58 protein-coding genes (1 of these 58 only partly in view) are annotated in these 55,258 nt (G+C 64.7%); 19 read left to right on the forward strand and 39 right to left on the reverse strand.

The window, feature by feature from the left end; all coding sequences use genetic code 11:
* From tal to PATSB16_RS09010, 21 genes are all read right to left on the reverse strand, one after another.
* Positions 1-1,071 carry the 5' portion of a transaldolase gene (gene tal / locus PATSB16_RS08910; protein ID WP_047213822.1) on the reverse strand. 39 nt of this gene lie to the left of the window's left edge, so 1,071 of the gene's 1,110 nt are visible here — the first part of the coding sequence; the start codon lies at positions 1,069-1,071; its stop codon lies beyond the left edge, outside the window.
* Positions 1,068-1,784 (reverse strand): HAD family hydrolase, encoded by a 717-nt coding sequence (locus PATSB16_RS08915; protein ID WP_047213823.1) that lies wholly within the window; start codon positions 1,782-1,784, stop codon positions 1,068-1,070. The genes tal and PATSB16_RS08915 overlap by 4 nt, the downstream gene beginning before the upstream one ends.
* Positions 1,768-3,168: a glucose-6-phosphate dehydrogenase gene (gene zwf, locus PATSB16_RS08920; RefSeq protein WP_047213824.1), complete on the reverse strand. Its 1,401-nt coding sequence runs from the start codon at positions 3,166-3,168 to the stop codon at positions 1,768-1,770. The genes PATSB16_RS08915 and zwf overlap by 17 nt, the downstream gene beginning before the upstream one ends.
* A gap of 3 nt (positions 3,169-3,171) precedes the next feature.
* Positions 3,172-4,200, reverse strand: coding sequence for a phosphogluconate dehydrogenase (NAD(+)-dependent, decarboxylating) (gene gnd, locus PATSB16_RS08925; RefSeq protein WP_047213825.1), 1,029 nt, complete (start codon positions 4,198-4,200; stop codon positions 3,172-3,174).
* Between the two features lie 442 nt (positions 4,201-4,642).
* Positions 4,643-4,858 carry a YXWGXW repeat-containing protein gene (locus PATSB16_RS08930; protein WP_047213826.1) on the reverse strand — a complete coding sequence of 72 codons (216 nt, stop codon included), beginning with the start codon at positions 4,856-4,858 and terminating at the stop codon, positions 4,643-4,645.
* A 29-nt stretch (positions 4,859-4,887) separates the two neighbouring features.
* Positions 4,888-6,045, reverse strand: coding sequence for a DUF1501 domain-containing protein (locus PATSB16_RS08935; protein ID WP_206093695.1), 1,158 nt, complete (start codon positions 6,043-6,045; stop codon positions 4,888-4,890).
* The gene (locus PATSB16_RS08940; RefSeq protein WP_047216415.1) at positions 6,042-7,436 is read right to left on the reverse strand and encodes a DUF1800 domain-containing protein; all 1,395 of its coding nucleotides are present in this window, start codon (positions 7,434-7,436) and stop codon (positions 6,042-6,044) included. The genes PATSB16_RS08935 and PATSB16_RS08940 overlap by 4 nt, the downstream gene beginning before the upstream one ends.
* Before the next feature lie 120 nt (positions 7,437-7,556).
* On the reverse strand, positions 7,557-8,042 hold the full coding sequence (locus PATSB16_RS08945) for a periplasmic heavy metal sensor (protein ID WP_047216416.1): 486 nt from the start codon (positions 8,040-8,042) through the stop codon (positions 7,557-7,559).
* Entirely contained in the window at positions 8,042-8,455 is a 414-nt protein-coding gene (locus tag PATSB16_RS08950) for a hypothetical protein (RefSeq protein ID WP_047213828.1), read from the reverse strand. Before PATSB16_RS08950 ends, PATSB16_RS08945 begins: the two co-directional genes overlap by 1 nt.
* Positions 8,452-9,006 (reverse strand): RNA polymerase sigma factor, encoded by a 555-nt coding sequence (locus PATSB16_RS08955; protein ID WP_047213829.1) that lies wholly within the window; start codon positions 9,004-9,006, stop codon positions 8,452-8,454. The genes PATSB16_RS08950 and PATSB16_RS08955 overlap by 4 nt, the downstream gene beginning before the upstream one ends.
* Positions 9,007-9,300: 294 nt before the next feature.
* Positions 9,301-9,603, reverse strand: a complete 303-nt coding sequence (locus tag PATSB16_RS08960) for a YXWGXW repeat-containing protein (protein ID WP_047213831.1) — start codon at positions 9,601-9,603, stop codon at positions 9,301-9,303.
* A 186-nt stretch (positions 9,604-9,789) separates the two neighbouring features.
* On the reverse strand, positions 9,790-10,662 hold the full coding sequence (locus PATSB16_RS08965) for a F0F1 ATP synthase subunit gamma (protein WP_047213832.1): 873 nt from the start codon (positions 10,660-10,662) through the stop codon (positions 9,790-9,792).
* A complete protein-coding gene (locus PATSB16_RS08970) occupies positions 10,659-12,161 on the reverse strand; it encodes a F0F1 ATP synthase subunit alpha (protein WP_047213833.1) in 1,503 nt (500 codons plus the stop codon). The genes PATSB16_RS08965 and PATSB16_RS08970 overlap by 4 nt, the downstream gene beginning before the upstream one ends.
* Entirely contained in the window at positions 12,154-12,903 is a 750-nt protein-coding gene (locus tag PATSB16_RS08975; RefSeq protein ID WP_047213834.1) for a F0F1 ATP synthase subunit B family protein, read from the reverse strand. Before PATSB16_RS08975 ends, PATSB16_RS08970 begins: the two co-directional genes overlap by 8 nt.
* Positions 12,904-12,916: 13 nt before the next feature.
* Entirely contained in the window at positions 12,917-13,165 is a 249-nt protein-coding gene (locus PATSB16_RS08980; protein ID WP_047213835.1) for a F0F1 ATP synthase subunit C, read from the reverse strand.
* A gap of 8 nt (positions 13,166-13,173) precedes the next feature.
* On the reverse strand, positions 13,174-13,860 hold the full coding sequence (locus PATSB16_RS08985) for a F0F1 ATP synthase subunit A (RefSeq protein ID WP_047213836.1): 687 nt from the start codon (positions 13,858-13,860) through the stop codon (positions 13,174-13,176).
* Positions 13,857-14,183, reverse strand: coding sequence for an N-ATPase subunit AtpR (locus PATSB16_RS08990; RefSeq protein WP_047213837.1), 327 nt, complete (start codon positions 14,181-14,183; stop codon positions 13,857-13,859). The genes PATSB16_RS08985 and PATSB16_RS08990 overlap by 4 nt, the downstream gene beginning before the upstream one ends.
* A complete protein-coding gene (locus PATSB16_RS08995; RefSeq protein ID WP_047213838.1) occupies positions 14,180-14,503 on the reverse strand; it encodes an AtpZ/AtpI family protein in 324 nt (107 codons plus the stop codon). The genes PATSB16_RS08990 and PATSB16_RS08995 overlap by 4 nt, the downstream gene beginning before the upstream one ends.
* 10 nt (positions 14,504-14,513) lie before the next feature.
* Positions 14,514-14,978, reverse strand: a complete 465-nt coding sequence (locus PATSB16_RS09000) for a F0F1 ATP synthase subunit epsilon (protein ID WP_047213839.1) — start codon at positions 14,976-14,978, stop codon at positions 14,514-14,516.
* Positions 14,975-16,453: a F0F1 ATP synthase subunit beta gene (atpD, locus tag PATSB16_RS09005; RefSeq protein WP_237170326.1), complete on the reverse strand. Its 1,479-nt coding sequence runs from the start codon at positions 16,451-16,453 to the stop codon at positions 14,975-14,977. Before atpD ends, PATSB16_RS09000 begins: the two co-directional genes overlap by 4 nt.
* Positions 16,454-16,490: 37 nt before the next feature.
* Entirely contained in the window at positions 16,491-18,278 is a 1,788-nt protein-coding gene (locus tag PATSB16_RS09010) for a PHA/PHB synthase family protein (RefSeq protein ID WP_083566871.1), read from the reverse strand.
* 246 nt (positions 18,279-18,524) lie between these two features.
* On the opposite strand from PATSB16_RS09010, the gene PATSB16_RS09015 reads away from it, so the two are divergent.
* Complete coding sequence (locus PATSB16_RS09015; protein ID WP_047216419.1) at positions 18,525-18,953, forward strand: Hsp20/alpha crystallin family protein; 429 nt, start codon at positions 18,525-18,527, stop codon at positions 18,951-18,953.
* Between the two features lie 49 nt (positions 18,954-19,002).
* Here the strand turns inward: PATSB16_RS09015 and PATSB16_RS09020 are convergent, their stop codons facing one another.
* The 7 genes from PATSB16_RS09020 to PATSB16_RS09050 all read right to left on the reverse strand — a co-directional run bounded on the left by PATSB16_RS09020 (position 19,003) and on the right by PATSB16_RS09050 (position 26,134).
* Positions 19,003-19,830 (reverse strand): helix-turn-helix domain-containing protein, encoded by an 828-nt coding sequence (locus tag PATSB16_RS09020; RefSeq protein WP_237170327.1) that lies wholly within the window; start codon positions 19,828-19,830, stop codon positions 19,003-19,005.
* A 135-nt stretch (positions 19,831-19,965) separates the two neighbouring features.
* The gene (locus PATSB16_RS09025; protein WP_047213840.1) at positions 19,966-20,622 is read right to left on the reverse strand and encodes a response regulator; all 657 of its coding nucleotides are present in this window, start codon (positions 20,620-20,622) and stop codon (positions 19,966-19,968) included.
* Positions 20,619-22,643 (reverse strand): PAS domain S-box protein, encoded by a 2,025-nt coding sequence (locus tag PATSB16_RS09030; RefSeq protein WP_237170328.1) that lies wholly within the window; start codon positions 22,641-22,643, stop codon positions 20,619-20,621. Before PATSB16_RS09030 ends, PATSB16_RS09025 begins: the two co-directional genes overlap by 4 nt.
* 114 nt (positions 22,644-22,757) lie before the next feature.
* Positions 22,758-24,038, reverse strand: a complete 1,281-nt coding sequence (locus PATSB16_RS09035) for an MgtC/SapB family protein (protein ID WP_052892634.1) — start codon at positions 24,036-24,038, stop codon at positions 22,758-22,760.
* 58 nt (positions 24,039-24,096) lie between these two features.
* Positions 24,097-24,936: a universal stress protein gene (locus PATSB16_RS09040; RefSeq protein WP_047213841.1), complete on the reverse strand. Its 840-nt coding sequence runs from the start codon at positions 24,934-24,936 to the stop codon at positions 24,097-24,099.
* Positions 24,933-25,433, reverse strand: coding sequence for a universal stress protein (locus tag PATSB16_RS09045; RefSeq protein ID WP_047213842.1), 501 nt, complete (start codon positions 25,431-25,433; stop codon positions 24,933-24,935). Before PATSB16_RS09045 ends, PATSB16_RS09040 begins: the two co-directional genes overlap by 4 nt.
* Positions 25,434-25,483: 50 nt before the next feature.
* On the reverse strand, positions 25,484-26,134 hold the full coding sequence (locus PATSB16_RS09050) for a BON domain-containing protein (RefSeq protein WP_047216423.1): 651 nt from the start codon (positions 26,132-26,134) through the stop codon (positions 25,484-25,486).
* Between the two features lie 297 nt (positions 26,135-26,431).
* Here PATSB16_RS09050 and PATSB16_RS09055 point away from each other — a divergent pair, with 297 nt between their 5' ends.
* From PATSB16_RS09055 to PATSB16_RS09065, 3 genes are all read left to right on the forward strand, one after another.
* Positions 26,432-28,003, forward strand: coding sequence for a thymidine phosphorylase (locus tag PATSB16_RS09055; RefSeq protein WP_052892635.1), 1,572 nt, complete (start codon positions 26,432-26,434; stop codon positions 28,001-28,003).
* A gap of 50 nt (positions 28,004-28,053) precedes the next feature.
* Positions 28,054-28,797, forward strand: coding sequence for an acetoacetyl-CoA reductase (gene phbB / locus PATSB16_RS09060; protein ID WP_047213843.1), 744 nt, complete (start codon positions 28,054-28,056; stop codon positions 28,795-28,797).
* A gap of 178 nt (positions 28,798-28,975) precedes the next feature.
* Complete coding sequence (locus tag PATSB16_RS09065) at positions 28,976-29,518, forward strand: phasin family protein (protein WP_083566740.1); 543 nt, start codon at positions 28,976-28,978, stop codon at positions 29,516-29,518.
* Positions 29,519-29,830: 312 nt separating this feature from the next.
* On the opposite strand, the gene PATSB16_RS09070 is transcribed toward PATSB16_RS09065, so the two are convergent.
* Complete coding sequence (locus tag PATSB16_RS09070) at positions 29,831-30,481, reverse strand: BON domain-containing protein (protein WP_047216425.1); 651 nt, start codon at positions 30,479-30,481, stop codon at positions 29,831-29,833.
* Between the two features lie 231 nt (positions 30,482-30,712).
* Here PATSB16_RS09070 and PATSB16_RS09075 point away from each other — a divergent pair, with 231 nt between their 5' ends.
* From PATSB16_RS09075 to PATSB16_RS09085, 3 genes are all read left to right on the forward strand, one after another.
* On the forward strand, positions 30,713-31,012 hold the full coding sequence (locus PATSB16_RS09075; RefSeq protein WP_047213845.1) for a DUF1488 family protein: 300 nt from the start codon (positions 30,713-30,715) through the stop codon (positions 31,010-31,012).
* An 18-nt stretch (positions 31,013-31,030) separates the two neighbouring features.
* Positions 31,031-32,017, forward strand: coding sequence for a zinc-dependent alcohol dehydrogenase family protein (locus PATSB16_RS09080; protein WP_047213846.1), 987 nt, complete (start codon positions 31,031-31,033; stop codon positions 32,015-32,017).
* A 159-nt stretch (positions 32,018-32,176) separates the two neighbouring features.
* Entirely contained in the window at positions 32,177-33,010 is an 834-nt protein-coding gene (locus PATSB16_RS09085; protein WP_047213847.1) for a universal stress protein, read from the forward strand.
* A gap of 97 nt (positions 33,011-33,107) precedes the next feature.
* Here the strand turns inward: PATSB16_RS09085 and PATSB16_RS09090 are convergent, their stop codons facing one another.
* Complete coding sequence (locus tag PATSB16_RS09090) at positions 33,108-34,145, reverse strand: zinc-dependent alcohol dehydrogenase family protein (protein WP_047213848.1); 1,038 nt, start codon at positions 34,143-34,145, stop codon at positions 33,108-33,110.
* A gap of 280 nt (positions 34,146-34,425) precedes the next feature.
* On the opposite strand from PATSB16_RS09090, the gene PATSB16_RS09095 reads away from it, so the two are divergent.
* Both PATSB16_RS09095 and PATSB16_RS09100 read left to right on the forward strand, forming a co-directional pair.
* Positions 34,426-34,812: an HPF/RaiA family ribosome-associated protein gene (locus PATSB16_RS09095; protein WP_052892636.1), complete on the forward strand. Its 387-nt coding sequence runs from the start codon at positions 34,426-34,428 to the stop codon at positions 34,810-34,812.
* 3 nt (positions 34,813-34,815) lie between these two features.
* Positions 34,816-35,145: a hypothetical protein gene (locus PATSB16_RS09100; protein WP_047213849.1), complete on the forward strand. Its 330-nt coding sequence runs from the start codon at positions 34,816-34,818 to the stop codon at positions 35,143-35,145.
* Positions 35,146-35,158: 13 nt separating this feature from the next.
* Here PATSB16_RS09100 and PATSB16_RS09105 read toward each other — a convergent pair whose 3' ends face one another.
* The 3 genes from PATSB16_RS09105 to PATSB16_RS09115 are packed head-to-tail and all read right to left on the reverse strand — an operon-like array spanning position 35,159 to position 36,374.
* Positions 35,159-35,599, reverse strand: coding sequence for a YeeE/YedE family protein (locus PATSB16_RS09105; protein ID WP_047213850.1), 441 nt, complete (start codon positions 35,597-35,599; stop codon positions 35,159-35,161).
* 1 nt (position 35,600) lies between these two features.
* A complete protein-coding gene (locus PATSB16_RS09110) occupies positions 35,601-36,032 on the reverse strand; it encodes a YeeE/YedE family protein (protein WP_047213851.1) in 432 nt (143 codons plus the stop codon).
* Positions 36,033-36,053: 21 nt separating this feature from the next.
* On the reverse strand, positions 36,054-36,374 hold the full coding sequence (locus PATSB16_RS09115) for an ArsR/SmtB family transcription factor (protein ID WP_047213852.1): 321 nt from the start codon (positions 36,372-36,374) through the stop codon (positions 36,054-36,056).
* Between the two features lie 83 nt (positions 36,375-36,457).
* On the opposite strand from PATSB16_RS09115, the gene PATSB16_RS09120 reads away from it, so the two are divergent.
* The 7 genes from PATSB16_RS09120 (at position 36,458) to PATSB16_RS09150 (ending at position 45,140) form a co-directional block, all read left to right on the forward strand.
* A complete protein-coding gene (locus PATSB16_RS09120) occupies positions 36,458-37,318 on the forward strand; it encodes an MBL fold metallo-hydrolase (protein ID WP_047213853.1) in 861 nt (286 codons plus the stop codon).
* Between the two features lie 119 nt (positions 37,319-37,437).
* The gene (locus PATSB16_RS09125) at positions 37,438-37,875 is read left to right on the forward strand and encodes a universal stress protein (RefSeq protein WP_047213854.1); all 438 of its coding nucleotides are present in this window, start codon (positions 37,438-37,440) and stop codon (positions 37,873-37,875) included.
* Between the two features lie 113 nt (positions 37,876-37,988).
* Positions 37,989-39,383 (forward strand): bifunctional enoyl-CoA hydratase/phosphate acetyltransferase, encoded by a 1,395-nt coding sequence (locus tag PATSB16_RS09130; RefSeq protein ID WP_047213855.1) that lies wholly within the window; start codon positions 37,989-37,991, stop codon positions 39,381-39,383.
* Positions 39,380-40,567: an acetate/propionate family kinase gene (locus PATSB16_RS09135; protein ID WP_047213856.1), complete on the forward strand. Its 1,188-nt coding sequence runs from the start codon at positions 39,380-39,382 to the stop codon at positions 40,565-40,567. Before PATSB16_RS09130 ends, PATSB16_RS09135 begins: the two co-directional genes overlap by 4 nt.
* A gap of 9 nt (positions 40,568-40,576) precedes the next feature.
* The gene (locus PATSB16_RS09140; RefSeq protein WP_047213857.1) at positions 40,577-41,704 is read left to right on the forward strand and encodes an alpha/beta fold hydrolase; all 1,128 of its coding nucleotides are present in this window, start codon (positions 40,577-40,579) and stop codon (positions 41,702-41,704) included.
* Between the two features lie 64 nt (positions 41,705-41,768).
* Entirely contained in the window at positions 41,769-44,267 is a 2,499-nt protein-coding gene (locus PATSB16_RS09145; RefSeq protein ID WP_047213858.1) for a plasma-membrane proton-efflux P-type ATPase, read from the forward strand.
* 3 nt (positions 44,268-44,270) lie between these two features.
* Positions 44,271-45,140: an ADP-polyphosphate phosphotransferase gene (locus tag PATSB16_RS09150; protein ID WP_047213859.1), complete on the forward strand. Its 870-nt coding sequence runs from the start codon at positions 44,271-44,273 to the stop codon at positions 45,138-45,140.
* Between the two features lie 53 nt (positions 45,141-45,193).
* Here the strand turns inward: PATSB16_RS09150 and PATSB16_RS09155 are convergent, their stop codons facing one another.
* From PATSB16_RS09155 to acs, 3 genes are all read right to left on the reverse strand, one after another.
* Positions 45,194-45,703, reverse strand: a complete 510-nt coding sequence (locus PATSB16_RS09155) for a hypothetical protein (protein ID WP_047213860.1) — start codon at positions 45,701-45,703, stop codon at positions 45,194-45,196.
* A gap of 145 nt (positions 45,704-45,848) precedes the next feature.
* Complete coding sequence (locus tag PATSB16_RS09160; protein WP_047213861.1) at positions 45,849-46,415, reverse strand: acetate uptake transporter; 567 nt, start codon at positions 46,413-46,415, stop codon at positions 45,849-45,851.
* Between the two features lie 46 nt (positions 46,416-46,461).
* Entirely contained in the window at positions 46,462-48,444 is a 1,983-nt protein-coding gene (acs, locus tag PATSB16_RS09165) for an acetate--CoA ligase (RefSeq protein ID WP_047213862.1), read from the reverse strand.
* 405 nt (positions 48,445-48,849) lie between these two features.
* Between acs and PATSB16_RS09170 the strand changes: the two genes are divergently transcribed.
* Positions 48,850-50,568, forward strand: a complete 1,719-nt coding sequence (locus tag PATSB16_RS09170) for a multicopper oxidase family protein (RefSeq protein ID WP_072628629.1) — start codon at positions 48,850-48,852, stop codon at positions 50,566-50,568.
* Between the two features lie 271 nt (positions 50,569-50,839).
* A complete protein-coding gene (locus tag PATSB16_RS09175) occupies positions 50,840-51,913 on the forward strand; it encodes a lysylphosphatidylglycerol synthase transmembrane domain-containing protein (RefSeq protein ID WP_047213863.1) in 1,074 nt (357 codons plus the stop codon).
* 14 nt (positions 51,914-51,927) lie between these two features.
* Here PATSB16_RS09175 and PATSB16_RS09180 read toward each other — a convergent pair whose 3' ends face one another.
* On the reverse strand, positions 51,928-52,692 hold the full coding sequence (locus tag PATSB16_RS09180) for a glycosyltransferase family 2 protein (protein ID WP_072628630.1): 765 nt from the start codon (positions 52,690-52,692) through the stop codon (positions 51,928-51,930).
* A gap of 496 nt (positions 52,693-53,188) precedes the next feature.
* Between PATSB16_RS09180 and PATSB16_RS09185 the strand changes: the two genes are divergently transcribed.
* Positions 53,189-53,701 carry a GNAT family N-acetyltransferase gene (locus PATSB16_RS09185; protein WP_335645851.1) on the forward strand — a complete coding sequence of 171 codons (513 nt, stop codon included), beginning with the start codon at positions 53,189-53,191 and terminating at the stop codon, positions 53,699-53,701.
* Positions 53,702-53,816: 115 nt separating this feature from the next.
* On the opposite strand, the gene PATSB16_RS09190 is transcribed toward PATSB16_RS09185, so the two are convergent.
* The gene (locus PATSB16_RS09190; protein WP_047213865.1) at positions 53,817-54,377 is read right to left on the reverse strand and encodes an outer membrane lipoprotein; all 561 of its coding nucleotides are present in this window, start codon (positions 54,375-54,377) and stop codon (positions 53,817-53,819) included.
* Between the two features lie 90 nt (positions 54,378-54,467).
* Positions 54,468-54,755 carry a hypothetical protein gene (locus PATSB16_RS09195; protein ID WP_047213866.1) on the reverse strand — a complete coding sequence of 96 codons (288 nt, stop codon included), beginning with the start codon at positions 54,753-54,755 and terminating at the stop codon, positions 54,468-54,470.
* Positions 54,756-55,258 lie beyond the last annotated feature (503 nt).

Below are 55,258 nucleotides of genomic sequence, written 5' to 3' on the forward strand. Positions count from 1 at the left end.
TGCCTGAACGCTCTTGGTTTCAATCGCATTCATCAGATCTTGCCAGGACTGCTTGAAGGATTGCGCGCCCTCGCGCTGCAGCTCATCAGCCAGCGCCACGATATCGATACCTGCCTTGGCAAAGTTATCGAGGGTTGTTTCGGCGTCGCTGCCGTCCTCCTGCATCACGCCGATCAGCTCGCCATGCGCGGCGAACGCATTCAGCGTCTTCTCCGGCATGGTGTTGATTGTGTAGGGCGCCGCCAGCGCCTCGACGTAGTAGGTGTCCGAGATCTGCGGATCCTTCGCGCCCGTGCTTGCCCACAGCAGACGCTGGGGCAGGGCGCCCGCGTCGGCAAATCGAGCCCACGCGGCCGAAGCGAAACGCTCACGATAGGCCTTGTAGGTTCGGCGCGCGATCGCGATTCCCAGGCGATTGCGTAGCGCGAATGGCACCTTGCCGGCGACGGCTTTGTCCCAGCGGCTCACGAAGATCGATGCCACGGAGTTGACCTTGGGATCGAGGCCGGCGCCGATCCGCCGCTGAATGCCGCGCCAATAAGCATCCGCCGCCGCGACATATTGCTCGCGCGAGAACAGCAGCGTGACGTTGACCGGCACGCCGGCGAAGATGGCCTCTTCGATCGCACGGATGCCCGCGGGCGTGCCGGGAATCTTGATGAACAGATTGGGGCACCGTGCGCTGGCGTGCAAGCGCACGGCAGCGTCAATCGTGCCGGCAGCATCATCGGCCAGCAATGGCGAAACCTCGAGAGAGACCCAGCCATCGACGCCGCCGGTGGCGTCGTACGTCGGGCGGAACAACGCCGCGGCCCGCGTAAGGTCTTCGATGGCCAGTTCGAAAAACAAGGCTTCGCCCGATTCTCCGTCTTTGACTTTCTGGCGAATCGCGGCGTCATAGGCGTCGGTGCGCCCAATGGCCTGGTCGAAAATCGTCGGATTGGATGTCAAGCCGGTAACGCAAAATTCCTTGCGGTAACGATCGAGCGTGCCGCTGTCGAGCAATTCGCGCGTGATATTGTCGAGCCACAGGCTTTGGCCCAGCTCGTGCAATTGGGTCGTGGCATTCATGGTTGCCTCCTGATCGTGCGTTCCTGTCCGGGCGCGGCACCGTTCATTGCGTTGCCCGAAAAATCGTGATTAAGTAATTCCCCGATGTGTTCGACCGTCAGATCCGCCGACGCGTATCTGGCAAGATTCGCGGGATCGCGCGCGTAATGGCCCTGACGCGGGAATACCGTGGTCAGACGCTCCTTCCAGGCTGTTTTCATTGCTTCCAGAATGCGTAATTTGTCGTCCACCATGACGTAGCGGCGTGCTGGATACCACCGCGCCACGTCGTCAAACCGCTGTTCCTTGTGCACATAAATCAATACGCGGCCCTCGACCGCGTCCCACAGGCCCGAACGCTGCACCTTGCGCGGCTGGAAAACGACGTCGCCGTCGGTGAGGATAACCGTCCTTCCCCAGGCGCCCAGATGCGCGATGACCTCCAAGGCGCCCGCGTAGAGCAAATCCGCGAAAGGATAATCCATCAGGAAAGCCGACATCAATAACAACTTTGGGTCGTTCATGTCGGTCAGGCGGTAGCGCTGCAGCGCGCCAAGATAGTCGACGTAGCCCGACTCGGCGCGCAACGCCTCGAGAATCTCCCGGTACCGGTCACGGTTTTCCACGCCGAATTCCCGCGCGAGGTGACTCATGAGTTCGCCTCGCAAGCGATCGTTGTCGAGCAGCGTATTGTCGACGTCGAGCAGAAAAACGGTTTCATCGTGCGCCGCCATCGTTCTCCTCCGGGGAAATCGGGTTGTGCCAGCCGCCCGTGCCGGCGACGATTTCATCGGCCTTGGCCGGCCCCCATGTTTGCGGGTCGTACAGTTGCACCGGCACGGCATTGCCCAGGATCGGAGTCACCGCGCGCCACGCTGCCTCGATGCTGTCGTAGTGGGCAAACAACGTGGCGTCGCCGCGCAGCGCATCGCCGAGCAGGCGCTCGTAGGGCAGCATCTCGTCACCCGGGTGGCGGTGGGCGACGATCTCCGATATTTCCCCGGCCATCGCTTCCCCCGGTATCTTGGTGCGCGTGCCGATGGCGATCAGCACGTCGGGATCGATCCGATACCGCAAATAATTCGCTTTTCCCGGTGCGGCCGTATCGAAAACCGCCGGCGTCGGCGTCTTGAGCGTAACGACCACTTCGGTAGCGCTTACAGGCAACTGCTTGCCCGCGCGAATGTAGAACGGCACGCCCCGCCAGCGTTCGTTGTCGATGCAAAGGCGCAAGGCAACGAACGTTTCCACCTGCGATTCCGCGGCCACGCCGGGTTCGTTGCGATAGCCGTGGAATTGGCCGCGCACGGCGTGGGCCGGCGAGATCGGCTGCATCGCCTCGAAGACCCGCAGCTTGGCCTCGCGCAAGGCGTCGGGATGATTGCCGGCGGGGGGCTCCATGGCGAGCAGCGAAACCACTTGCAGCAAATGGTTTTGAACCACGTCGCGAATTGCCCCGACTGTCTCGTAAAAACCGCCTCGCCCCGCCACGCCGAACGCTTCGGCCATGTTGATCTGTACGCTGGCGACATAATCGCGGTGCCAGACGGCCCCAAGAAAGGTATTCGCGAGACGGAAATAGAGCAAATTCTGCACCGCCTCCTTGCCGAGGAAATGATCGATGCGGAAAATGTCGCTCGGCGGGAAATGCCTGGCGAGCAACCGATTAAGCGCTTGCGCTGACGGCAGATCCCGGCCAAATGGCTTTTCCACGACCAAGCGCGCGTTTTTGGCGCAGCCCGAGCGGGAAAGGCCGGTCGCGACGGCTTCGAACAATTCGGGCGGCACGGCGAGGTAATGCAGCGGATGCGCGGCGTCGCCCAGCGCGGTGCGCAATTGCCGGTAGGTGGCATCGTCCTGGTAGTCGCCGCCAATGTACTGTAGCCGCGCCGCCAGCTTTTTGAACACCGGCTCGTCCAGTGTGGCGTGCGACTCAATGCTTTGGCGCGCCCGCGCGATGAATTGATCGATCGACCAAGCTTCCTTGCCCAGACCGATGACCGGCATGTCGAGGTGGCCGTCGCGCATCATGGCCTGCAAGGCGGGAAAAATCTGCTTATAGGCCAGATCGCCGGTCGCGCCGAAGAAGACAAAAGCATCCGACTGAAAGGGCGACATGCGCTACGCGCCCGGTTTGGCGGCGGGTTTCTCGGCATGTCCGCCGAACTCGCTGCGCATGGCCGACAGAATCTTGTTGGCGAACTCGGCGTCGCCACGCGAACTGAAGCGCTCGTAGAGCGCCGCGCTCAAGACCGGCGCGGGCACCGCCTCTTCGATGGCGGCCATGATGGTCCAGCGGCCTTCGCCGGAATCCGACACGCGGCCCTGGAATTTTTCCAGCGTCGGGTCGCCTTGCAGTGCATCGGCCGTCAGATCGAGCAACCACGAGCCGATCACGCTGCCGCGCCGCCAGACTTCTGCGATTTCCGGCAATTCGAAATGATATTGATAGTACTCAGGATGCCTGAGCGGTGTCGTCTCCGCATCGGTGTCGCCCGAGCGCGTGCCGATGTCGGCATTGCGCAAAATGTTCAACCCTTCGGCGTAGGCGGCCATCAGGCCGTACTCGATGCCGTTGTGGACCATCTTGACGAAATGCCCCGCGCCGTGCGGCCCGCAATGCAGATAGCCTTGCTCCGCGGTCCCTTGGTCCTGGCGCCGGCTCGGCGTGGCCGGCGCGGCGGCGGCTCCGGGTGCCAGGGCAGTGAAGATCGGGCGCAGATGCCGGATGACGTCCTTCTCGCCGCCGATCATCAGGCAATACCCGCGCTCCAGTCCGAACACGCCGCCGCTGGTGCCGACGTCGACATAATGCACGCCGCTCGACGCCAACATCCTGCCGCGCCGGATATCGTCCCGATAGTACGAGTTGCCGCCATCGATCACGATGTCGCCGGGCTCAAGCAGGGGCATCAGCCTGGCCAACTCGTCGTCGACCACCGCAGCCGGCAGCATTAGCCAGATCGCGCGCGGCTTGCCAAGCCGCGACACCAGATCCGCCAGCGATTGCCCGCCCACGGCGCCTTGCGCCTGCAGCGCCTCGACGGCTTGCGGATGCACGTCGTGCACGACGCACTCGTGACCATGGTTCATCAGGCGCCGCGTCATATCGCTGCCCATGCGGCCCAAGCCAATCATGCCGAGTTGCATCGTCAAGCTCCTTGAAATTATGAGAACGGGCGCGAATGGCCGCAAGGCGCTGCCGCATGAACCGCAGCAGCCATCAAAGACCGGCGAGCTTCGCGCAGTGCCGACGCGCTTTTCCTGGGGGGACCCGCTTGACACGCATCGTTGCGGCCTCGCAAGACGCAGCGCAGGCGCGTGGCAACCGCCTCTATACGATACGGTAAGTTGAATATCTATTATGTACGCTGCCGAACAAAGGCGCTGTAACGAATCGTTATTGTGGTTGACACACTCCGATTCGTGCCTGCCCCGGTGGCCGGCGCGCGCCGGACAGTGCAATATCCGCGACGTCGGGCCGTCGATAACACGGCCCGGCAAGCGATGCGCGAGCGGAAAAAAGATGCTCCGCCAACGGAGCATCGATGGGATGGGAGGCGCTAGTGCGACGCGCAGGTCAAGGCCGCGATCAGGGCACCCAGTGGCCGCGAACCCAAACCCAGCGATAACCATTCCATCGGTAGTGACCGCGTACCCAGTGATAGCCGGGCACCGGCGCGACCGGCACCACTTCGACGCGCGGCGCGGGTTGGGGTGGGCGCGCGGGTGCCACGACACAACCGCCGAGCGCGGCACAGCAGGCCAGCGCAAGGCTCCAGCGGCTCATGCGGGGACGACATTTCATCGAGACTCTCCTGGCAGGGACGAAAAAATTCAGGTTCGCATCAAATCGCGCGGCGCGCCGCGCATGTCGGCGGCGGGAAACAGCGTGTGCGCGACCCGTCCGGTATCCAATCGCAAGCTTTGCGCGGCGGCCGCGGCGATCAACGCATCGAGCGCGGTAGTCGGCTTGAGGTCGCGATTCTGGTACAGGGCACCGGCGCCGAGTCCCGGCCAGTCGCCCAGGACCCGCCCGCCCTTGACTGCGCCGCCCACCAGCATCGCCACCGCACCGGTGCCGTGATCGGTTCCGCTCGTGCCATTGGCAGCGGCGGTGCGGCCGAACTCGGTCGCCACCAGCACCGTCGTATTGCCCCACACGGGGCCCAACTGATCGCGCAGGGCTGCGAGCATCGTGTCGAGCGCCTTCAGGCGTGCGGCAAGACGCGGATTCTGCGCATCGTGCGTATCCCACCCGCCAGTCTCGATCATGGCGATGCGCGGCCCGTCGGGGCGTGCCAGGAACTTCGCCGCCAGCTTGCCGAGCCCGGCCGGATCCTGCCGCCCGCGCATGTCGCCGGCCAGCGCCTGGGTTTGCATCGCCGAGGCCCACAACGGATGGAGTTGCGCATCATGCTCATAGAGCTGCGACACGCGCATCAGTAAATCATCGGGCGCCGATGGCAATGCCGACGGCGCGTAGGACGCCACTTCGACGCGGCCACGCAGCGCCAGCGGCACTGTCGGCGCCAGCGCAATCGCCCTCTCGCGGCTCTTCGGCAGCAGCGTCACCAGCCGGTTGAGCCAGCCGTCCTTGAGCTGGTAGGGCGCGGTGCCGCCGCTTTCCAACACGTTCTGGCCATCGAAATGCGAGCGCTGCCGATAGGGCGAGGCCACCGCGTGCACGAACAGCGCCTGCCCGGCCGCGTACATCCTGCCGGTCTCCACCAGCGACGGATGCAGTGCGAACAGGCCGTCGAGCTTGATGGCGGAGGCCGCGTCGATTGCCAGTTCGGCGCGCAACCCCGCATAGGCTGGATCCCCATACGGCACCACGGTGCTCAACCCATCGGCAGCGCCGCGCTGGATCACGAAAACGAAACGATGCTCGGTCTGCACGTTGGCGAACACGAGCTGGGGCGACACGAGTATCGCGCCGGCACCGGCGGCCGTGAGCGAAATGAATTTGCGGCGGGTCACCATGGCGGCTATCTCCTGAGAAAATCCGGCGACACCAGCAACAGCGACAGACCGGTCGCTGCCGTATCGGCGTGCGCCACTGCCGTCGCGGTCGACGCACTGAGCGAGCCGAGCAGCAGCGTCTTGCCCAGCGCGCGCGGATCGCGCCGGTCGCCTACACGGGCGGCCAGGCGTCGCGCAAACTCGACGCGGCGCACCAGCGCATCGGGCGCGGCCCAGCTGGCCGCGATGTCGTCGTAGCCGGCGGGCGATCCGGGCTGCCACACCGGTTGCCCCAACTGGCGCAGCAGCGGCGCGGCGTGCATTTCGCCCAGATGCGCAAAGCCGAGGCCTCGCCATGACGAAATCGTCCATTCCCACGGCGTCTTGAATTTTTTGGGGTTCGGCGACCACGCCTCGGGCGCCTCGACCAGGGTGCGATAGACCGCCGGCAGATCGCCGCGGCTGCGCAAAAAGGTGTCGGTCAGACGGCTCACCAGGGCCGGCGGCGGCGTGTCCGCGACAAAATGCCGAGCCAGCTCCTCGGCCAGATGGCGCGCCGTGGCGGGCGATGCGGCAAAGTCGCGCAGGATCGCCAGCGGCTGCGCCTCGCCGGCCTGATCGTAGGTTCGCCCCATGACGTGGCGCGCGCCTGGCTCATGCAAAGGCGCCCGAAAAACGAAAGTGCCGGGCGCGCGCCCGGTCCGCTCGGCTTCCTGCGGCCGGACGATGCTCCAGCCGGTCAGCGCGCGCGAGAACTCCGTCACGTCGGCCTGCGTATAGCCGCTGCGCACGCCAAGGGTATGCAACTCCATGATTTCGCGGCCGAGGTTTTCGTTCAGCCCGAACCTGCGTCCCGGGTGCAGCGCCTGGGCACGCCGCGCGGCCATGCTGTCGGGCCCGATCGAGTTGGTCTGATTCAAAAAAATCTGCATCGCCGGATGCCGCTCGACCGCCAGCAGCATATCTTCGAAGCGCCCCAGCACGTGCGGCCGGATCGCCTCGGTCTCGAAGGATCCGGCCAACCCCGCGACGACGGGGTTGTCGGCCGACACGGCCAAGTGATTCGACCAGAAGTACACCAGCCGCTCGACGAACGGGGCCGGGGTGTTCAGCGCATTCTCCACGCGCGCGGCGACGGCGGCACGATAAGCCCCGCGCATGGCCTGATTCAGCGCCTTTCTGGCCGCCGGCTTATCGATCGCGGGGCTTTGCCGGATTTGCTGCCGGCGCGCGCCCAAATCGGTCGCCAGGGCAACGCTGCCGGGCTGGCTCGCCAGCGCCGCAGGCGTTGCCTGATAGGCGTCGAACTGCCGCAGCAACCACGCCTTGGGCCGCGCCGGCGCGGCTTCGTCGGCGCGTGCGCCCAGGCCGAAACGATTGACGGCGATCGCCGCGGCCGTCATGCCCGACAGGTTGGTCACGTCGATCATCAAATGCTCCTTCGACCGGTTGTATTGCCATTAAACGTGGCAGTGCGCGGAATCCGTCGCCAAATTTCCCCTGCGTCGCTTCGTCGCTCCACCGCGCCGGCGCGATCCGGGTCAGTCGCGCGGCGCTCGCCGCTTCGGCGGCCGGCGCCACTGTCCGCTGCGGGTGAGCCCTTCGGCAAACAACTTGCGCTGCTCGGGCGGCAGGCTCGCGGCATAATCCACCACGCTGTTCTCGACGCGGGTGCGCAGCGCCATGTCGGCCTGACGCGTGCGCTCGAGGGCGGCGTCCAGCGCATTGCGGTCGAGTTGCGGCGCGCCCAGCAAGGCGAGCACTTCGCGCCGGCCCTCGCGTCCTTGCAGGGCAAACTCACGTGCGCCCTTGCGCGCGGCCTTCAGGGCGGCGATAAACTCCTGCTGGCGCTCCGCTGGCAGTTCGTCGGCCGCAAAGCGCAGCGCGGCGCGCGGCGGCGCATGCGCGACCAGGCCAGGGCGATGTGCGGTAAGCCATTGATAGCCCCCGCCGACGATGCCGCCGAGCAAAAAGGCGTTCAGTATCAGGGAGCCCACCAACATGAGCTTCACGGTCCGATCGTTCATCATCCCCCCCATTGCTGCACGGAGCCGCTGAACGAGGTCAGCGGCTCACCCCCGTAATGCCCCGCCGCCGGTTCGTTACTCACAAGAAAAAACGACACGATGAGCGCGCCGGCCAGCGCGCCAGCAACACCCGCCCCCGCGAAAATGGCGCTCGACCACCAGATCTGCGCACGCTCGATCAGCATGCGCTTGGGTGCGCCCGCAACAATGCGCCGCATCAGCGCGCTGTCGGGCGGCGCGACCCGGTGCGCGGCGAGCAAATCGTCCAGGCTGGCGGCCGCGGCAAGCATTTCGTCGGCTGCGGCGCGATGCCGGGCGGCCCAACGCTGCGCATCGACACGTTCGTCACGGGGCCAATGGCGCTCATCGGCGCCATAGGTCTCGACAAGGGTCTGAAATCTTTCTGGCGTCATGGCAAATCTCCCCCGGCACCCTGCAGTTGCGCGCGCAGGCCCCGGCGTGCTCTGGCGAGCAGGCTCTCCAGCGCCTCGACGCTGACGTTCATCAAACTCGCCGCCTCGATATTCGACAGCTCCTGGTAATAGCACAGCACCAGTGCCTCGCGCTGGCGGACCGGCAGCGCAGCCAATGCCGCCTGGACCTGCGCGCCGCGCGAGCGCGCCTCCCACGCCAGATCGGGGGGCGCGGCAGGGTCGGCGCCGTCGGGCAGATCGTCGCGCGGCTCCTCGCGCTGCCGCCGCAGGCGGTCATAGCACAGGTTGAGCGCCACGCGGTGCAGCCAGGTATCGAACCTCGCCTCACCCTCGCGCCAATGCGGCGCCTGCTTCCACACTCGCGCAAATACGTCTTGCGCCACGTCTTCGGCTTCCATCCGGTCCCCCAATAATCTGGTCGCGAGCGCGAGCAGTCGCGGCAGCTTCTGCGCGACCATGGTCCGGATAGCTACCGGATCTTGTTTTCCGACGCGCGCGAGCAACTCGGCGTCAGGATCTCGTTCGCTCAATGCGTTTATTCCCGCGCCATCCAGCGCGCAAAGGGTGGTTATTCAGGTGGCGATCCGTCGGTCGCGCCGATCGGCCGGCATAGCCCCCCGGGGCGCCGCAGTTCGCCGGCCGTGCGGTATTGTCCGGCAGCGATCAATACACCACCACCCGCGGCCGGTAATACACCGGCCGGGCTGGCACGACCACACAACCGGCCAACGATATCGCCGCCAGGGCCAGAATCAGTAACGTTTTCATCATCTTGCTCGCTTACCAGCCGATCGAAAGTCGTTGCGCCAGCCGCCAGCGCAGGCTCAACGGGCCCAGTGCCCCTCGATCCAGCGCCAGTGAGGACCGCGCTGCACCCAATGTCCAGGCACCCAGCGGTACCCGGCATGCCGCAGCCGCCAGTGCCCGGGCACCCAAATATAACGGCCGTGCGCCCAGCGCCAATGACCGCGCTGCCAGACATAGCCCGGGCGAGGCGCCGGCATGACTTCCACGCGTGGCGGCGGTGGCGCGATAGGCGCCACGATCACGGCTTGGGCAAAGACTGCCGGGCTCAGCAGCAACGCCGCCGCCGCGAGCGCCGCCTTCGAGCGTTTGAGTATCGTCATGAAATTCTCCCGAAAGATTGATTTTGTTGATCGGGCAAGCGCCATATGGCCCGTCTTGTCGATTAAACGGCGCAACCGGGCCAATCCGTCGCAAGCCGTTGAATTTTTTTATCCGGGTCAGGCGTATGCCCGGTTTTGCGCGGCGCCGCGGGTAGGCGGACAGGCTGGACAGAGGCGGCGCGGGGCTTACCGCTCGTGCCCGTCGGGCTCGGCGACACCTTGGGCGGACAGCTCGATGATCTCGGCGGTGATTTCTTCCTGGCGCAGCCGCCGGTATTGTCCGGTCAGCTCGGCGAGCTTGGTGCGCACGTTATGCTGGGCCGAGGTCATGGCAAACAGGCGCGCCTCGTTTTCGGCTGCGAAGGACAGCAGCACGGCCTCGCACAACTGCGTATAGATATACTCCTCGGCCAGCCGTGCCAGCAAGCGGGGCAAGGGCAGGGTGGTCAGCGGCGCCTGCCCCGCTGCGGTGCGCGCGAAACGCGAGAAATCGAACGGCAGCAATGTTTTGATGACAATCTCGATCGGCTCGGTCGCCTGCGGCGTCGCGTGCAGCATCGTGACCCGATCCACGCCGCCGCGCGCCAGACGGCGATACAGCGCATCGGTCAGGCGATCGCCCAGTCCCGGCATCTCGCTGGCGTGGGCGATCATCGGGGCGCACCAGGCGATGCGCATGCCGCGGGCTTTGGCGATCAGCGCGCCGCGGTCCCCGACAAAGAAATATTCGGTCGCGCGCGCCCCCGATTGGCGCTCGGCGGCCGCCACCAGGTGCTCGTTGAACGCGCCGACGAAACCCTGTTCGGCGCACAGCACGATGACGATCCGGCCGCCGTTGGCCCGCGCCAGGTCCGGCGTCCCGGCGGAATCGCCTTGCTCCAGCGTCAGCGCCGCGCCGATCGCCTGCGCGATGGTGTCGGCACAGGTGCGGATCCCGTCGAGCCGGGCGCGGGCCTCCCTGGCGCGTGCCGCGGCAATGCCGCGCATCGCCCCGACCACGGCAGCCAGATCCTGGACGCTGTCCAGCCGGGCCTGCACGTCGCTGAGCTTGTCGCTCATGGCGCGCTCGCGCCGTCGGACGGTCGATGGCCCGCCTCGCGCGTCAAATCCTGCACGATGCCATCCAGCCGCGCGCGCACGGCCGCCGCTTCGTCGCCGGATATAGCGCCGGCCAGCAACCGTTCGCGCGCGGTCGCGATGCACGCCGGCGGCAGTGCATCGAACAGCCCGTCGGCCAGCGCGCCCAGCAGCGCAACCTCGACCGATTCGGGCAGCGGCGCAAACCGGGCCTGCCGGATCAGCGCGCGAATGCGCTGGCCCCGCACGATCTGCGCGCTGATGCGGGCATCGGTAATACCGCCGAAGCGGGTGAACATCTCCAGCTCCTGGAATTGCGAGTAGTCCAGCCGCAGACGGCCCGATGCGTGGCGCAGCGCTGCGGTCTGGGCCTTGCCGCCGACCCGGCTCACGCTCAGGCCGACATCCACCGCGGGGCGCTGGTTGGCCGCGAACAGCCCCGCATCGAGCACGATCTGCCCGTCAGTGATCGAAATCAGGTTGGTAGGAATATAGGCCGACAGATTGCCCGCGTCGGTTTCCGCAATCGGCAGCGCGGTCACGGATCCGCCGCCGAGCTCGCCGGACAACTTCGCGGCGCGCTCGAGCAGGCGCGCATGCAGGTAGAAAATATCGCCGGGATAGGCCTCCCGGCCCGGCGGCTCGCGCGTGAGCAGGGCCAGCTCACGGTGCGTCGCGGCGTGCCTGGTCAGGTCGTCGATCACCAGCAGCGCGTGCCGGCCCTGGTCGCGAAAATACTCGGCGATCGTCATCCCGGCGAACGGCGCGATCCACTGCAGGCCGGCTGGCGCCGCGGCCGGCGCGACCACGAAAACGCAGCGCTCGGGCGCGCCGTGACGGCGCACCGCATCGATCACCCGCTGCACCGCCGTGGCGCGCTGCCCGATCGCGACGTACACGCAGATCACGTCGGAATCCTTCTGATTGACGATAGTATCGACCGCAATCGACGTCTTGCCGGTGGCGCGGTCGCCGATGATCAGCTCGCGCTGGCCGCGGCCGATCGCAAACAGGGCATCGATCAGCAAGATGCCGGTGGCCAACGGCTCGCTCACGGGGTCGCGCTCGATGATCGCCGGCGCGGCCCGCTCGACCGGCATGAAAACGGTCTCGCCAAGCGCCTCGTCGCGATCCAGCGGCCGCCCGAGCGGATCCACCACGCGACCCAGCAAGCCCTGGCCGACGGGCGTGCGGACGACTTCGCCGGTGCCGCTCACGCGCGCGCCGGCGCAAATCGACTCGCTCTGATCGAGCAGCACCACGCCGATCGCCTCGACGTCGAGCGTCAAAGCGAATCCGAGCTGGCCGGTCTCGAAGCGCAGCAACTCGTTTAAGCGCACCTCGGGCAAACCCGAGACCAGCGCGATGCCATCGGCCACGTGTTCGACGCGCCCGACGCTGCGCGCTTGCGGCGCGAACTGCAGCCGGGCCAGCGTTGCGCGGTTGCGTGCCAGCCAGGTGTCGTCGCCCGCTTCAGTCATGAGACACCTCGCGACCGAGCAGTTCAGCCTGCAGCAACGACAGGTCGGTCCGCAGGCTATTGCGCACGATCGCGTGCGGCGCTTCGAGCTCCAGGCCGGCCAGCACGGCCGGATCGACGCCAAGTGAAAGTACCGCCTCGTGTCCGAGCGCCTTGCTGATCGCGCGCTGGCAATCGTCCTGTTCGACGGTGCTCAAGGCGCGTGCGGCGACCAGGCGCAGTGGCGCGCCGGCGTGGCCCAGCGAAGCGCGCAAATCGCCCGGGAGTTTGGCCAGCTCCGCCGCGAGTCCGTCGATGAAGCCGGCCACGCGCGCTTCCGGCGGCAGCCGCTCGAGCAGTCTCGCGGCCACCTCGAGCGCAAACAGCGAGGCTCGGCGGGCATCGGCCTGGGCGGCATCGCGCCGCGCCGCCGCGATCTCCGCATTTGCCGCGGCGCGCAACCGCTCGGCCTCCGCATGGGCCGCCGCGATCAGCGAGGTCTTGAGCGCCCCGGCCTCGGCAGCCGCTTCGTCCAGCGCCTTGCCGCGCTGCTGTGCCACACGCGCGGCGTCGGCCTCGGCCTGCTGGCGCGCATCGAGCGCGGCGCGCCGGGCTGCCTCGGCGTCGGCCAGCAAAGCCGCCGCGGCCTGCTGGCGCTCGCCGACAATTTTCACGATCGGAGTGAACAGAAAGTGCGCCAGCAGCCACACCAACACCAATGCATTGACGGCCTGCAGCCCGAGCGTCCACCAATCGATATGCATGGCGTCCCCGGACTCACTTGACGAACGGGTTGGCAAACAGCACCAGCAATGCCACCACCAGGCAATAGATCGCCATGGTCTCGATCATCGCCAGCCCGACAAACAGCGTGCGGGAAATCGTCCCGGCGGATTCCGGCTGGCGCGCCAGCGCGTCCATTGCCGCGGCGACGGCCCGGCCTTCGCCGAGCGCCGGGCCGATCGCGCCGAACGATACGGCGATCGCCGCGGCGAGAATGCTGACGACTTGGATCAGATTGTTCATATCGTTCCTCATTGTTTATCGGCATGCGCAGGCTCGCTCTCGCCCAGCGCCGCGCCGATGAAAACCATCGCCAATACCGTGAAGATGTAGGCCTGCACCGCGCCGGTCAGCAAGTCCAGCGCCATCAGCGGGATCGGCACCAGCAGCCCCGCCAGCGACAGCACGATGCCGACCACAAACACGCCGCTCATGATGTTGCCGAACAGCCGCACGATCAGCGAAAAAGTGCGTGTGAGCTGCTCGACCAGATTCAGCGGGATCATGAGCCAGGTCGGCTCGGCAAAGGTCGCCAGATAGCGGCGCAGGCCGCGCACGCGAATGCCGTAGAAAATCGTCGCGCAGAAAACGATCAGCGCCAGTGCCGCGTCGGTCTCGATATGCGCGGTCGGCGGCTCCACGCCTGGCACCAGCGACGACCAGTTGCAGGCGAGAATCAACAGAAAAATGGTGCCGACCAGCGCTCGGTAGGGCGCCGGTTCGACCTGCATGGTGCCGCGAATCTGCTCGTCGATCGTGCCCACCAGCAATTCGAATACCGTCTGCGCTTTCGACGGGCTCAGACGCAGGCGGCGCGTGACCAGCGCCGCGCCGGCCCACAGCACCGCCATCACAACCCAGGTCGTGGCCACCGGCGACGAGATCGGCACTGGCCCGAGGTGAAACAGCGGCTGCGTCGCAAGCGGCGAAGTCATCATGGTTGCGCTCCTTTTTGCGAGGCACCTCGCACGACGGTCTGCGTTGCCTCCCGGGCATTGCGGCGCAGCGCGCCGCGGCGCGCCAGCAGCAAGCCGGCCGCGCCGCTCAGCAACACCCATGCGCCCAATCTGGCAAGTGCGAAAAATATCAGCGCCAGCAGCGCCAGCCGGCCCGCCTGCAGCAGCAGCGCCCTGGCGGCCGCGCCCGCGGCGAACAGGCGCACGGTCTGGCGCAGCGTGGCAAAGTGCAGCACCCCGGCCAACCAGCCGGCGACGCCGCCGATGACGAGCTGCACCGAAAGTGTCAAATGTGACGCGATCATGATTTCCCTCCGGTTTGCCGGTGCATCCATTTCCATGCGAACCACAAGCCAAGCGCGGCGCCCAGCATCAGCAACGGCGCCGAGAAAAACACCCCGGTGCCCAGCCGGCGGTCCAGCCAGCGGCCGGCGGCCAGGCCGAGCAAGGTGGGCGTGACGATGGTCCAGCCCAGAATGCCGATCTGGCCCAACCGGCTGCCCAGCGACGGCTCCGGCTCGTCGCGCCGGCGCGCCTCGCGCCGCAACGCCTCGCGCGCCGCATGAGCGACCCGGTCAGTCGGCGGCTCAGCGTGCCGCGGTGGGGGAGTGTCGTTCGGATCCATAGGACTGCCTTCATTCGGCGGGCAGCGCCGCTGCCTCGGCCGGGCCGACCGGACGCGGCCCGGACGCCGGAACGGGTCGCAGGTAGCGCAGCAACTGACGTACCGCCTGCGCATGCAGGCGGGTCTGCTCGGCGCGCGCGCGACGTTGCGCGTCGAGCTGCCTGGCGCGCGCGGCGTGAACTTCCGCCTCGAGCGCTTCGAGCGATTCGCCCAGCAAGCCGTCGCGGCAGGCGACGGTGACGCGGCGTCCGTCGATCACCTGCAATACGCCTTCCTCGACCGCGCAGAAGTGCATGACGCCGTCGCTGCCGTGCCAGCGCAGCACCGTCGGGCGCAGCACGGTCAGGAACGCGGCGTGACCCGGCAGGATACCGAAACTGCCGCTCTCGTCCTCGGCGCGCAGCGCGGCGATCGCATCGCCGTCGAACAGTACGGCGGCCGGCGTGGCGATGCTCAGGTGCAAGGCGCGGCTCATGATGGCGTCCTGCTCGCCGGCGCGGCGCCGGCCCGGGGCCGCGCAGCTTCAGCCTGCTGCCGCTCCTTCTCGCGCGCCTCGTCGAGCGTGCCGACCATATACAACGAACTCTCCTGCCAGTCGTCGCATTCGCCGGCCAGAATCGCCCGGCAGCCGGCCAGCGTGTCGGCCACCGGCACCGCGCGCCCCGGCACGCCGGTAAACGCCTCGGTTACCGCGAACGGCTGCGTCAGAAAGCGCTGCAGGCGGCGCGCGCGGCCGACGATACGGCGATCGTCGGCGCCCAGTTCCTCGACGCCGAGCAGCGAGATAACGTCCTGCAACTCGCGGTAGTGCTCGATCACCTGGCGAACCTCGGTGGCCACTGCGGTATGCTCGGCGCCGACCACCAGCGGGTCGAGCAGAATCGACGACGAGGCGATCGGGTCGATGGCCGGATACATGCCTTCGGCCGCCATCGTGCGCGACAGCACCACCATGCTGTCGACGTGCGCGGCAATGGTCGTCACGGCCGGATCGGTGAAATCGTCGGCCGGCACGTACACCGCCTCGATCGCGGTGACCGACACTTGTCCGACCGAGACGATGCGCTCCTGCAAGGCGGCTACCTCGCTGGCCAGCGTCGGCTGATAGCCGACCCGCGACGGCAGCCGGCCCAACAGGCCGGAGACCTCGGCGCCGGCCTGCACGAAGCGAAATATGTTGTCCATCAGCAGCAGGACGTTCTGATGGCGTTCGTCGCGAAAATATTCGGCGATGGTCAATGCCGTGAGCGGCACGCGCCACCGGGCGCCAGGCGGCTCGTTCATCTGGCCGTACACCAGCACGGTGCGCGGCAGCACACCCGAGCCGCGCATCTCGAGCAGCATTTCATGGCCTTCGCGGGAGCGCTCGCCGACCCCGGCGAATACCGAAATGCCTTGATAGCGCTCGACCATCGCGTGGATCAACTCCATCACCAGCACGGTCTTGCCGACCCCGGCGCCGCCGAACATGGCGGCCTTGCCGCCCTGCGCGAGCGGCGCGAGCAGATCGATTACTTTGATGCCGGTGGCAAAGATCTCGGTGGCAGCGCCTTGCGCGGACAACGGCGGCGGCTCGCGGTGCATCGGCCGGCGCGGCACGTCGGCCGGCAGGGGCGTGCCACGATCGCCCGGCGTGCCGGTCACGTCGATCAGGCGGCCGAGCATCGCGTCGCCCACCGGCACCGCAATCGGCCCGCCGTGCGCGCGCGCGGCCGCACCGCGCCGCAAGCCGGCGGTCGACTGCAGTGCCAGCGCACGCACCGTGCGCGCGTCCAGATGGGCCTGCACCTCCGCGAGGATCGTGCCGGCGCCGTCGGCCTGCACCGTGAGCGCCTCGTCGACCCGGGGCAACGCCGTCTCGTCGAAGGCAATATCGAGCACCGCGCCGCGCACCGCCGTGACGCGGCCGCGCGCGCTCGGGGCTGCGGGGTCGTCAGGCAGGGCGGTCAAAATTCTTCTCCATGGAGACTGGGTAGGCGGGCGTTCGCTATTTCTGGAACACGTACGTGCCCGGTGCAGCCGGCAGGCCGGCGCCGGCATTGCCGAGTCCGAGCGGCGGCGGGGCCACTGCCTTGGGCGCCGAATGCGCTTTGAGCCAATCGGTCCAGGCGGGCCACCAGGAGCCGTCTTGCGCGGCGTGCGCGGCAACCCACTCGTCGGGGCCTACGCGCAATTGATGAGCGGCCGTATGTCCATAGCGGAAGTGGCGGTGAGCGTGCCCGGGCTCGCTGACGATTCCGGCGTTGTGCCCGCCGTTGGTCAGCACGAAGGTGACGTCCGCGTCGAGCAGCGTGTGAATCTTGTAGACCGAGCGCCACGGGGCGATATGATCGTACTCGGTGCCCACCACGAAGGCCGGCACGCGCACGTTGCTCAGCGCGACGGCGTGTCCGTCGACGCGGTAGCGGCCGAAGGCCAGGTCGTTGTCGAGAAACAACTGGCGCAGGTACTCCGAGTGCATGCGGTAGGGCATGCGCGTCGAATCGGCATTCCACGCCATCAGGTCGGTCATCGGCGTGCGCTCGCCCAGCAGGTAATCGTGCACGATGCGCGACCAGATCAATTCGTTCGAGCGCAGCCATTGGAACGCCCCGGACATCTGCCGCGCGCTCAAATAGCCCTGCGACCACATCATGCTCTCGAGGAAATAGACCTCGCTGTCGTCGATGAACAGTTGCAGCTCACCCGGCTCGGTGAAATCGGTCTGCGCGGCGAACAGCGACAATGTAGCCAGACGCGCGTCGCCGGCGGTGGCCATGGCGGCCGCGGCTATTGACAGCAGCGTGCCGCCCAGGCAGTAGCCGGTGGCATGAATCTTCCGCTGCGGCACGATTTCGCTGACCGCATCAAGCGCGGCCATCACGCCGTCGCGCCGATAGTCTTCCAGGCTCAGGTTACGGTCCTGCGCCGTTACATTGCGCCACGAAATGCAAAAAACCGTGTGTCCTTGCCCGACCAGATAGCGTATGAGCGAATTGTGCGGCGACAAGTCGAGGATGTAGTACTTCATGATCCAGGCCGGCACGACCAGGATCGGCTCTGCGCGCACCGTGCGCGTTGTCGGAGTGTATTGGATCAGTTCAATCAGGTGATTGCGGAACACGACCTTGCCCGGGGTCACCGCAAGATTCTCACCAACGACGAATTTTTCGAGCCCCACGGCCGGCAGACCACTCATCTGGCGCTGCACATCCTGGAACGCATTGCCCGCGCCCTTGAGCAAATTGGCGCCGAAGGTCGAGGCGGTACGGCGGGCGACGTCCGGATTGGTCCAAGGAAAATTCGAAGGCGCGATCAGATCCAGCCATTGCCGGGCCGCGAACGACACCATGTCCTCGTGGTGGCGCGTTGTGCCCGGCACATCTCGCGTGGCCCGGCGCCACCATTGCTCGGTGAGCAAAAACGCCTGTTGCCAATAGCGATAGGGCTCGCTTTGCCACGCCTGCGATCGAAACCGGCTATCGCCAGGCGTCGGCTGCAGCGAGGGCGGCGCGCTCTCGTTGCACGCGAGCTGAGTACCATAGTTCGCAATCTGTTCGAGCGCCCTGGCAAGCAATGCCGCCAATTCGAGCTGCTTGCCCGGCGCCGCGGCCAGATGGATGCCCCAGTCGGACAAGGCGAGCAGCAGTGCCGCGGGTGACAGGCCCGAGGTCAGGCGCGCGATGAACGCCTCCTTGGCGTGGTCGAGCGCACGAAATGGCAGATCCGACGGCGGAGGGGTTTGGCTCGAGTGCTGGTCGTGTTGGTCCGACGAGAGGCGGGCAGGGATATCCATCGAATTTCCTTTGACAAAACGCTGTTCGGCGCGGCAGCCAATATCGATTCTCATCATGCACCTCGCCGCCCGCGCCACGCGTGGAGGTGACGAGTTCATTTGACGTACGTCATAAATTTCCGCCGGTGCGCAGCTAGGATTGATTACGCTTGCTCAATTGCGCGATGACTCGGCACCATGCGGCATGGCGCCGGTTCCGGCGCGGCTTGGGCAACATCCATTCACCAATGCCGCCTGGAGGCCATCATGGCAAATCTCACCCGTTTCGATCCCCTGAGTTTCGACGAACCTTTCGAAAATTTCGTGCGTAATTTCTTTTGGAAACCGGTCGCGCTGGAAGCATCCAAGTCGATGCAGATCAAGCTCGACGTCAAGGAAGACGACAAGAATTACACCGTACGTGCCGATCTGCCGGGCGTGGAAAAAGAAGATATCAAGGTCTCGGTCGACGGCAATCAGGTGACGATCAGCGCCGAAACGAAAAAGGAATCGGAAGAAAAGAAGGACGGCGATTACGTGCATCGCGAACGCTATTACGGCAGCGCCTATCGGAGCTTCACGCTGGCGCAGGCTGTCGACGAAGCCGGCGCGCAGGCCTCATACCGCGACGGCGTGCTGGAGCTGGTGCTGCCCAAGCGCAGCAATGGCCAGACCAAGCAGTTGACGATTCAGTAAGCCGCCTGAATGCTCGGCCGGCCCTGCCGCGCGGCAGGGCCACGGCGGTTCAGGCGAGCACCGAGCGCAGGCCGTCGATGTCGACGATACGGATGAGCTTTTGCTGCAATTCGATGAAACCGGCATCCTGAAAACGCGAGAAAATCCGGCTCACGGTTTCCATTTTCAAACCCAGATAATTGCCGATTTCCTCGCGCGTGACGCGCAGGTGAAATTCCCTGGACGAATAGCCACGCTCGGTCAGGCGGTCCGACAGATCGAGAATGAACGAGGCCAGCCGCTCCTCGGCGCGCATATTGCCCAACACCATCAGCAGCCGGCGTTCGCGTGCGATCTCCTCGCCCAGGAACTGGTGAACCATATGCTGGATCCCCGGGATGTCGTGGCACAAGGCTTCCAGGCGATGGAACGGGATCACGCAAACCTGGCTGTCTTCCAGCGCGATGGCGTCGCACGCGTGCTTCTGCATGCTCAGGCCATCGAGTCCGAGCAACTCGCCGGCGATCTGAAAACTCATGACCTGCTCGCGCCCGTCGGGATTGAACAGCAGGCTCTTGAACGACCCGGCGCGTACCGCGTAGATATTCTCGAACGGGTCGTCGGTCCGGTACAGCGCGTGGCCGCGGCGCACGGTGCGGCGCACCGACACGACCGCATCGAGTTTTTCGATGTCTTCGCGGCTGAGCCCTTCGGGCAGGCAAAACGCGCTCAACAGGCACGACGTGCAGCGCAGCGCGGCTGCCGTCTCGGAGGCCGGGTGCAGGTGATGAATCTGCCGCACCGGCAGGCTCGTCAAGGTTGCTTTCGCGGGGCACGGCAGGGGGGCGGAGGTCGCGGGCAGACGCATGGTGATTTCCTGCGAGGTCGAGATAATCATGCGTCAAGTATCGGCAAAGCCCGCCGCAAAATCCATTGGCAAGCTGCCCGATTCGCTATCGGTTCACACCTACAGCTGTAAGCCGACGACTACGACTTTAGGATGATCGCGGCCGGCGCGGCAGCCGCATGGCCGCTAATTGGCGGGTTCGCCGTCGTCGTTGAGAAAATGGTGCCGGATCGCGTACTGCACCAGTTCGGTCTGGTTCTGCAGCTGCAGTTTCTGGAACACGCGCGCCTTGTAGGTACTGACTGTTTTGGTGCTCACGCATAACTGTTCGGCGATTTCCGAGATGCTGCGGCCCTCGGCCAATTGCAGGAACACCGCGAATTCCCGGTCGGAGAGCTGGCGGTGCGGCAATTCGTCGCTGTTGCTGCTGCGAAAATCGAGGGCGATCTTCTCGGCGATCGCCAGACTCATGTACGCCCCGCCCGTGGCGACCTTGCGCACCGCCGCGACCAGTTCGGTCGGCGCGCTTTCCTTGGTCAGGTAACCGGCGGCGCCAGCCTTGAGCACACGCACCGCATATTGCTGCTCGCCATGCATGGTCAGCACCAGAATCGGCACTTTAGGAAATTCTTCCTTGATCTGCTTGATCAATTCGATGCCGCTGCGTCCCGGCATCGACATGTCGAGCAGCAGCACGTCCCAGGTCCCGCGGCGCAATTGCGCGATCACCTCGGCGCCGTTGGACGCCTCGCCGTCGACGCTCAACCCATCGGCCATGCCCAGAATCTGCTTCAAGCCTTCGCGGATGAGCGCGTGGTCGTCGGCGATCAGGATGCGCGTCATTGCGGCGCCTCGCTGGATGCTCGCGCGGCATCGACGGCCGCCTGGGGCAAAATAATATCGAGCCGGAATCCCTCGCCGGGTGCGCTGTAGACGTGCATTTCACCGCCCAGCATTCTGGCGCGTTCGCGGATGCCGATCAAACCGAACGATTTCGGCTTGCTCAACTGGTCGGTGCCCGCGCCGCGTCCGTTGTCCTGCACGCGAACCCGCCACGCCCGAGCATCGCAGCGCACGGTAATGGTGACCAGCGAGGCCTTGGCGTGGCGCGCGACGTTGGTCAATGCTTCCTGCACGATGCGAAACAGCGCGGTCGCAGTATTCTCGTCGAGATCGGCGGGGTCGTCGTGCACCCGCAGTTCCGTTTGAATGCCGTAGCGGTTGGAGAAGTCGTTGGCCAGCCACTCCAGCGCGGGAGTCAGGCCCAGGTCGTCGAGCATCACGGGACGCAGGTCGGCGGCGATGCGCCGCACTTCGCTGACGGTCGCGGCAATCAGCTCGTGCATGGCCGCCGTGCGCTCACGCAACGTCTTGGCATCGGGCGGCAGCATCACGTCGAGCATCGACAGATCCATCTTCAGGGCCGTCAGGCGCTGGCCGAGATCGTCGTGCAGTTCGCGCGCGATATGCATTTTCTCTTCCTCGCGAATGCTCTGGATGCGCGCCGAGAGCCTGGCCAGCTCATTTCGCGAGTCCTGCAGCGCCTGCTCGGCCTGTTGCCGGTCGGTGATGTCGCGCAGCAGTACCGTGTAGAGCTTACCCTGAGCATCGCGGTTTTGCGAGATCGAGGCCTCCACCGGAAATTCCTCGCCGTTGGCGCGCAGGCCCCACAAGGGCCGACCCGGCCCCATTTGCCGCTCGGAGACGCCCGTCTTGCCGAAATTTTCGATATGCCGCTCGTGGATGTTGCGGAACCGTTCCGGAATGAAACGATTCAACGGCGTACCGATTGCCTCCATGGCCGAGCACAGGAATATGCGTTCGGCCATCGGGTTGAAAATCACGATATTGTACTGCTCGTCGACGGTGATGACCGCCTCCATCGCCGACTGGATGATGCCGTAAAGCCGCGACTCGTTTTGGCGCAGATCGGCCGACATGCGCTGCGCGGTGAGGCCGACGTCGATGCGCATGCGGGCCAGCGAGAGCAGGCTCCAGAGCAACAGCAACGATAGCGCGACGCCGCCGATCAGCACACTGCGCGCCCAGCCGATGCCTTGCATCACGTCGAAATTACCGTTGGTCGTATAGATCAGCAGCAGCGAGCGGCCGTCGACCGCGACTTTCTCGCTGCGGCTCAATGCGTCGGCCTGATCCTCGAGGCCATCGCGCGAGCCTTGCCGGCTGTCGAACAGCGTTACCGGCGGCGAGGCGGTCACATCCTGCACGGTGAGGTCGATGTCGCGCAATAGATCGGGGGCGGCGGCCGTCAGCAATGCATCGAGGCGAATCACTGCATAAACATAGCCGCTGGCCGGCTGCCGTGCGGGCGAGCCCAGCAGGGAGGCCGAGCCGGCCGGATAGACCGGCATCGCCAGACGCATGATCGGACGGCTCGTCTGGCCGCCGGTATCCGGTGAGGGCGGCAGCATCAGCATGACACCCGGTGTTGCCTCGCGCGGCAACACCGCGGCGTCGCGCAGCGGCTGCCCCAGCAGCCTGGCGTTGTCGCCGTTATATGGAAACACCGCGCTGACCACGGCTTGGCTTGGCGGCTCCGCCTGGACAAATGCCAGCGTTTCCAGGCCGGGCAGCGATCCGTCGAGTCCGAGACTGCGATCGTAGGCCTGCCAGGCGTCCTGCGTCGGACGAGTGGTTCCCGCGCGAATCGCGGCGGCGCGCAGCGTCTGCTGGTAGTCGACCAGCAAGTGGCGCAGGCTGCGGGAAATCAGCACAGTTTGCCCGTAGAAGTGGCGTTGGGCGCTTCGTTGATCGCTGGTGCGCATGCCCAGCCAGATCGAGGCTGTGCCGAGCAGCGACACCCCGAAGACCAGCCAAGCAATCGGGATGGGCCAGCGAATCAATATTTTGTGCAACCCCGAGGAATTCGGCGCTGGCGACGTCGTTCTAGGCATTGCGTGGGGGCCGGGGATTCAAACTTTCATCATTTCAGCATGTTTTACTGAAGTTGGCTACTGTTACCGGCTGAAGCTGGTCCAGTAACTCACGGCCAAGCCCAACCAGGCGGCTATCACGACCAGCAAAAGCCCTGGTATCACCCGAAGCACGAAGCGGCGGTCACCGCTGATTGCGGCGGCGGCGCATTTCGATACGGTGTTGCTCGAAAAACCCGCCAGGATCGGCACGGCAGTCGCTGCAATGTCGAGTTTGCCGTCGGCAGCCATCGACGCGACCGTGGCTGCCACCGAATGGGCATCGGTGAAGCCCCCGGCGGCAGCCGCGAAGAGTACGCCGCGGCTGCCGAACCACGCTGCCAATGCGCCGGACAGCAACATAATGACGGCCATCGTGGCCGACAGCAGCAGCGCTTTGCGCACATCCAGGGCCCCGCCGGGCTCGAGCCTGGCCCCAGGCGGCGGCGCGGCAGCCGGCTCGGCATGGTCCGGCCAGACGATCGTGGCGCCGGCGTAAGCCACCGACGCCAGGGTCGCCAGCCCCAATGGCCACGCCAGCGCGATCATGGTAGGCAGATCGATGATCGCGATGACTGCGCTCAACTGGCAGGTGGTTGCCACCGTCGACAGAACGGCGCCGGTCGCCGCCGGCCGCGACTGCGCCGGGTGCACGAGCGCATGCGAGCCCATCGCGCTGATGGTCGCCACGCTCGACACCATGCCGGAGAACAGCCCCGTCAGCGGCAAGCCCAGGCGAGGTCCGGCCATGCGCTGAACCACGCGGCCCAATAGCCCGGTGGCCATCATCAGTACCGCGAAACGCCAGATATTGCGCGGATTGAGCGCGCCAAACGGATCGATCGGACGATTGGGCAGCAGCGGCATGACGACCAGCACCGCCGCGCTCAGAATCAGCACGTTGGTCAGTTCCTCTTCGCTGAGCACGCGCGAGACGAAATGATGCATTTGTCCTCGCGCCGCCAGCACGATCGCCACGCACACCGCCAGACCGGCGGCGAGCGGGGCCTGGCGCGGAGTCAGGGCGCCGAGCAAACATGTCAGCAGCAATGCGAACTCGGTGGTCAGGCCCGGGTCTTCATGCGTTTGCTTGACGTAGGCGGCAGTCAGCAGACTGGCCATCGCGACGATCAGCGCCGCCAGCAGCACGCCGGAGTCGACCAGCGTCGCCAGGGTGCCGAGCAGGGCGGCGATGGTGAAGGTGCGGATCCCCGCCGGCCCTCGCATGGGACCCGCGCCTTTGCGGCGCTCGCGTTCGGCACCGATCAGCAGACCGATCCCGATCGACGTTGCGAGCGCCGTCAGTGTGTCGCCCATCGAACCCATGCCCCCTCCCATGCGCCGCCGTGGGCGGGTGTTGTCGGTCGGCGGCGCCGGGCGCGACTCAATGCGACATCAAGGTGGGCACGGTCATGCTTTGCAGCAGAGTGCGCGTGACGCCGCCCAATACCAGTTCCTGAATGCGCGAGTGCCCATAGCCGCCCATCACGATCAGATTGGCGCTTACGTCGGCCGCACGCGACAGCAGCAGATCGCCAGTCTTGACGTCGTTATTGCCAGACGAAGCGCTGACCTCGACGTTCACCCCATGGCGGGCGAAGTACGTCGCAATGTCGGCGCCCGGCAACGCGCCATAGTCGCGCGTGCTGTGATTGGGATTGATGCTCATCACCGTCACGCGCTTGGCCTGCTGAAGCAGCGGCAGGGCGTCGGTTCCGGCGCGCGCGGCCTCGCGCCCGACGTCCCAGGCAAACAGGATGTTGTCGAAGCGGTGCGCGACCTGACCCGCATACGGCACGACCAGCACCGGTCGGCCGCCGTCGAGTACGATGCGCTCGATGAAGTTTTCCGCCACGAAGGTTTCGTCGTCGCGCTCGTCGCGCTGGCCGACGATCACCAGATCGGCATAACGCGCCTGCACCGGCGCAATATCGTTGGCGAATTCCTGGGGCGCCCGCCATTCGGCGCTTACGCCATAGCGCTTGGTCACTTCGTCGAACATCGTCTTGGCCGATTTCTCGCGTTTCTCATGCGATTGGGCCAATTTGTCGGCGACTTCCTGCAGGTCGCCGCGCGCCATATACGGAAATCCGACCGGCAAGAAGGCCAGATACAAGCCAATCAGGTGAGCTTGATTGGCCAGCGCCATGTCGGCCGCCAGCTCGACGCGCGCCTGGCAACGCTTGCTGTTATCGATATGAACCAGAATCGTTTTGTAAGTCATGACAAAACTCCGTGAGGTTGGGTCGGTTTTTCGGTTGATTTCGGTTCATCGGAACGTACCAGCAGGACCGGGCAGTCGGCGATGCGCACCAGATGCTCGGCGACGCTGCCCAGGAAAAGGCGCCTGGCGCCGCGCCGGCCGTGCGTGCCGAGTACGATGACATCGGCCTGCCAAGCATCGCTGGCGCTCTTGATTGCGCTCGGTATGTCGCCGCCCAGGTCTCGCAAGTCGAGCAGCTTCGTTTGCGCGGTGATTCCCTGATCCTGCAGTTCGTGCTGCGCCGATGCGAGCATTTGCTTGCCCTCCTCGAGCAGCGCGCTGCGGATTGCCTCGATCTCGCTGTAGCCGCCATAGACCGTCGGGAACGATGCGACCGGATCCTCGACCACCGTCACTACGCGTACCGTCGTGCCCGGGCGGGCAATGCGGCGCACCTCCTGGAGAGCCTGGAGCGATGTCGAACTACCGTCGATTGGGAGCAGAATACGTTGATACATGATGTTTCTCGTCAAATGTTGGGAAATGGTCGGTCGTTGCCGGGGCTCGCTCACTCGAGACTCAGGTGATCGAATACGGCGGTCACGCCGGGTGCGCTCCAGGCGGCGCGCTCGGCCGCATGGCGTTCGGCGGCAGAGTGCACCTTGCCGCTCAGGGTGACCGTGCCGCCCGATATCGCCACATCGATGCGTCCCGCTTCACGTTGCGCCTGGCGCTGCAGCGCGGCGTCGATCTTGCGCTTTACGTCGTCCGGCACCACGCGCGGCTTGACCGCAATCAGGTTGGTCACCCCGGTGACGCCGCGCAATGGCTTGAGCGCCTGCTCGGCGACAAACTTCTGATAAGGCCAGTCGACTTCGCCGGTCAGCGTCAGCCAGCCGTTTTCGACCTTCAGGCCGATCGCGCCGGCCGGCAGGCTGGTATGCCACGTCAAGGCCGACAGCGCCGCGGCGGCGATGTCGGTATCGCTGCGCCGACTGTCGATGGGCAGCTTGACGGTAATCTCGACGATCACCGCCTTGACACCCGAGACGCGCTGCGCCGCTCGCTCGGCCGCATGCTTTTCGACGAAACTCGCAACGTGCCCGGCCAGCGTGACGATGCCGTCTTTGACTTCGACGCCGATCTCGGTGGCGTTCACCGAGGGCTCCCAGGCGAGTTCTTCCATCACATCCTGCTGCAATTGGGCATCCGTTTTCATTTCGACCTCCATGCGCACAACCCCGCGGGTTGCATGCCTGCCGCCGGCACACTCGGCCTGGGCAAGGCATGACCGTTTGAGCCCCACTATATGCGCGAGCGCGGTGCGGCTGGGCGGAATCAGCAGGAGGCTTGACGAATATCAACCCACGCCGGGCTCGCCGGGCCTGACACGGCGAGGCCATGCCGCACCCGGATCGATGACCTAGATCAAGCGTCGCGCCGGTATCGCTGACTACCCTATATCCATCTGTCCGAACTGCCTGTCCGAACCGCAGGCATCTTCCCGATTTCCATCATGAACGTCATGAGCGAGTCTTACGATTGCGTTGCAACACCGGGCGCGGCGATACCGTCGGGCTCGACCGCCGCCTCGCATCGGCTGCCGGTCAGGCTGCTGGGAATCGACACGGGCGGCGAGGCGCTCGTCTACCTGCGGCGCGACGCGCCCATCTTTGAAGCCGCGGGGCTCGCTGCACCCAAGCGCGTGGCGGTAAGCAACGGCGCGCGCCATATCGTCGCCACGCTTTACCTGGTCAGCGCCCATTGGCTCGAGGACAATGCGATCGGGCTGAGCAGCCGTGCGCGCGATCTGCTGGCAGTCGACGACGGCGATTGGGTGGAGCTCGGATATCTGCCGGCCCTCGAATCGTTCGAGCAGGTCCGTTGCAAACTCGCGGGCCAGCCGTTCGTCGCCGAGCAGCTCGTCGGGATCATGAGCGATGTCGCCGGTGGGCAATACGCCGACATTCATATCGCCTCGTTTCTAGCGGCCTGCGCAGGCGGGCATTTGAATATCGGCGAGATCACCGCGCTGACCCTCGCCATGGCGCAAACCGGGCAGCGACTGCAATGGCCGACGCCGGTGGTGCTCGATAAGCACAGCATCGGCGGAATCGCCGGCAACTGCACGACCCCGATCATCGTTGCGATCGTCAGCGCGCATGGCCTGACCATGCCCAAGACGTCGTCGCGCGCAATCACGTCGCCGGCCGGCACGGCCGACACGATGCAGACCATGGCCCCCGTCGATCTCGATCTGGCGCATATGCGCCGGGTCGTCGACGAGGTCGGCGGCTGTGTGGTGTCGAGCGACGGGCTGGGTCTGTGCCCGGCCGACGAGGCATTGATCCGCATCGAGCGGTCGCTGGAACTGAGCAGCGACGCGCGATGGATCGCCTCGATTCTGTCGAAAGCGCTGACTGCCGGGGCCACCCACGTGGTGGTCGACGTCCCGGCAGGCCAAACCGCCGCGATTCGTTCGCGCGAAGCCGCCGTGCGGTTGATCGCTCAACTCGGCGCGGTCGGCGGTGCGCTTGGAATGCAAATCCTCCCGCAGATTGCCGACGGCAGCCAGCCTGGCGCACGGGGTATCGGGCCCGCGCTGGAGGCCCGCGACGTCCTGTCGGTGTTGCAAGGCGAGCCGGATGCACCGGTCGGTTTGACCGAGCGCGCCGTGGAGATTGCCGGCACGCTGCTCGAACTCGGCGGCAGGGCGGTGGTCGGCGAGGGTGCCGGCCTGGCCCGCAAAACGCTGGAGGCCGGTCTGGCCTGGCAACAGTTCCAGCGCATCTGCAATGCGCAGGGCGGCATGCGTGAGCCGCGTTGCGGCCGGTATTCCCATACCGTGAGTGCCGCCCATGCCGGGCACGTTTCCCACGTCGACAACCGCTGCCTGAACCGCATTGCCAGAATGGCCGGCGCGCCGGGCGCGCCGGGCGCCGGCATGACCTTCGTGGCGCCGCTGGGCACGCAGGTGGCCGCGGGCGACCCGCTGTTCACGATTTACGCGCAAAGCGCGGGGGAATTGTCACATGCGCTGGCCTATGCTCAGCAGCATCCTCAGGTCATTGTCATCGAGGCGATCTGAGGCGTTGCGACGACATTGCCCATATCCCTCTCATCAAGGAGCACATCATCATGGTTCAACGTATCGCAGTGGTTACCGGTGGCATGGGCGGGTTGGGCGAGGCGATCAGCCTGCGCCTGGCCGATGCCGGCATTTCGGTAGTAGTGACCTATTCGCCGCACAACACGCAGCCGGACGCGTGGCTTGCCGCCATGGAGGCCAAGGGCAAGCACTTTCGCGCCTATGAAGTCGACGTCGCCGACTATGCATCGTGCCAGCAGTGCGCGGAAAAGATCCTGGCCGAGGTCGGCGCCGTCGATATTCTGATCAACAACGCCGGTATCACGCGCGATCTGACTGTCAAGAAAATGCAGAAACCCGATTGGGACGCGGTGCTGCGCACCAACCTGGATTCCGTATTCAATATGAGCAAACCCTTTTGCGAGGGTATGGCGCAGCGCGGCTGGGGCCGCATCGTCAATATCTCATCGGTCAATGGCAGCCGCGGCGCCTTCGGGCAGGCCAATTACGCGGCGGCCAAGGCGGGCATGCACGGTTTCACGAAAGCATTGGCGCTGGAGCTCGCCCGGCACGGCGTGACTGTCAATACTGTCTCGCCCGGTTACCTGAGCACCAAAATGGTGACTGCGGTGCCGCAGGAAATTCTCGAAACGAAGATCATCCCGCAGATTCCGGTCGGCCGGCTCGGCAAGCCTGCCGAGGTCGCTGCGCTGATCGCCTTCCTGGTGTCGGACGACGCGGCATTCGTCACCGGTGCGAATCTCGCGATCAATGGCGGCATGCATATGCAATAGGGTATCGACGCAAGCGCATCGCATCGCATCGGGGAATTTTTTTTGACTTTCATCAAACGTACATGCGAATTAGCAACTATTCTGATGAGGTCAATTGAATCTGCTGCTTTTCCCACTCTTGGGCAGTCGGCCTGCTTAATCGCGTAACCGCCGTGCGGTCCACTTCAGGAGAGATATCATGACTATGGATGCAAATATCGGCGTCGCGCTATGCAAGGTCAATGCGGGCCTGGGCCTGAACGCGCGCAAGATCATGCTCGAAAATATCGAGCGTTTGCGCACGCTGCAGCTCAAGGCAGATGGAGAGTTGCTGGAGGCCACCCGCAAGGCATCCGAAGCGCTCGGCAAGGCCGACGACATCGGCGGGCTGGTCGCCTGTCAGAATCAGATCGTCAAGGATCAGCTGGCGCTGCAGAGCCAGTATTGGCGCGATATGTTCGCCACCATCAGCGAGAGCCAGGCCGCGCTGTTCGACAGCCTGAAAGACTTGTCGAGCCAGTGGCAAAAAAGCTGCGCCGAGGCGATCGGCCAGGGCAGCTTGCCCAGCAGCCAGGAAATGCCGCTGCAGAACTGGATCAAGTCAATGACCGATGCTGCCACGGCAACTTTCGACTCGGTCTCCGACGCCACGCGCCAGGCGGTCGAAACGGCCAATGCGAATTTGCTGGCCTCGCATGCCGAAGCCAGCAAATCCGGCAATTCAAAAAGGGCGGCCAGATAGGTCGACAGCGCCGCGCCGCCGTGCCTGGCGGCGGCCGCGTGACCGCACTCTTCAGGGTTGGTCCGACTTGGGGCGCGGTCTGAAAGAGATACGGGGTTGGCACGTGCCGGCGCCGCCGTCAGGCGGGCGCCGGTTTTTTTTATGCGCACCGGCAGGCACAAAAAAGCCCGCCGAAGCGGGCAAGACTACCGTCGTCATCTGCACAGGAGCGGGGCGATGCACCCAATGCAGAAGACCGTTTCAGGATAGAGCGCTAGCCGGTCAATATTTTTGACATTCGTCAATGGAATGACACGAGGGGGCTCGTGCGGCTCACTCCAGCACCAGGTGATCGATGACCGCCGTGACGCCCGGCGAGCCCCAGGCGACGCCCTTGGCAGCTTCGCGTTCGGCCGCCGACTGGACTTTGCCCGATAACGTGACAGTGCCTTCGTTGACCGACACGACGATTTGCCTGGCTTCCCGGTGAGCGCGCCGCTCGAAGGCCGCATGAATTTTCTGCTGCAAGTCGGACGGCGCCACATAGGACTTGAGCGTGACCATGTTGCTCACGCCGTTGACGCCCTTGAGGTAGCGCACCGCGCGCTCGGCCGCGGCCCGCTGGTAGGCCCAGTCGACCTGTCCGGACAGTGTCACCCAGCCGTTGTCGACGTTGATCTTGATACGTTCGTCCGGCACGTTGGTATGCCAGGCCAGTGCATCGACCGCCGCCTTGGCGATATCGGCGTCGGCGCGCACGTGGGAAATCGGCAGCTTCACGTCGATTTCGTTGGCGACCGCCTTGACGCCGGCCACGCGCTCGGCCGCACGCTCGGCCGCGTGCTTTTCGGCAAAGCTGTTCACGTGCCCGGTCAGCATGGCCACGCTTTGATTGACTTCGACGCCGATCTGTTTTGCGTCGATCGCAGGATCCCAGTCGATCTCGTCGCGAACCTCCTGGCGCAATTGTGCATCGCTTTTCATCATGATCACTCTCCGTTGGGCAATACGTCCATATCAACGCATTTGCCCAATATATGCGCGGCGCGCGGCAAGCGGTTTGATGCACGTCAAGCCCCTCGACGCGGGCGGCTACGAAGCTCCGGGGCAACTTGTCGGCGGGCATTGACTATGATCAAAAGAGGCGGCAACCGCGCGGCCGATAATCTGCTGGCGAGCGGTTGATTGCCATTTCCGCCGTCAACCGGAGGGTATATGAAGATTCAGTTTCCACCGGACGAGCCGACCTACAACTGCGAAGACATGACCATCGAGTTTGTCGCCAAGGTCGACGGCCACCCGGTGACATGCGCGGTCACCGCCGAAGCGCTCGAAGACCACTTCGGGGCGGCTTCGATGCGCGTCGACGATCTGCTGCAGGCATTTCACGGCGGGCGCGCACGCATCGACGATCTCGCGCGACACTACCTTGCGATGGACGTCGGCGCGCCGGTCATCCTGCGCAGCGGGCATTTCCGCTGGAAGAATGCCCAGCCGCGCGAGCGCGACGCCTGAACTCGTACGGAGAGGATCATGCTGGCGATGCTGTTCGACGGCCGCAGCCCGGTGCTGCGCCTGACCGAATTGAGCGATCCGCGGCCCGGCACCGGGCAACTGCTGCTGGACGTGCGTGCCTGCGGCGTTTGCCGCACCGATTTGCACATTGTCGATGGCGAACTGAATCACCCGAAGCTGCCGCTGATCCCTGGGCACGAGGTGGTCGGCACGGTGGCCGGCATCGGCCAGGGCGTGAGCGGCTTCGAGCTCGGCGACCGCGTCGGCGTGCCGTGGCTGGCTCATACCTGCGGCCATTGCCGCTATTGCCTGAGCGGCGCGGAAAACCTTTGCGACCATGCCGAATTCACCGGCTATACCGTCAATGGCGGTTATGCGACCCGCGCGGTGGCCGACGCGCGATACTGCTTTCACTTGCCGCAGCGCTACACCGATCTGACGGCCGCGCCGCTGCTGTGCGCCGGCCTGATCGGTTATCGCACGTTGCGCATGGCGGGCGACGCGCGCAACGTTGGACTCTACGGCTTCGGTGCGGCCGCGCATATCGTCGCTCAAATTGCCCGGCACGAGGGGCGTCAGGTATTCGCCTTTACGCGCCCCGGCGACGGTGCCGCGCAGGCGCTGGCACGGCGCCTGGGCGCAGTATGGGCCGGCGGCAGTGACCAGCCGCCCCCGGAGGCGCTCGACGCGGCCTTGCTGTTCGCGCCGGTCGGCGCGCTGGTGCCGCTCGCGCTCGGTCACGTCAGAAAGGGCGGCATCGTCGTGTGCGGCGGCATCCACATGAGCGATATTCCTGCGTTTGCCTATGAACGTCTGTGGGGCGAGCGGCGCATTTGCTCGGTGGCCAACCTGACCCGCACCGACGGTATCGCGCTGATGCGCCTGGCCGCTCAGATACCGCTCGAGATCGAGGCAACCGGGTATGCATTGGAGCTCGCCAACGAAGCGCTGAACGATCTGCGCGCGGGGCGCATCACCGGCGCCGCGGTGCTGCAAATGCCATGAGCCGACATGCCGGCGCGCCAGCGGGCATGCCGCGCCAGCGTGTTGAATACGGTTGAAATTACTGCGCTTGACGCAGATCATGGCAAACCTGGCGGCTTCGGCGATCATTCATCACAAGGGCGAATTTCCGCCCGGTCAGTCCAAGCCACGAGAGCTGCCATGCTGTACAAAAATATTTGCGTTCATCTTGACGACAGTCCCCATTGCCAGCAACGGCTGACCTTGGCGGCAAAACTTGCGGCGCAGCACGACGCTCGCCTCACCGGGCTCTATCTCGTGTCGCCGGTGCGAGAGGTGGTGTTCGCGGCCGACATGGCCGTGTCCGTGCCGCTCGGTGGATCCGACACCAGCCACGGGGGGCCGCACGAAATCAGCATGAAGGAACGATTCATCGCGCAATGCGAGCGCGTCGACGTGCGTTATACCTGGAGCGCGCCCGAAGGCGTCGCCGCGCAAGCGGCGTTGCATGCGGCGCGCAACGCAGATCTGCTGATCGCACGCCAATACGACCCGGACGACGCGCATGCCGGACTCGACATGAATGCGCTCGAGACGGTGGTTTTCTCGTCGGGCGTGCCGGTGCTGATCGTCCCGACCCGGGTTACGCTGCCGGAACGCCTGGACCGCGTGCTGATTGCCTGGAACGACAGCCGTGAAGCGCGTCGCGCCGTCGCCGACGCGTTGCCGCTGCTGCTGTGCGCCTCCGAGGTAACGATCCTGGAAATCAATCGTCCCGAGACAGGCGGCGAGTCGTCGGCCGAGGCCCTGGCCGGCTTGCTGGCGTGTCACCAGATCACCGCGCAGACCCGTCGTTTCGACGAGGACACCGACAGCAGCGACGGCGTGCTGCTGCTCTCGCAAGCCGAGGAAATGGAAGCCCATCTGGTGGTCATGGGCGCGTATGGCCACGGCCGCCTGCGCGAGTTGATGCTCGGCGGCGTCACCCGCACTATGCTGCGCTACATGACCACGCCGATCCTGATATCGCACTGAAGGACCGACGCATCGAAATCGGGTCGCACACAAAAAAATCGCCGCAGGTCTTTGCGGCGATTTTTTTATCCGGCGCGCAGCCTGGAAAGTGGAACCGTCATGGCGTGATGATCACTTTCAGCGCCTGAGTGGCGGCGGCCTGGCCGAAGGTGCGGTAGGCCTCGAGTGCTTCGTCCAGCTTGAAGCGATGGGTAATCAGCTTGAGCGGATCGAGCTTGCCGGCCTGCACGGTCTTGAGCAGCATCGGCGTGGAGGCGGTATCCACCAGACGCGTGGTGATCGCGATATTCCGATCCCACAACTTCTCCAGGTGCAAATCCGCCTTGACGCCATGCACGCCGACATTGGCGATTACACCGCCCGCCGCGACGATTTCCTCGCACAATTGAAAGGTAGCCGGCACGCCTACCGCCTCGATCGCGGTATCGACGCCCGCGCCGCCGGTCAGGCGTTGAATTTCCTTGAGCGGATCGGTTTGATCGGGGTCGATCGTAGCGCTCGCGCCGAACCGTCGCGCCACCTCGAGCCGCGAGGTGTCGCGGTCGATCACGATCAACTGCGCCGGCGAGTAGAACTGGGCGGTCAGCAGCGCAGCCAGCCCGATCGGCCCGGCGCCGACGATTGCCACCGTGTTGCCTGGCTGCACCTTGCCGTTGAGCACGCCGCACTCGAAGCCGGTCGGCAGAATATCGCTGAGCATGACCAGCGCTTCTTCGTCCGCGTTGGGTGGAATCCGGTAGAGGCTCGTGTCGGCGTGAGGAATGCGAACGTATTCCGCCTGCGTGCCGTCGATGCGGTTGCCGAGAATCCAGCCGCCGGTCTCGCAATGCGAATACATGCCCTTGCGGCACGCCGCGCATTTGCCGCACGACGAGATGCACGAGATCAGCACCGGGTCGCCCGGCATGAACGCCGTGACGCCGGTGCCGACCTGTTCGACGATCCCGACCCCCTCGTGTCCGAGTATGCGCCCCGGTGCGCAGGTCGGGACGTCGCCTTTGAGAATGTGCAGATCGGTGCCGCAAATGGTCGTTTTGGTGACCTTGACGATGGCGTCGGTCGCCGCGTAAAGCTCGGGGTGAGGGCGCTCTTCCAGGGCGAGTTCGCCTGGGCCTCGATAGATCAATGCTTTCATCATAACCTCGTCCTCCCGGCTGGGAGCATGGATGCGTTGAAGGGCTTGTGTGGGCAACTACGGAAAAAGCATGGCAGGTGCAGTCGCCGGCGTTTTGACAAAACGCAAACGATAGGCAAGCGCCTTTGCCGGGGACGGCCGGGATTAATTCGCGTTATTTGACCAATGTCATAAGGGGCGCGATTGCGTTGCCCTATAAAGGAATCAAACAGCGATACCGAATAACTCCCGATGGAGCAAACTGGCATCGTATCCGCCCCGTCCGACCGGTCTTTCAGCCATGCTCATACCTACCCAGATCATTTTTCGCAACATTCCCAGCTCGGACGCGGTCAGCGCCGAGGTGCTCAAGCAGCTCGACAAATTGCAGCGTTCCCGCCAGGAGATCCTTGGCTGTCACGTAACCATCGAAGCGCTCGAAAAGCACCAGCATCAGGGAAGGCAGTATCAGGTCAGGGTGCATTTGACGATGGCCAACGGCACGGCGGCCATCACGCGCGAGTATGCTGACGAAGACGCTTACGTCGCGGTGCGCGGTGTGCTCGAGGCCATTTCGCGCGACTTGACCGAAAAACGCCGGGCGCGCGTGCGCTCGCGCAGGGCGAGCCCGCGCGTTGCAGCGAGCGAGCAGGGCGATATCGCCACACTGGACATGCCTGGAGGTTGACAGATGACGTCCATCACCCAGCACTACAAGGGTTATCTGATCCGCGCGCAGGCCTGTCTGGTCGGGCGCGGCGGGCCTCGGCGCCCGTCATACACGCGTCGTTACGTGCCCAGAGCGGTGGTGCGCGCCTGCCTCGACAAGCTGGAGCAGACGCAGGAGCAATGGCTGGAGATCGGCCCGCACGAAGCGCCGGACGACAATCCCTACCGGACGATGCAACGGGCAGTGCAATATGCCCGACAGTATATCGACGCACTCGACGACGAACTGTCGGGCTTGCGCGCCAGGCAAAACGACGCTCGGATCTGTTATTTGACACACACGTCGATCTAGCCGGGCAACTCGTTCAGCAGGCCGGTGCTTGGCGGCGCTCGGCGCGCCATTGCTCGATCAGTTCGAACACGGCCATGCCGGAGAGCATCGCTGCGACGAACACCCATGCTTTCGCGTAACCGGCGCCAAGAGCGACCAGCGCCGGGCCCGGGCAAAATCCGGCCAGGCCCCAGCCGATGCCGAAGGCTGCGCTGCCCAGCACCAGGCGCACGGTAATGCCGTTGGTGATCGGCAAGGCCAGCGGCCGCCCGAGCAGCGTTTGCTTGCGGCGCAGCGCTACCGCAAAGGCGACGCTGCCCACGGCGATCGCGCCGATCATCACGAAGGCCAGCGACGGGTCCCAGGTCCCGGTGATGTCGAGAAACCCTTGCACCTTGGCAGGATTGGCCATGCCCGATGTCAGCAGACCAAAGCCGAACAACAAGCCGGCAATCAATGCACTGATGACGATCATTTCAACCTCCCAGGACATGCCGTTGCACAAAGACGGTCAGCCCGCCGGCGGCCATGAAGGTCAGCGTCGCCACGATCGAGCGCAACGATCCGCGCGACATGCCGCACACACCATGCCCGCTGGTGCAGCCGCCGGCGTAGCGCGTGCCGAGCCCGACCAGGAACCCGGCGGCCAGCAGCGTGCCCCAGCCCGCATCGATCTTGAGCGGCATGGTCGAGCCCGACAAGGCGCGCGCCAGCAGCGGCGCGCCGATCATGCCGGCCAAAAAGGCGACCTGCCAGGCCGCGTCGCCGCGCGGCCATCGCAGCATTCTGCCGAGAATGCCGCTGATGCCGGCAATGCGCCCATTGACGAGTATCAGTGTGGCGGCCGCCGCGCCGATCAGCAGTCCGCCGGCCAGGGAGGGGATGGGGGTGAAATTGTCGATATGCATTTCTTATTGGATCCTTCGGGGTTACGACGTGGGACAAAACTGCGTATAGAGCACCGCCATGACGGCGAGCGCTTCCTTGCTGACAATCGAGTAGAAAATGTTTTTGCCGTCGCGGCGGGTTTGCACCAACTCGTGCTCGCGCAGTACGCCCAGTTGCTGAGACAGCGTCGGCTGCCGGATGCCGAGGTGTTCCTCGAGTTCGCCAACACTCGCTTCGCCCTGCGAAAGCTGGCACATCAGCAACAGCCGGTCGGGATTGGCCAGCACCTTGAGCAGGCTGCACGCCTGGGCTGCGGCGGCATGCATGGCGGCGACATCGATCGTGGCACGATGTGACGACATGGAAGTTCTCCTGACAATGGTCAAACAATATATAAAATTATATACTATTATTAAATATACTTTAACTGACTCAAGGACGCGGCATGCATCCCAACGTTGAACCTTTCTTCGAACCGGTGACCGGCACGGTAACTTATGTCGTGTGGCAGGACGGGCGCAAGGAATGCGCGATCATCGACTCGGTGCTCGACTACGATCCCAAGGCCGGACGCACCACGACCGCGAGCGCCGATCGGGTGATCGCCTTCGTTGGCCAGCACGCACTGCAAGTGCAGTGGATTCTCGAGACCCACGCGCATGCCGACCATCTGTCGGCCGCGCCGTACCTGCGGCGCGCCCTGGGCGGCAAGATCGCCATCGGCAGCCGGATTCGTACCGTGCAGAGCGTGTTCAAGACGCTGTTCCATCTGGAGCCGGCGTTCAGCGCCGACGGATCCCAGTTCGATCGGCTGCTCGACGATGGCGAGACCTTCGCGATCGGCGATCTGGAGGGCAGGGCGATTGCCGTGCCCGGACATACCCCGGCGGATGTCGCATACCAGATCGGCGATGCGGTGTTCGTTGGCGACACGCTGTTCATGCCGGACGTGGGCACCGCCCGCTGCGATTTTCCGGGGGGCGACGCCCACGCGTTATATCAGTCGATTCGAAAGCTGCTGGACATGCCGGCGCAGACCCGGCTGTTCGTGTGCCACGACTACCCGCCGGCAGGACGGGACCCGGCATGGCAGGCCACTGTCGCGGCACAACGCCAAAGCAACATCCACATGCACGACGGGGTGAGCGAGGCCGAGTTCGTCGCGATGCGCGAAGCGCGCGACAAAACGCTGGCGATGCCGGTGTTGATTCTGCCGGCGATCCAGGTCAACATCCGCGCCGGGGAGTTTCCGCCCCCCGAAGCCAATGGCACGTCATACCTCAAGATTCCGCTGAACGTGCTGTAAGGGCGCGTCGCCGCCCTCGCGCCGGAGCGCATTGACATTTGTCAAGACGCCCGCCGCAATGCTCGCGTAAGGTGTTGGCAAGTTTTGCAACATTTTTTCATTGGAACGCGAGACAGTCCATGAAGCACCTGATGGTTGCGACCGACGGGTCGGCCAGCGCCGACCGCGCCGTCGACGAAGCCGCCAGGATGGCGAAGCAGTCCGGCGCTGATCTGCTGATCGTCCACGTCATCGGCGGATATGGTTTGCCCGGCACCGTGCTGGAGCGCTTCACGCTGCCCGAGCATACGTGGTTCGACGAACTGCTCGATACTTACTCGGCGCAGGTGCTTACCCAGGCGAAGGCGCGGGCACAGGCCCTGGGCGTGCCGGATGCACGCCTGGCCTCGTATCGCGGCGAGATCGTGCCGGCGATTCTGCAGGCAGCCCAACAGCAGCATATCGACGCCATCGTCGTCGGCCGGCGCGGCACGGGACACATGAGCTCGCTGCTGCTCGGCAGCACCGCGCAAAAACTCGTGAGCCTGTCGCCCTGTGTGGTGACCGTGGTGCCCTGAGCGCCCGGTGCCCGACCTGCGTTCCCTTGGCCCGGCGCTCGGGACGACGCCCGGCCCGGCTCGGCGGCGGCACGGTGTTGCCATCGCCACCCCCCCTGCCCACGAGTACGGTCATGACATTGATTGAGAACAAGACGTTCGATGAACTGTTGCCAGGCGCGTCGGCGCAGCTCGTGCGCACATTGACGCATCAGGACATCGAACTTTTCGCGCTGATGTCCGGCGACGCCTGCCCGGCGGGCATGGACGATGTGCTTTCCAGCAGCGATCTGTTCCATCAGAGCGCCGCGCACGGCATGTGGGCCGCGGCGCTGATTTCGACAGTGCTGGGCACACAGTTGCCCGGCCCGGGGATGACCTACGTCGATCAAACGTTGCATTTTCATCGCCCGCTCGCGTTGGGGGACACGCTGACCGTGACAGTGACTGTCGGCGACAAGGACACCGCCACGCGTCGCGTGACGATGGCGTGCCGCGTCTCGAATCAGTGCGACGACGACGTCGTGACCGGCACGGCCGAGGTGATTGCGCCGGCCGAAAAAATCTCGCGTATGCGTGCCGCTTTGCCGCAGGTCGTCCTGCAGGAAAAAGGGCGCCGCTACCATCATCTGATCGAGATGGCGCAAGGTCTCGAACCGCTGCAGACCGCCGTGGTCGATCCAACCGACTCGGTATCGCTGCTCGGCGCCGTGGAAGCCGCCCGCGCGGGTCTGATCGTACCGCTGCTGGTGGGCCCGGAGGATGGTATTCGTGCGGCCGCCGCGCAAGCGCGGCTCGATCTCGGCGGCTACGAAATCGTGCCGAGCGGGCCGGGCGCCACGGCCGCCGCGCGCGCGGTCGCGCTGGTGCGCGCGGGCCGGGCCGAAGCTTTGATGAAAGGCGCGCTGCACACCGATGCGTTGATGCACGCGGTAGTCGACGCTGCCGGCGGGCTGCGCACCGAACGGCGTTTGAGCCACGTTTTTGCGATCGACGCGCCAGGGTATCCGCGGCCCTTGTTCGTGACCGATGCCGCGATCAATATCTACCCCACGTTGGCGGACAAACGGGACATCATCCAGAACGCCATCGATCTGACCCATGCGCTGGGTATCGCCGAGCCGCGTGTGGCGATTCTGTCGGCAGTCGAAACGGTCACGGAGAAAATTCGCTCGACGCTCGACGCGGCGGCATTGTGCAAAATGGCCGACCGCGGCCAAATCACCGGCGGCATTCTCGACGGGCCGCTGGCCTTCGACAACGCCGTCTCGCTGGCGGCGGCCAAAACCAAGCACATCGTGTCGCCCGTGGCTGGGCGCGCCGACATCTTCGTCGTGCCCGATCTGGAGGCCGGTAATATGCTTGCAAAGCAACTGGAGTATCTTGCCCAGGCCGAAGTCGCCGGCATCGTGCTGGGCGCGCGCGTGCCGATCGTTCTGACCAGTCGTGCCGACAAAACGCTGGCCAGGCTCGGCTCGTGCGCGATTGCGCTGTTGCTGGCGCGCCATAACGCGGGAGTCCGCTCGTGACAGACGTCATCCTGGTACTTAACGCCGGCTCGTCGAGCATCAAATTTTCTGTGTTTGCCGCGCATGAACAGCCGAGCCGGCAAGGCCTGATCTGCGAGGGGGAGTGCGACGGCATTGGTCACCGGGCGCATTTCGTGGCCCACGATCAGGCCGAGCAGGCGCTGGCGGACCAATACCTGGCCGAAGGCGCGACCCACGAAGATGCGTTGGCGGCCCTGTTGAACTGGCTCGAATCGCATTTTCGAAGCGATCGCCTGGTCGCCGCCGGGCACCGTGTGGTGCATGGCGGCGCGCGCTACACCGCGCCAGTACGGATCGATGCGGCGGTCACTGCCGCGCTGCGTGAGCTGATCCCGCTGGCACCGCTGCATCAGCCCCATCACCTGGCAGCCATTGCCGCGCTTGCGAAGCTGCACCCGGCGCTGCCCCAAATCGCCGCATTCGATACCGCCTTTCACCATACCCAGGCGCCCATCGCCACCGCCTTCGCGTTGCCCGAGGAGCTGACGGCGCAGCACATCCGCCGCTACGGTTTTCATGGGCTGTCGTATGAATATATCGCCGGTGTGCTGCCTCGCTTTCTGGGCGCCGAGGCGGCCGAGGGGCGCATCGTGGTCGCCCATCTCGGTGCCGGCGCCAGCATGTGCGGCATGATTCGCCGCCAAAGCGTGGTGACCACGATGGGGTTCACCGCACTCGACGGCCTGCCGATGGGGCGGCGCTGCGGCAACCTCGACCCTGGTGTCGTGCTCTACCTGATGGAAGAAAAGGGGATGACGCCCGGTCAAATCCGCGATCTTCTGTACAACCATTCGGGTCTGCTGGGCGTATCCGGCATCAGCGACGACATGCGCACCCTGCAGGCCAGCGACGACCCGCGCGCGGCGCGAGCCATCGATCTGTTCGTGTACCGCATCGGCCGCGAATTGGGGTCTCTGGCCGCCGCGTTGGGCGGCCTGGATGCGCTGGTGTTTACCGCCGGCATCGGCGAGCACGCCGTCGAGATTCGGCGTCGCGTATGCCTGCAGGCTGCCTGGCTCGGGTTGCGTCTGGACGAGGCAGCCAACGAAGAGGGCGGGCCGCGCCTGACGAAGCCCGGCGGCGGTCCGTCGGCCTGGGTCATTCCCACCGACGAAGATTTGATGATCGCACGCCATACCTGGCAATTGATTTCGAATACCTAAGGAGCCGGCATGTCCGCTACGCCCCCCGACAAATCGTCCGCACTTCCCCCGAGCGCCGCACTCACCAGCGTGCCGGTATTCTGGCCGATGACAATGGCTGCGCAATTGGTCGAGCAGGGCGCGGCCATGTACGCGAAAAACCTCAAGTTCGTCGAAGAGGAAATCAGGATCCACGAGGAACTGCGGCCCAAACTCGCGACGCCGAACCGCGCACGACTCGATCTGCGCACCATGACGCTGCGCGAGTATGGCCGGCCGGGCGGCATTCCCACCCTGGTGGACGCGCCGCACGCCGGCCACACCGCCATGATTGCCGACTATCACAAAGGCCAGAGCCTGGTGGAAACACTGCTGGCCAACGGCGTCGGGCACGTCGCGCTGACCGACTGGAAATCAGCCACTGCCGACATGAAGGATCTCGAAATCGACAATTATCTGGCCGAGATCGTCGTCGCGATCGACGATCTCGGCGGTCGTGTGAATCTGGTCGGCCTGTGCCAGGGAGGCTGGGTCGCGGCGATGATCGCCGCGCGCTTTCCCGACAAGGTCAACTCGCTGGTACTGGCCGGCGCACCGATCGACACCGATGCCGGCAACGGACCGATCAAGCGCATGGTTCACCAGTCGCCACTTTCGTTCTACGAGGAATTGGTCGCCCTGGGCGGTGGCCTGATGCGCGGCAAATACATGTTGCAGGGCTGGAAAAACATGCACCCCGAGCAGCATTACGTGCAAGACCACATCGATCTGTACGAGCATATCGACGACCCGGTGTATCTTAAGAAGGAAGAGACGTTCGAGAGCTGGTATGAAAATCCGATCGATTTGCCGGGGCGCTGGTACTTGCAGGTGATCGCCGAGATCTTCAAGGAAAACCGCCTGGCCAAGGGCGAATTCGTCGGACTCGGGCGCAAGTTGAAACTGCATGACATTACGTGCCCCGCCTATTTGCTGGGCGGCCAGAGCGACGACATCACGACGCCGGAGCAGGTGCTGGGCGCGGCCAATTATCTCGGCACACCGCCCGCCGACATCGTGCAGCAAGTGGTGCCGGGCGGACACATCGGCCTGTTCATGGGAGCCCGTACGCTCAAGGAACACTGGCCGCGCGTCGCGCGCTGGATCGCCGCGCGTTGAAGATGGTCACTCATCGACAGCGTGGCACCGCCGCCCCGTTTGCGTAACGCCAAAGGATCACCCCATGGAACGAGATGTCGATCAACCCCTCGCCGGCGCGCAGGAGGATCTGAAATCGCTGGCGATGGAGGACTTGCAAAGGAAGCTCGCCTCGTCGCCCGCCGGTCTTGGCCAAATCGAAGCGAGCAAGCGGCTGGCCCAGTACGGCCCGAACGAGATCGAGGAAAAGCAAACCAACGCGCTGCTGGCATTCCTGATGTACTTCTGGGGGCCCATCCCCTGGATGATCGAAGCGGCCGTGGTCCTCTCGGCGCTGGCGCGTCATTGGCCCGACTTCGGCATCATTCTGGTTCTGCTGCTGTCGAACGCGGTAGTCGGGTTTTGGGAGGAGCATCAGGCCGGCAACGCGATCGCCGCCCTGAAAGCCAAGCTGGCACTCAAGTCTCAGGTCAAGCGGGACGGCAAGTGGAGCAGCCTGGCAGCCCGCGAACTGGTGCCAGGCGATGTCATTCACTTGCGCCTGGGGGATATCGTGCCAGCCGACGCACGCCTGCTCGATGGCGACCCGATCGAGGTCGATCAGTCCGCGCTCACCGGTGAGTCCCTGCCGGCGACCCGCGAGCCGGGCGAGGCGGTGTACTCCGGCTCGATCGTGCGGCAGGGCGAAATCGATGCGCTGGTCTACGGCACTGGCGCACGCACCTATTTCGGCAAGACAGCGCAGTTGGTGCAGGCGGCCCACCACGTCAGCCATTTTCAGCGCGCGGTATTGAGGATCGGCAACTACCTGATCGTACTGGCGGCCGTGCTGGTGGCAGTGATCATTGCGCTGGCCATATACCGTGGCGATCCGCTGCTGACCACGCTGCAGTTCGCTCTGGTGCTGACGGTGGCCGCGATCCCCGTGGCCATGCCCACCGTGCTGTCGGTCACGATGGCGGTCGGTGCGCGCCTGCTGGCCAGGCGCGAAGCGATCGTGACGCGTCTGGCGGCGATCGAGGAACTGGCCGGGGTCGACATTCTGTGCGCCGACAAGACCGGCACGCTGACGCAAAACAAGTTGACCCTGGGCGACCCGTTCTGCGTGGCGGGTGTGTCGCCCGAGCAGGTGATTCTCAACGGTGCGCTGGCCTCGCGCGCGGACAACGACGACACGATCGACCAGGCGGTACTGGGCGGTCTCAAGGATGCGCACGCCCTGCAAGGCTATCGGGTGACGCACTTTCAACCGTTCGATCCGGTGCACAAGCGCACCGAGGCTGCCATTGCAGGGCCCGACGCCCAGAGCTTCAAGGTGACCAAAGGCGCGCCGCAAGTGATCCTGGCCTTGTCGGAGAATGCCGGGCAAGTCGCCGCCGCCGTCGACGAGGCGGTCAACGAGTTCGCCAGGCGCGGCTTTCGCTCGCTCGGCGTGGCTCGCAGCGATGGGCAGGGGGCCTGGCAGTTCCTCGGGGTGCTGCCGATGTTCGACCCGCCGCGCGAGCAGGCCCGGGAAACGATTGCCACCGCCCGCCAAATGGGCGTGCAGGTCAAGATGGTGACCGGCGACCAGTTGGCAATCGCGCGCGAGACGGCCGCCAAACTGGGACTCGGCACCCATATCCTCGACGCCAGCGGCTTTGGCGATGCCAAACATCAGCAGAGCGACGCGCTGGCGCAATCGATCGAGCAGGCCGACGGCTTCGCGCAAGTGTTTCCCGAACACAAGTTTCATATCGTCGACGTGCTGCAGCAGCGCGGCCATATCACCGGCATGACCGGCGACGGCGTCAACGACGCGCCTGCGCTGAAGAAGGCCGATTGCGGCATCGCGGTATCGGGCGCCACCGACGCGGCGCGCGCGGCAGCCTCGATCGTCCTGATGACGCCGGGTCTGTCGGTCATCATCGACGGCATCCAGGAGAGCCGGAAGATATTCCAGCGCATGAGCAACTACGCGATCTATCGCATCGCCGAGACCTTGCGTGTGTTGCTGTTCATGACGCTGGCGATCCTGATTTTCAACTTCTACCCGCTCACGGCGGTGATGATCGTGATGCTGGCATTGCTCAACGATGGTGCGATTCTGTCGATCGCCTATGACAACGTGCGATACAAAAACCAGCCTGAGGCCTGGAACATGCGCGTGGTTCTGGGGATCGCCACGGTGCTCGGGGTGATCGGGCCGATCGCGGCATTCGGGCTGTTCTATCTGGGCGATCGTGTCTATCACCTCGATCGCCCGCACGTCCAGACACTGATGTATCTGCTGCTGTCGGTGGCCGGACACCTGACCATCTTCCTGACCCGCACACGCGGGCCGTTCTGGTCGACCCGGCCGGCGCCGATCCTGCTGCTGGCCGTATTGGGCACCCAGTTGGCGGCAACCCTGATTGCCGTCTATGGCCTGTTCATGGCGCCGTTGGGCTGGGCCTGGGCGCTGGCGGTGTGGGGCTATGCGTTACTATGGTTCCTGATCAGCGACCGTGTGAAACTGCTCGCGTATCGAATACTCGACCCCGCCGCCGGGGATGCCGCCGGTAATGAGGCACGGCTCATGCCGCAATCGCCACCGAGAGGATAGTCGATGAAAATCAAGTCGCAGGATTTTCAGGTCAAGGAAGGAGAAACGATCAGGCTCGACCAACGCCCCACCTTGGTCGAGCCGGTGTACAAGAACAAGAAGCAATATCAGAAGCTGCTCGCCGAGCATGTGGCTGAACTGAGCGATCTGCAGCAGTTGCTCTACGCCTCGAACCGCCACGCGATTTTGCTGATCTTCCAGGCCATGGACGCGGCCGGCAAGGACGGCGCGATCAAGCACGTCATGTCGGGGGTCAATCCGCAGGGCTGCCAGGTGTTCAGCTTCAAGCACCCCAGTGCCGCCGAATTGCAGCATGACTTCCTGTGGCGAACCACCCGCGATCTGCCCGAGCGCGGCAAAATCGGCATCTTCAACCGGTCATACTATGAAGAAGTGCTGATCGCCCGGGTGCATCCCGACATTTTGCGTACCGAAGGGATTCCGGACGGCCCGGCCGATATCACTGCGGTCTGGCCACAGCGCTATCGGTCGATCACGGATCTGGAGCGGCACTTGCACCTGAACGGCACGCGCATCGTCAAATTTTTTCTGCACCTGTCCAAGGAAGAGCAGCGCAAGCGCTTTATCGCGCGCATCGACGAACCGCAGAAGAACTGGAAATTCAGCACCGCCGATATCGAGGAACGCAAGTTCTGGAATGCTTATATGGAGGCCTATGAGCAGTGCCTGAGCGCGACCAGCACCGCGCATTCGCCGTGGTTCGTGGTGCCGGCCGACGACAAGGAGAATGCCCGCCTGATCGTCTCCAACATCATTCTCGACACGCTCAGGGATCTGAAGATGGAATATCCGCAAGTCACCGCCGCGCGCCGCAAGGAGTTGCAGTCGATCCGCAAACAACTGGCCAAATAGATGAAGCGGTGCACGGCAACACGCTTGTTCCGTGCTCGGCGATAACGATCCGATCAAGGGAAGGGCGGGATGGTGGGGTCGGTTCCTTCGATAACGGCCAGCGGATAGCGCAGTTTGATCAGTTGGCTGATTTCCTCGACCCGATCGGGCGGCATGTCGACCATCATCAGCAATGCGCCGCCCTCGACGGCCTCCTGGAAGTCATTTAGCCTGGAACTCGGCACGCTCGAGCCGATCATCGTTCCCATCCAGGCGCCGAAGCCGACACCCGCGAGGGTGAGAGCGACGACGGCACCGCCGGCGATCGTGAGACCCGCAGGCGGGAAGGCGATTGCAGTCAGCCCCGCGAGTGCCCCGGTGATGCCGCCGGCGGCGCTGCCGCGGGCAAGTGCCGGAATCAGATCGCTGCTTTGCAGGAGTGAGGCTTCCGGCAGTCCTTCGAGCGGCACGTCGCTATTTGCGATGATGTGAATACGCCGCCATTCGATGCGGTTCACCATTAATTCGGTGACAATCGACTTTGCTGTCGTCACATCGGGCAGCAGAAAATAAAGGCGTCTCATGACGTCGACCTCCTAACGGCTTTTCGAGGCAGGCGTCGCGCCCTCGTATGACGATGTGCTCCGCGGGTGTTCGAGAGCCGTTCGCAAACACTCGGGAGCAATCGACGCTCCGCCAGGCACGCCCGGCGGAGCGTGGCGACAACGCTTATGGCGCGCCGATGGGCAGCACGGTACGCCCATGTGCTTCGTTGATCACTTCGGCTGCCGACAGGTAGAAGGCCAGTACTGCCGTGACCAGGCCGCAGTAGCCGCCAGCCATGTGCAACGCTGCCGAGCCGGTCCACTCGCTGGCTGCCAGCAAGAAGAAAGTAATCCACAACACCAGGAAAATCAGTTGCAACGCGCGTGCCGCACGGAACGTGCCAACCCACATGTACAACGTGAATACCCCCCACAGGAACAGGTACCAGCCCACGAAAGCCGCCGGCACTTTATCGTGCAGGAACAGGACGAACAGCGCGAAAGACCACCAGAACGCGCCGTAGCTCAGGAAAGCCGTGGCGCCAAAGGTATTGCCACGGGGCAATTCCATGATCCCGGCGATGGCCTGGGCAGTGCCCCCATAGGCCAGTGCGCAGGCCAGCACCATGCCCATCGCATCCCCGCTGAACCAACCCGCGTTGATCATGCTCAACAGCCAGGTGGTCAGGGCAAATCCCGCCAGTCCAAGCGGGGCCGGATTAGAAAATTTCACTTGCGTTGCTTCAGCCATGAGCGGTCTCCCAAGAAATATTGTTAATTGGTTAGGTACAACGCGATCAGTATGATTTTCCTAACTGAGACAGAATAGCGGGATTTTCGAGAGTTGACACGTCCTGCGTAATACCCTCTTCCTTGGCGATCGAGCGCAACAGCCGCCGCATGATTTTTCCCGAGCGCGTCTTGGGCAGATTTTCACCGAAACGGATGTCTTTCGGTTTGGCAATCGGGCCGATTTCCTTGCCGACCCAGGCGCGCAATTCGTCGGCGAGCTGGCGGGCATCGCCGTCCCCGGGGCCTTGCCGCTTGAGCACCACGAAGGCGACGATCGCCTCGCCGGTCAGCTCGTCGGGGCGGCTCACTACCGCCGCCTCGGCGACCAGCGGATTGGCCACCAGCGCCGACTCGATCTCCATCGTCCCGAGCCGGTGCCCGGAAACATTGAGCACATCGTCGATACGCCCGGTGATCGTGAAGTACCCCGTATCTTTGTCGCGCGTCGCGCCGTCACCCGCCAGGTAGAGGTGACCGCCCAGTTCTTCGGGAAAATAGCTTTTGCGAAACCGCTCCGGGTCGCCCCAGACCGTGCGCAGCATTGCCGGCCACGGCCGCTTGATGACCAGCAGACCGCCCTGGCCATTGGGTTCCTCCTGACCGGTCTCGTCGACGATGGCAGCCATGATGCCGGGCAGGGGCAGGGTGCACGATCCGGGCACCAGCGGGGTGGCGCCGGGCATCGGGGCGATCATATGACCGCCGGTTTCGGTTTGCCACCAGGTATCGACCACCGGACAGCGTCCACCGCCGACCTGGTCGTAGTACCAGCGCCAGGTTTGCGGGCTGATCGGCTCGCCGACCGTGCCGAGAAGGCGCAGCGAAGACAAATCGTATGCCGTCGGGCGCGTGTTCGGATCCAGCTCTGAGGTCTTGACCAGCGAGCGGATCGCCGTCGGCGCGGTGTAGAACACGCTGACGCGGTGGCGCGCGATCATCTCCCAGAAGCGGCCCGCGTTCGGATAGGTCGGCACGCCCTCGAATACGACCTGGGTGCCGCCGAGCACCAACGGCCCGTAAGCGATGTAACTGTGGCCGGTCACCCAACCGATGTCGGCGGTGCACCAGAAGATATCGCCGGGCTTCCAGTCGAACGTCCACTTCATGGTCTGCGCGGCCCACAGCAGGTATCCGCCGGTGCTGTGCTGCACGCCCTTGGGCTTGCCGGTCGAGCCCGACGTATAGAGGATGAACAGCGGATGCTCGGCGCTGACCCACTCGGGCTCGCAGCTATCGCTTTCACCCCGGGTCAATTCGTGCATCCAAAGATCGCGCCCGGCCACCCATGGGATATTGCCGCCGGTGCGCCGATAGACAATGACGCTTTGCACCGCGTCGCAGCCTTCCATGGCCAGCGCCTCGTCGACGATCTGCTTGAGCGGCAACACCTTGCCTCCGCGCACCTGTTCGTCGGCCGTGATCACGGCGACCGCGCCCACGTCCACGATCCGTTCGTGCAGCGCTTTCGAGGAAAAACCGCCGAACACGACCGAATGCGTGGCACCGATGCGCGCGCATGCCTGCATCGCCGCGATGCCCTCGATCGACATCGGCATATAGATGACGACTCGGTCGCCTTTCTTGATGCCGCGCTTTTTGAGGGCATTGGCAAACCGACACACCTGGAGCAGCAAATCGCGGTAGGTCACGCGCGTCACTGCGCCGTTGTCGGCCTCGAAGATGATCGCGACCCGGTTGCCATGACCTGCTTCGACGTGACGATCGAGACTGTTGTACGACGCATTGAGCCGACCATCCTCGAACCACTTATAGAACGGCGCGGCGGTCTCGTCCAGCACTTTGGCGAAAGGTTTCTTCCAGCTCAGTGTCTCGCGTGCAAGGCGCGCCCAAAAGCCTTCGTAATCGCGCTCTGCCTCGGCCATCAGGGTCCGGTAGGCTGCCATGCCGGGAATGGCCGCAGCAGCGGCGAATGCCTCCGGCGGCGGAAAGATCTCCTGTTTATCAAGCAACGCTTCGGCCACTGTCATGTATTTCCCCTCGACGATTGCACAGGGCGGAATGGCTCGCTTCGGACGACGCCGGCATGTGACCTGCGATCTGGCGCGAACGGTGTCCCCCCAATGGTTGTTTCTTGATTTCCTGCCTTGGTGTTTTGGACTATTGCATTGTTGGGCACCATCGTTCATGACATGGATCAACCTTTGCCGGGCAAGCCATTCGGCGGGGCCGGGCAACCGCAGGCCCATGCCTACGCGAAATAGCACTTGACTTTCCAGCCGCGGGAAGGCGCACGATCCGTCGCAGGTTTGATTCCTGCGGCTGCGGCCGCTTGGCGTCGAAGGTCCGAACGTCATGTCATCTCATGCGTGGCACGATATTTTGAAAGGACTGGCAGAACCCGCATGCACTCTCTCACAGGGAAGAAGCAAACCATGAAATCAACACCTCGGCGACGCAATACCGCAGCGCCTGAGAACGACATCGATGGCATTGCCCAGTCGAGCTGCGGCCCCGCGCAGCCCGCACGGCGGCAAGCGCTGCGCATGGCTTCGGCCACGCTGCTCTCGGCCCCGGCGCTCATCGGCCTGGCGCGCGCCCAGGGCCGCCACACCATGCCGATGAAGATGAGCAGCTCTGGACATGGCAATCTGGACATGAGCATCGGCGGATCTGGCGCGGACATCGCCGCGCCGGCGCCTTTTCGCCGGGCGCTGCCGATTCCCCCCAGGCTGAGGGGAAGACTCGATAACGGCGTGCTTCGCTACTCACTCGCCACACAGGCCGGCGCCAGCACACTTGCCGAAGGCTTGAGCACGCCCACCTGGGGCTATAACGGCGCGCTGCTCGGACCGGTGCTGTCCATCCCGCGCGGACGTCCCGTTCACATCCGCGTGACCAACGCACTCGCACAATCGCTGACCACGCACTGGCACGGCGCAATCGTGCCCGGCGATATGGATGGCGGACCGCATAGTCCGATCCAGCCCGGCGCGACGCTGGACTACCGCTTCACGCTCGACCAGCCCGGTGCGACCCTGTGGTATCACCCTCACACGGAATACCGAACCGGCGCGCAGGCCTATGCGGGGCTCGCCGGCATGCTGCTCGTCGACGACGGCATCGATCGAAAACTCGGTTTGCCGCATACCTGGGGCGTCGACGACATCCCGGTAATTGTCCAGGATCGCCGGATCGCCGCGAGCGGGCAACTGCTCTATATGAGCGAGGCAATGCGCGACCTGATGGGAATGAAAGGCGACCGGTTCCTTGTCAACGGCCGCGAACGCCCCTATGTCGATGTTCCGGCCCAGCGTGTGCGCCTGCGGCTGCTCAACGGCTCGAATGCCCGCTCGTACAATTTCGCGCTGAACGACAACCGTCCTTTCGACGTCATTGCCTCCGATTCGGGCCTGCTGGCAAGGCCTGCTGCGACGCGAGCGCTGCTGCTGGGCCCGGGCGAGCGGGCCGAAATCGTCGTCGACCTTGCCAAAGATCAGGGCAGGGCGCTGCTGCTGCAGAGCCGGTCCGGCGAGGTCGCCCATCGGTTGGGCAGTTCATCCGACGATTGGGACACTTGGGACTTGCGCACGTTTGACGTGTTGCGCTTGAATGTCACTCGGCCGACGGGAGCATCGGCCTCGGTTCCCAAGCGGCTGGCCGATATCGATGCGCTTGCCTTGGCTGGCGCCCCGGTGCGCCGGATTACGTTGCAAGGCATGGGCAAAAACATGAAGTCGATGGGTGCTCAAGTCGATCGCGGCGCACCGCCCAATTCCGGGCCTGGCGGCATGAGTCTCGGTATCGCCGGGCAAAGCCTGTTCTCGTTGAACCACCGCTTTTTTGACATGAGCGTCATCGATCAGCGGGCCCGGCTCGGCAGCGTTGAAATATGGGAGTTCGTGAACGATCGGGAAATGGCGCACCCGATGCATATCCATGGCGTCGCGTTCCAGGTGCTCTCGCGCAACGGCAGCCCGCCGCCGGCATGGGAGCGCGGCTGGAAAGACACCGTGCTGGTACGCACAGGCGAGACGGTGAGGGTGGGCATGCGCTTCACCCAGCTGGCCGATGCCGCGCATCCGTATATGTATCACTGCCACATCCTCGAACATGAGGCCAACGGCATGATGGGGCAATTCACGGTAGCCTGAGTCACCGGCAACAGGCGGCTTGCGGGCGAACTCCGCGCTCGCCAATCACGGCCCGCCGTGTCAGCCGCCGGCCCGAGTCCGTCGTCGCGCATATTCCTGGGGCGGGGCGGCAAAGCACAATGTGGCAGTGACGTGACGCCGCGCGCTCACATCATATTGTCATCAAGCGGTGCGAAGATTTGCCCGATCGTGCGATGAATCAACGTCGCCGATGCCGCTTATCACTTGAACACGTCATGGTCGGACTGTTCGCAACGCAAAGAATCGCTTCATGAAACGTCGTGCGGCCACCGACTCCGAGGACGCCGGCGCCTCGTCGACTGCCGCGCTCGGGGCCGCAGCGCGAATACGCCGCGCCGCGGCCGTTTTCGCCGTGGCCGGCGTTGCCTTGTCGTTCGGCGTGCCGTTCCTGTTGGGTACGCATGCGATGCTGCCCAGCCTGCGTGCGTTGCCCGCATGCGTGTTCGCGGTGCTCGCGGCCAGCGCCGTCTTGAGCGCGCTGGCCAAGGCCGGCAAGCAACTGCTGCTGCAAAGCGCGCTCGGCATACGCCTTGGGTTTGCGCGCACGCTCGCCATCACGGTCGTGACGGATTTCGCTTTTCTGGTGTCGCCGCTGGGTGCTGCCGGCTATGGCGTAAACATGGCCTTGCTGCAACGCACCGGCGCATCGTGGGCGAGCGCCACGGCCGCGGTCGGCGCGGACCAGGCACTGGATCTGCTGTTTTTCGGCACCGCCATTCCGCTCGGACTGGCCTTTGCGCTGGCGCCGCTGAGCGCCGTATTTCCCACCCTCGATCGACGCGTCGCACTTGGTCTGATAGCCGGCCTGGCGGCAGCGGTCTATCTGTTCTGGCGATACCGTCGTCAGGTCGGCGCCGGGCTCGACGCCACGGCAGCCCGCATTCCGTGGCTCAGATTGCGGCATGCCCGCGTGCGCGAATTTCGCCGGAATGTCCACCAGCAGGTCGCGCTGCTGCTCGCGCAGCGCCGCTGGCGGCTGTTCGGGCTGCTGTGGCTGACCGCCACGCAATGGCTGTTGCGCTATGGCGTGCTGTGGTTTGCCTTGCTCGAACTCGGTTACCGCTTGCCGCTTGGGTTGGTGCTGGTGGTACAGGGCCTGGTGCTGCACGCCGCGCTCTGGACCGGTGTGCCGGCCGGCGGCGGCAGTGGCGACCTGGGTCTGGCGGCCGCCTTTGCCCCGTGGGTGCCGGCTTCCGTGATGGCCATCGCGCTGATTCTGTGGCGCTTTGCCACGCTCTACTGCCCGCTGCTGCTCGGCTGCGGCGGCTTTGCCGCGCTCGCGCTATGGCGCCGCACCCAGCGGCCGGCGAGCGCCGTCAAATAGGTCGCGGGACAGGCTCATGCCGCATGGTCGCGCGGCTTTCGGATGCGCGCAGCGAAGCTGGCCCGTTCGGCGTGATCGGTCCGCAGCGAGAACAGCTGGCAAGTCTGGCTGAGCAAGGCCATCGGATAGACCGCCTTGAACAAATCGGCGATCATCCGCCATTCGGCGCGCAGGCCGCGCCAGTAGCCGAGTTTTTCGGTCTTGCGCGATTGCGTCACATGCGGCCAATGGGTGACCGCGATCGGCAAGCCTCGCGTGATGATCAGGCGATTCATGAAGACCTCGATGCCAAAGCGCGGCAGGCCGTGAATTTCCGTGAGCGCCTCGCTCAGCAGCGCCTTTCTGACAACGCGCTCGCCCGAGACGAAATCGAGGCCGATGATGCGAAAAATCAGCAGACTGTTTTGCCGCAGGCTCATGCTGACTTCGGCGCGCCCGGCCAGCACCGGCGCGGCCAGGGCACTGATGTGCTGAGCGCCGAGTCCCTTGAGGTCGGCATCGAGCAGCATCAGCCATTCGCTTTGCGCCGCGGCAATGCCGCTCGCCATGGCCGCGCTCTTACCCTGGTTCGAGGGGTGGCTGAGCAGGCGCACCCCGGGAAAGGCTCGCACGACCTCGCTGGTCCCATCGGTCGAGCCGTCGTCGACGACGATGACTTCGGCCAGCAGCGGGTGGGCCGCCGCCACGGCCAATACCGCGCCGATTCTCGGCGCCTCGTTGAAGGCGCAAATCACGCATGAAATCCGGGGCACATCGAGTCTGGCGCAGGAACCGGTCATAGATTCTGTCGAATAGGGAATGAGACGGGCATCGGCGGGCGAACCACTCGGGCGGTCCGCGGCGCTGTCATCGGGACGTGCATCGCGCACGGCTTCACGAGCCTACCAGCGGTCAATGAAATTCCCGTGAAAGCAGGCGAGACGGACGGCGGCGGGGTGGGCGTGGGCCGAAGGAGGCCGCGACGTCCGCGGTACGATCTCGCCCGTCGATTGAACTGCGCCGCATCGCGACACTCAATGAACTATGCCGTGCTGGCGCGCACGAGCCGCGTGTCGGCGGCCGTGGGCGAGAAATCACGCACGGCCGCCGGCACGCTGCCTCGAGAGCGGCGCAAGCGGCCTGCTTCGGCACGTCAAATTCCCCAAAGCCCGACCGCTTCGGCTATGCTTTGGCCGGCAATCCGCGCTAACCATCGGTTTGGAAATGACATCGAAGATGTACGGGGTTCTATCCAGTTTTAAGCAATTTTTCCTTGGCGGCGTAAAAATCCGTCAATTGACGCCGGAAGATGCGGCAAGCTTTCGGTCACTTCGGCTGGCGGCGCTGCAGGAGACGCCCACGGCGTTCGGCTCGAGCTACGAGGAAGAAAAAGACTTTCCGCTCGCCGTGGTGCAGGATCGCCTCGCCGCCGGCCGCGATCACGCGGTATTTGGCGCGTTTGACAACAGCCAATTGATCGGAGTGGCCGGGCTCGGGCGCGAATCCATGCGCAAGCTGGCCCACAAAGGATTTATCTGGGGGATGTACGTGGCGCCGCAAGCACGCGGCCACGGTGTCGGCAGGGCACTGTTACAGGCGGCAATCGCCCGGGCCCGCGCCAACCCCGATATCTGCTATGTGAATGTCAGCGTCAACGCCGACAACGCCGGCGGCATGAAGCTCTACGAATCGGCCGGCTTCGTCAGCTACGGCCGCGAGCCTGAGGTGCTGGTGGTCGACGGCAAGTTCTACGATGAAGTCCGGATGGGACTTCAACTGCGGCAAGTCAGCTCGCTCCAGGGGAAGTAGGCGATCGCCACGGTTTTAGCCGCGTCGGCGGGGAGGGGAGAAGGTGGCGGGCGCACCCGACTGGACGCACCCGCGTGCTGCGGGCCGGCACCGGGGCCGGCGAACTCAGCCAATATCAATAGGGCACGACGGTGTTGTTGACCACCTGCACCCGGCTGCCGATCTGCACGTTATTGGGCGGCGATGCCTGTGTCACGGTCGCGATGCGCCCGTCGTTCAACCGCACCCGGATGCGGTACAGGACATTGTTGGCGCCCATCTGCTGCTCGACCTGATTGCCGGCCAGCGCCCCGATCAGCGCGCCGCCAATAGTGGCCGCCGTTCTGCCGCGGCCGCCGCCGATCTGGTTGCCAAGCAGCCCACCCGCGGCGCCGCCGACCACCGTACCCAGCACATTGGGGCCATTATTGGGTGTCGGCACGGTGTCGATCGATTCGACGCGCCCGTATAGAACGCCATTGGCTTGGGCCTGCGACTGATAGTCAGGTGACTGGTAGCCCGGCGGCGGGTAGCTCGGCGGCGGCTGATAAGCCGGCGCCTGGTAGGTCGGCTGCTGATAGGCCGGTTGCTGATAGGCCGGTTGGCCGCCGTAACCATAATTCGGCGGTACCGCACACCCCGACAGAACAAGCGCCACTGCAACCGCAGCGGCGCCAAGATATGTTGTTTTTCTCATCAACTATCTCCGGATCGAGAAAATATAAATTATATAAAATCCGTGATTTACTGAAAATATTTAAAGTTATTGATTAAAAATAACGTCGACTCAATCATCATCGTCGTCTTCGTGGTGCCGCCAGCCCCGATGCCAGCCGTTGTCGTGCCAGCGATGGCGCCAATCATCGTCGCGCCGGTAACCACCCCAATACACCACCGGGCCCGGCGCGTAGACCGGAGGCGGCTCATAGACCGGCGTTTGATAAACCACGGGAGGTGCCTCGTAGACGGGGCCCGGCACACCAAAATAAAGGCCGAGGTCGACATGGGCCGATGCCGCGCCAGACAAACAAAAGGCCGCGGCTCCAACTCCCAGCATAATGGCGATGCGTCGCATAATCCACTCCTTGACAGGGTACCCGGCTCGCCGTTTGGTCAATTCTCGCTTATTCGATGTTGCACGGCGGCCGACAGTTCAAATCGTAAGAGCGAATGCCTGTTGCCGGTGCAACTGCCGCGTCAATTCTGTAACCATCTGTAAGACGCACGTGGCCGCAGTTTCTTGCGATCGGCTGGTGGGGTGGGCGAGTCATCCGCCGCTCAGGCACCGGTGAGCGCAACCGCCGCGGGTCTCTCCTGTCTCCGATCGGTTCAAGCACGTTACCGCCCCTGCTCCGTGGCGCACCCGGAAAGCACGAAGACCGCCCTGAGGCACCCAACCGACTCTTGCCAATCCGATCCGACGAACAGTAGCGGAAAATCGCCAGCACTTCCAGCTTATCGTCATGGCGGAAAACGTTTGTATATCTAAAAAATATATCATTATTCGTAGTCCATATTTAATTGTTCTTAATTAGTACTATTATTATTAAAAAATCAATGAAACGGACGGGGATGGCC

It is taken from the genome of Pandoraea thiooxydans, from assembly GCF_001931675.1.
In the GTDB taxonomy this organism is placed as follows: Bacteria; Pseudomonadota; Gammaproteobacteria; order Burkholderiales; family Burkholderiaceae; genus Pandoraea; species Pandoraea thiooxydans.

Bases quoted from the DNA above. Each gene is read 5' to 3' on its own strand.
- PATSB16_RS08915 (WP_047213823.1), bottom strand. From the start codon at position 1,784: ATGGCGGCGCACGATGAAACCGTTTTTCTGCTCGACGTCGACAATACG.
- zwf (WP_047213824.1), bottom strand. From the start codon at position 3,168: ATGTCGCCCTTTCAGTCGGATGCTTTTGTCTTCTTCGGCGCGACCGGC.
- gnd (WP_047213825.1), bottom strand. From the start codon at position 4,200: ATGCAACTCGGCATGATTGGCTTGGGCCGCATGGGCAGCGATATGACG.
- PATSB16_RS08930 (WP_047213826.1), bottom strand. From the start codon at position 4,858: ATGAAATGTCGTCCCCGCATGAGCCGCTGGAGCCTTGCGCTGGCCTGC.
- PATSB16_RS08945 (WP_047216416.1), bottom strand. From the start codon at position 8,042: ATGAACGATCGGACCGTGAAGCTCATGTTGGTGGGCTCCCTGATACTG.
- PATSB16_RS08950 (WP_047213828.1), bottom strand. From the start codon at position 8,455: ATGACGCCAGAAAGATTTCAGACCCTTGTCGAGACCTATGGCGCCGAT.
- PATSB16_RS08960 (WP_047213831.1), bottom strand. From the start codon at position 9,603: ATGACGATACTCAAACGCTCGAAGGCGGCGCTCGCGGCGGCGGCGTTG.
- PATSB16_RS08965 (WP_047213832.1), bottom strand. From the start codon at position 10,662: ATGAGCGACAAGCTCAGCGACGTGCAGGCCCGGCTGGACAGCGTCCAG.
- PATSB16_RS08970 (WP_047213833.1), bottom strand. From the start codon at position 12,161: ATGACTGAAGCGGGCGACGACACCTGGCTGGCACGCAACCGCGCAACG.
- PATSB16_RS08975 (WP_047213834.1), bottom strand. From the start codon at position 12,903: ATGCATATCGATTGGTGGACGCTCGGGCTGCAGGCCGTCAATGCATTG.
- PATSB16_RS08980 (WP_047213835.1), bottom strand. From the start codon at position 13,165: ATGAACAATCTGATCCAAGTCGTCAGCATTCTCGCCGCGGCGATCGCC.
- PATSB16_RS08985 (WP_047213836.1), bottom strand. From the start codon at position 13,860: ATGATGACTTCGCCGCTTGCGACGCAGCCGCTGTTTCACCTCGGGCCA.
- PATSB16_RS08990 (WP_047213837.1), bottom strand. From the start codon at position 14,183: ATGATCGCGTCACATTTGACACTTTCGGTGCAGCTCGTCATCGGCGGC.
- PATSB16_RS08995 (WP_047213838.1), bottom strand. From the start codon at position 14,503: ATGGATCCGAACGACACTCCCCCACCGCGGCACGCTGAGCCGCCGACT.
- PATSB16_RS09000 (WP_047213839.1), bottom strand. From the start codon at position 14,978: ATGAGCCGCGCCTTGCACCTGAGCATCGCCACGCCGGCCGCCGTACTG.
- PATSB16_RS09010 (WP_083566871.1), bottom strand. From the start codon at position 18,278: ATGGATATCCCTGCCCGCCTCTCGTCGGACCAACACGACCAGCACTCG.
- PATSB16_RS09015 (WP_047216419.1), top strand. From the start codon at position 18,525: ATGGCAAATCTCACCCGTTTCGATCCCCTGAGTTTCGACGAACCTTTC.
- PATSB16_RS09020 (WP_237170327.1), bottom strand. From the start codon at position 19,830: ATGATTATCTCGACCTCGCAGGAAATCACCATGCGTCTGCCCGCGACC.
- PATSB16_RS09025 (WP_047213840.1), bottom strand. From the start codon at position 20,622: ATGACGCGCATCCTGATCGCCGACGACCACGCGCTCATCCGCGAAGGC.
- PATSB16_RS09035 (WP_052892634.1), bottom strand. From the start codon at position 24,038: ATGGGTTCGATGGGCGACACACTGACGGCGCTCGCAACGTCGATCGGG.
- PATSB16_RS09040 (WP_047213841.1), bottom strand. From the start codon at position 24,936: ATGACTTACAAAACGATTCTGGTTCATATCGATAACAGCAAGCGTTGC.
- PATSB16_RS09045 (WP_047213842.1), bottom strand. From the start codon at position 25,433: ATGTATCAACGTATTCTGCTCCCAATCGACGGTAGTTCGACATCGCTC.
- PATSB16_RS09050 (WP_047216423.1), bottom strand. From the start codon at position 26,134: ATGAAAACGGATGCCCAATTGCAGCAGGATGTGATGGAAGAACTCGCC.
- PATSB16_RS09055 (WP_052892635.1), top strand. From the start codon at position 26,432: ATGAACGTCATGAGCGAGTCTTACGATTGCGTTGCAACACCGGGCGCG.
- phbB (WP_047213843.1), top strand. From the start codon at position 28,054: ATGGTTCAACGTATCGCAGTGGTTACCGGTGGCATGGGCGGGTTGGGC.
- PATSB16_RS09065 (WP_083566740.1), top strand. From the start codon at position 28,976: ATGACTATGGATGCAAATATCGGCGTCGCGCTATGCAAGGTCAATGCG.
- PATSB16_RS09070 (WP_047216425.1), bottom strand. From the start codon at position 30,481: ATGAAAAGCGATGCACAATTGCGCCAGGAGGTTCGCGACGAGATCGAC.
- PATSB16_RS09075 (WP_047213845.1), top strand. From the start codon at position 30,713: ATGAAGATTCAGTTTCCACCGGACGAGCCGACCTACAACTGCGAAGAC.
- PATSB16_RS09080 (WP_047213846.1), top strand. From the start codon at position 31,031: ATGCTGGCGATGCTGTTCGACGGCCGCAGCCCGGTGCTGCGCCTGACC.
- PATSB16_RS09085 (WP_047213847.1), top strand. From the start codon at position 32,177: ATGCTGTACAAAAATATTTGCGTTCATCTTGACGACAGTCCCCATTGC.
- PATSB16_RS09090 (WP_047213848.1), bottom strand. From the start codon at position 34,145: ATGAAAGCATTGATCTATCGAGGCCCAGGCGAACTCGCCCTGGAAGAG.
- PATSB16_RS09095 (WP_052892636.1), top strand. From the start codon at position 34,426: ATGCTCATACCTACCCAGATCATTTTTCGCAACATTCCCAGCTCGGAC.
- PATSB16_RS09100 (WP_047213849.1), top strand. From the start codon at position 34,816: ATGACGTCCATCACCCAGCACTACAAGGGTTATCTGATCCGCGCGCAG.
- PATSB16_RS09105 (WP_047213850.1), bottom strand. From the start codon at position 35,599: ATGATCGTCATCAGTGCATTGATTGCCGGCTTGTTGTTCGGCTTTGGT.
- PATSB16_RS09110 (WP_047213851.1), bottom strand. From the start codon at position 36,032: ATGCATATCGACAATTTCACCCCCATCCCCTCCCTGGCCGGCGGACTG.
- PATSB16_RS09115 (WP_047213852.1), bottom strand. From the start codon at position 36,374: ATGTCGTCACATCGTGCCACGATCGATGTCGCCGCCATGCATGCCGCC.
- PATSB16_RS09120 (WP_047213853.1), top strand. From the start codon at position 36,458: ATGCATCCCAACGTTGAACCTTTCTTCGAACCGGTGACCGGCACGGTA.
- PATSB16_RS09125 (WP_047213854.1), top strand. From the start codon at position 37,438: ATGAAGCACCTGATGGTTGCGACCGACGGGTCGGCCAGCGCCGACCGC.
- PATSB16_RS09130 (WP_047213855.1), top strand. From the start codon at position 37,989: ATGACATTGATTGAGAACAAGACGTTCGATGAACTGTTGCCAGGCGCG.
- PATSB16_RS09140 (WP_047213857.1), top strand. From the start codon at position 40,577: ATGTCCGCTACGCCCCCCGACAAATCGTCCGCACTTCCCCCGAGCGCC.
- PATSB16_RS09145 (WP_047213858.1), top strand. From the start codon at position 41,769: ATGGAACGAGATGTCGATCAACCCCTCGCCGGCGCGCAGGAGGATCTG.
- PATSB16_RS09150 (WP_047213859.1), top strand. From the start codon at position 44,271: ATGAAAATCAAGTCGCAGGATTTTCAGGTCAAGGAAGGAGAAACGATC.
- PATSB16_RS09155 (WP_047213860.1), bottom strand. From the start codon at position 45,703: ATGAGACGCCTTTATTTTCTGCTGCCCGATGTGACGACAGCAAAGTCG.
- PATSB16_RS09160 (WP_047213861.1), bottom strand. From the start codon at position 46,415: ATGGCTGAAGCAACGCAAGTGAAATTTTCTAATCCGGCCCCGCTTGGA.
- acs (WP_047213862.1), bottom strand. From the start codon at position 48,444: ATGACAGTGGCCGAAGCGTTGCTTGATAAACAGGAGATCTTTCCGCCG.
- PATSB16_RS09170 (WP_072628629.1), top strand. From the start codon at position 48,850: ATGAAATCAACACCTCGGCGACGCAATACCGCAGCGCCTGAGAACGAC.
- PATSB16_RS09175 (WP_047213863.1), top strand. From the start codon at position 50,840: ATGAAACGTCGTGCGGCCACCGACTCCGAGGACGCCGGCGCCTCGTCG.
- PATSB16_RS09180 (WP_072628630.1), bottom strand. From the start codon at position 52,692: ATGACCGGTTCCTGCGCCAGACTCGATGTGCCCCGGATTTCATGCGTG.
- PATSB16_RS09190 (WP_047213865.1), bottom strand. From the start codon at position 54,377: ATGAGAAAAACAACATATCTTGGCGCCGCTGCGGTTGCAGTGGCGCTT.
- PATSB16_RS09195 (WP_047213866.1), bottom strand. From the start codon at position 54,755: ATGCGACGCATCGCCATTATGCTGGGAGTTGGAGCCGCGGCCTTTTGT.